The sequence below is a fragment of the Streptomyces sp. NPDC087420 genome, assembly GCF_044744165.1.
Lineage (GTDB): Bacteria > Actinomycetota > Actinomycetes > Streptomycetales > Streptomycetaceae > Streptomyces.
The window spans coordinates 284,017-341,687 of sequence record NZ_JBIUXU010000009.1 but is presented as its reverse complement, the minus strand read 5'-3'; the positions used below and the strand labels follow the sequence as shown (position 1 = coordinate 341,687).

The following is a 57,671-nucleotide window of genomic DNA, read 5'->3' as shown; positions in this document are numbered from 1 at the left end:
ACGGGTTGGCGGGTGCGCCGGACTTGGCGCGCAGTTCGCGCCAGGCCTCCGCCTCCCCCTCGCTCAACTCGGCGGGTGCCAGCACACGGATGCGCGCGGCACTGCGTACGTCGCTGCGTAAGTCGCTCAACTCGACCCCCCGGTCCCCCTGCCCCCGCGCGTCCACGTCCTCCGTGAACTCGTGCGTGGGCACACGCTCGTGAGGACGGTACCGGCCCAAATCCCGCCGGGACAGTGCCAGTCGCCCATCTTGTGACGGATCCGTCGAGGAGGCGGGTGACGCGGGGCGGGAGAGGTTTCAGAGGCGTACCCCGCTCCGCCAGACCGACGAGACCAGCGGGACGCCGGGACGGTAGGCGAGGTGGACGTGGCTCGGGGCGTCCAGGACGGTGAGGTCGGCGCGGGCGCCGGGGGCGAGACGGCCGATGTCCGTACGGCGCAGGGCCTGCGCGCCGCCCGCGGTGGCCGACCAGATCGCCTCGTCGGGGGTCATGTGCATGTCCCGTACGGCGAGGGCGATACAGAACGGCATCGACGAGGTGAAGGACGAGCCGGGGTTGCAGTCGGTGGAGAGGGCGACGGTCGCGCCCGCGTCGAGGAGCCTGCGGGCGTCCGGCCACGCGGCGCGGGTGGAGAACTCGGCGCCGGGGAGCAGCGTGGCGACCGTGTCGCTGTGGGCGAGCGCGTCCACGTCGGCGTCGGTGAGGTGGGTGCAGTGGTCGGCGGAGGCGGCGTCGAGTTCGACGGCGAGCTGGACGCCGGGGCCGTAGGACAGCTGGTTGGCGTGGATGCGGGGGTGCAGGCCCTTGGCGCGGCCCGCGAGGAGGATCGCGCGGGCCTGGTCGCCGTCGAAGGCGCCGGTCTCGCAGAAGACGTCGATCCAACGGGCGTACGGGGCGCAGGCGTCGAGCATGTCGCCGGTGACGAGCGCGACGTACGCGGCGGGGTCGTCGGCGTGGTCGGGCGGGACGATGTGGGCGCCGAGGTAGGTGACCTCGTCGGTGTGCTCGCTCGCGATGCGCAGGGAGCGTGCCTCGTCCTCGACGGTGAGGCCGTAGCCGGACTTGGTCTCCAGGGTGGTGGTGCCCTGGCGCAGGGCCTCGGCGACGTAGCGGGCGATGGTGGCGCCGAGGTCGGCGTCGGAGGCGGCGCGGGTCGCGGCGACGGTGGTGCGGATACCGCCGGCGGTGTAGGCGCGGCCGGACATCCTGGCGTTGAACTCGGCGGTGCGGTCGCCGGCGAAGACGAGGTGGGAGTGGGAGTCGACGAAGCCGGGGACGACGGCCCGGCCGCCGAGGTCGAGGGCGTTGTCAGTGGGGGGTGCTTTGCTTGATTCACCGACCCAGACGACGCGGTCGCCGTCGATGACGACGGCCGCGTCCTGGATCAGACCGATGGGGGATCCGTCACCGAGGGAGGGGTCGTTGGTGACCAGACCGGCGATGTTGGTGAGGGCGGTGGTCGCCGCCGTCGTGGCGGTGGTCCGCGGGGTGTTCGGCGTGCTCGTGGGCATGGTGGGGGTGCGCTCCTTCGGCGGCTTCGCCGCGGGCCGGACGTCGGGGGTCAGGCGCGGCCGGACAGGGCTCCGATCGCGTCGGCGAGGGCCCGCGCGGTGTCGGGGATCCGTGTGTGGACCCCGTCCCGGACGACATGACGACCGCTCACGACCGTGTGGCGTACATCAGCGGCGGAGGCGGCGAATACGGCGGTCTCCGCTCCGAGCCGGGGCAGTGGTCCCGCTGTCCTGACCGAGTCCAGGGCGATCGTGACGAGGTCGGCGAGTGCCCCTTGTTCGATCCGGCCCGCCTCGGGCCAGCCGAGTGCCGCGTGGCCGTCGGCGGAGGCGGCGTGGAGCAGGGCGCCCGCCGTCCAGTGGCCGCGGGTGCGGGTGCGCAGGCGTTCGTTGAGTTCCATCGCGCGGGCCTCTTCGAAGAGGTCGATCACGGCGTGGCTGTCGCTGCCGAGCGAGAGCGGCGAGCCCGCGCGCTGGAGCTGGGCGGCGGGTCCGATGCCGTCGGCGAGGTCGCGCTCGGTGGTGGGGCACATGCAGGTGCCGGTGTGGGTGGCGCCCAGCAGCGCGATGTCCTCGTCGGTGAGGTGGGTGTTGTGGATGCCTGTGGTGCGGGCGCCGAGAACACCGTGGTCGTTGAGGAGCTGCACGGGGGTGCGGCCGTGGACGGCGAGGCAGGCCTCGTTCTCGGCGGCCTGTTCGGAGAGGTGCACGTGGAGGGGGGCGCGGCGGGCCCGGGCCCACGCGGCGACGGTCGGGAGCTGTTCGGCCGGCACGGCCCGTACGGAATGGATCGCCGCGCCGATCCGCGCGTGGCCGCTGTCCTTGAGGGCGGAGGCCCTCTCCGCCCAGGCGTCGGCGGTGCCGTCGGAGAAGCGGACCTGGTGACGGTCGGGGGCGGCCCCGCCGCGCCGCTTGGAGACGCCGGACGAGAGATAGGCGGTGTCGAGCAGGGTGATCCTGATGCCGGCGTCGGCGGCGGCCGCGATCAGGGACTCGCCCATCGCGTTCGGCTTGTCGTAGGGGGTCCCGTTGGCTCCGTGGTGGAGGTAGTGGAACTCACCCACGCAGGTGATGCCCGCCAGGGCCATCTCGGCGTACACGGCGCGGGCGAGGGCGTGGTACGAGTCGGGGGTGAGCCGGGCGGCGGTGCGGTACATCAGCTCGCGCCAGGTCCAGAAGGTGCCGGAGCCGACCTGGGTGGTGCCGCGCAGGGCGCGGTGGAAGGCGTGGGAGTGGGTGTTGGCGAGCCCGGGGAGGGTCAGTCCGCGCAGGGCCACGGCGCCCGGGGGTGGGGTGTCGGTCTCGGTGCGGACGGCGGTGATCCTGCCGTCGGCGACCTCGACGGTCACGCCGGGCTCGACGTGGTGGTCGAGCCAGGCGTGCTCCAGCCAGTAGGTGGTGCGGGGTCCTTGCCGGTCCTGTGGCTCCGGCGACTCCTGCCGCGGCTCCTGGGGTGCTTGGCGGTCCTGCGATCCGTGCGACTGCTGCGATCCGTGCGACTCCTGCGGTCCCTGCGTCATGCGCACGCCAGTCCTTCCAGTACGTCGGCCAGAGCCAGGACGCCCGCCGCGCAGTCGTCCTCGGCCGCGGATTCGGCCGGGGAGTGCGATACGCCGGTCGGGTTCCGTACGAACAGCATGGCGGTTGGAATGGATCCGGACAAAATACCCGCGTCGTGCCCGGCGCCGGTGCCGAGGACCGGGACGGAGGCGGGGCCCTTCGCGGGGCCGGAGAGGATCCTGGCCAGCTCGTCGCGCAGGGCGTGCTCGAACTCGACGACGGGCGTGAAGGACTCCCGTACGACGCTCAGGTCGATCCCGGCGCGCTCGGCGGCCTCGCGGGCCGCCGCCTCGATCCCGGCGACGACGGTGTCCAGGGTGGCCTGGTCGGCGGCGCGGGAGTCCAGCCAGCCACGGACGAGGGAGGGGATGGCGTTGACGCCGTTGGGTTCGACGGAGATCTTGCCGAAGGTGGCGAGGGCCCCGGCCAGCTCGGCCTCGCGGCGGGCGGCGAGGACGGTCTCCGCGTACGTCAGCATCGGGTCGCGGCGGTCGGCGAGGCGGGTGGTGCCCGCGTGGTTGGCCTCGCCGCGGAAGTCGAACCGCCAGCGGCCGTGCGGCCAGATCGCCGAGGCGATGCCGACCGGGTCGCCGGAGAGGTCGAGGGCGCGGCCCTGCTCGACGTGCAGTTCGACAAACGCGCCGATACGGGCCAGGCGTTCGGGGTCCGGGCCGAGGGTGGCGGGGTCGTGTCCGGCCGCCTCCATGGCCCGGGGCAGGGAGACGCCGTCGCCGTCGCGCAGCTCGTACGCCTTCTCGGCGGTGAGCTGTCCGGTGGTGAGCCGGGAGCCGACGCAGGCGAGACCGAAGCGGGCGCCTTCCTCGTCGCCGAAGTTGGCGACGGCCAGGGGCTTGGTGAACCGCGCTCCCCGGCGGCGCAGTTCGTCCAGGGCGGCGAAGGAGGACACCACACCGAGCGGGCCGTCGAAGGCGCCGCCGTCGGGGACGGAGTCGAGGTGGGAGCCGGTGACGACGGCGTCCCCGGCCAGGGGGTCGCCGAGCCAGGCCCACTGGTTGCCGTTCCGGTCGAGTTCGTGGGCCAGGCCGCGGATCTCGGCCTGGGCGCGGAACCAGGCGCGGCAGTCGGTGTCGGCGGCGGTCCAGGCGTAGCGGCGGTAGCCGTGGCTGATGGCGTCCCGTCCGACGGGGGCGAGGTCGCGCCACATCTCCTGGAAGGAGGGCGGGTTCCCGGCCGTCCCGGCCGCCCCGGTCGGGGTGCCGGGTTCGCGGGCGGGCGGCGCGGGGCGCGGGGTGCGGGGGGTCACGCGGGGGTGCCGTCCGTCGTGGGGGTGGCGGACCCGCCGGCGGAGGGCCCGGCCGCGGAGGACCCGTCGGCGGCGCCCTCGCGCATCGGGACGCGGACGCCGCGCTCCTCGGCGACCCTCTCCGCGATGTCGTAGCCGGCGTCGACGTGGCGGATGACGCCCATGCCCGGGTCGTTCGTCAGGACGCGGCGGATCTTCTCGCCCGCGAGCTTCGTGCCGTCGGCGACGGTGACCTGCCCGGCGTGGATCGAGCGGCCCATGCCGACCCCGCCGCCGTGGTGGATGGAGACCCAGGAGGCGCCGGAGGCGACGTTGACCATGGCGTTGAGGAGCGGCCAGTCGGCGATGGCGTCGGAGCCGTCGAGCATGGACTCGGTCTCGCGGTACGGCGAGGCCACCGAGCCCGCGTCCAGGTGGTCGCGGCCGATGACGACGGGCGCGGCCAGCTCGCCGGAGGCGACCATGTCGTTGAACCGCTCGCCCGCCTTGTCACGCTCGCCGTACCCGAGCCAGCAGATGCGGGCCGGGAGGCCCTGGAAGTGGACGCGTTCGCCGGCCAGCTTGATCCAGCGGTGGAGGGACTCGTTCTCGGGGAAGAGTTCGAGGATCGCCTTGTCGGTCTTGTGGATGTCGGACGCCTCGCCGGACAGGGCCGCCCAGCGGAACGGGCCCTTGCCCTCGCTGAACAGCGGCCTGATGTAGGCCGGTACGAAGCCGGGGAAGGCGAAGGCCCGCTCGTACCCGGCGAGTTGTGCCTCGCCGCGGATGGAGTTGCCGTAGTCGAAGACCTCGGCGCCGGCGTCCATGAAGCCGACCATCGCCTCGACGTGCCGCGCCATCGACTCGCGGGCGCGCAGGGTGAAGTCGGCGGGCTTCTCGGCGGCGTACGCGGCCATGTCGTCGAAGTCGACGCCGAGCGGGAGGTAGGCGAGCGGGTCGTGCGCGGAGGTCTGGTCGGTGACGATGTCGATCGGGGCGCCCTCGGCGAGCATGCGGGGCAGCAGTTCGGCCGCGTTGCCCAGCAGCCCGATGGAGAGCGGGCGGCGCGCGTCACGGGCCTCGGTGGCCAGCTGGAGGGCGTGGGCGAGGCTGTCGGCCCTCACGTCCAGGTAGCGGTGCTCGATCCGGCGCTCGATGGCGCGCGGGTCGCAGTCGATACAGATGACAACGCCGTCGTTCATGGTCACGGCGAGCGGCTGGGCGCCGCCCATGCCGCCGAGCCCGGCGGTGAGGGTGATCGTCCCGGCGAGCGTGCCGCCGACCCCTCCTCTACCCATTGAATGCAGCTTGGCGGCGACGGCGGCGAACGTCTCGTACGTGCCCTGGAGGATGCCCTGCGTGCCGATGTAGATCCACGAACCGGCCGTCATCTGCCCGTACATGGTGAGCCCGAGGGCCTCCAGGCGCCGGAACTCCTCCCAGTTCGCCCAGTCGCCCACCAGGTTGGAGTTGGCGAGCAGCACCCGCGGCGCCCACTCGTGCGTCTGCATGACGCCCACCGGGCGGCCGGACTGGACGAGCATCGTCTCGTCCTGCTTGAGCGTGCGCAGCGTACGGACCATGGCGTCGAAGGAGCGCCAGTCGCGGGCCGCCTTGCCCGTGCCGCCGTAGACGACGAGCTTGTCGGGGTGTTCGGCGACCTCGGGGTCGAGGTTGTTCTGGAGCATGCGGAGGGCGGCCTCCTGCTGCCATCCCAGGGCGCTCAGTTCCGTACCGCGCGCTGCCCGTACGGGGCGGGGTCCTGACATGGCGGTGCCTCCTCCATGGGGGTGGTGCACAGTGGATCGTGTGGGCCGTGCACGTCATGTTGGCCGATCTATTCACATCCTGAACGGATGAATAGTTGTAGTCAACAGGCACGGGGCGCACGCGGCCCGATCGGGGGCAGATCGGCGGCAAATCGACGACGAACGGCCGACAAGGGTGATTGGCTGGCATCCATGGGCCTGGACCGCGAGAACGACCAAGACCGCGACCAAGACCGCGACCAATTCGGCGACCGGGACAGCCACGGGGACAGCCCCCGGGACAGGGAAGCGCCCGCCCGGCGCGACCACGCCGTGCGGGCCGCCGTGGCCCAAGGGCTGCTCACCGAGGAACAGCCCGTGATCGCCCTGCTCGACGTGGCCGGGATCCGCGCCTCCGCCGCCGCGCTGCGGACCGCGTTCGAAGAGGTCACCGCCCCCGGAACCGCCGTCCTGCACGCCTTCGCCGTGAAGGCCACCCCGCTGGTGCCGGTTCTGCGGCTGCTGAACGACGAGGGCATCGGCGCCGAGGTCGCGAGCCCCGGCGAGCTGGCACTGGCCAGGGCCGCGGGCGTACGGGCGGAGCACACCGTCCTCGACTCCCCCGCCAAGACCACCGCCGAGCTGCGCCAGGCCCTCGCCCTCGGCATCGCGGTCAATGCCGACAATCCGCAGGAGCTGGGCCGCCTCGACACGCTCATCAGCGGCTCCCCCGGCGCCGGCCCCCGCTCCCCCATCGGCCTGCGCGTCAACCCCCAGGTCGGCGGGGGTTCCATCGGCGCGCTGTCCACCGCCACCGCGACGTCCAAGTTCGGCGTCGCGCTGCGCGACGGGGGCTCCCGCGCCTGGGTCGTCCGGGCCTGCCTCGACCGGCCCTGGCTCACCCGGCTGCACACCCACACCGGCTCGCAGGGCGTCCCGCTGGAGCTGATGGCCCGCGGCGTCCGGGCGGCGTACGAACTGGCCGAGGAGATCAACGCGGCCGCCGGCCGACGCCAGATCGACACCCTGGACATCGGCGGCGGCCTCCCGGTCAACTTCGCCTCGGACGAGGAGACCCCGGCGTACGCCACCTACGCGCGGCTGCTGCGGGACACCGTCCCCGGGCTGTTCGACGGCGGGTACGGCCTGGTCACCGAGTTCGGCCGCTCGCTGCTCGCCAAGCACGGCACGGTCCTGGCCCGCGTCGAGTACACCAAGTCCGCGGGCGGCCGCCCGATCGCGGTCACCCACGCGGGCGCGCAGCTGGCCACCCGTACGGTCTACGACCCCGCCTCCTGGCCGCTGCGCGTCGCCGCGTACGACGCCGAAGGCCGCCCGAGCACGGCCCAGATCGTGGCCCAGGACGTCGCGGGCCCCGCCTGCTTCGCGGGCGACCTCCTCGCCGAGAACCGGCGCCTGCCGCTGCTGGGGCAGGGGGACCTGGTGGCCGCGCTCGACACCGGCGCGTACTACTTCACCAACCACTACGCGTACAACAGCCTCGCCCGGCCGGGGATCTACGGTTTTGTACGGTCCGGCGACGACGACGGCAACGACGGCGAAGGCGGCAGCGCCATCGACGGGATGCGCTTCGCCACCGTACGGACTCCCCAGACGGTCGAGGAGATCGTCGCCGAATCGGGCGGACCGCACGCGGACGCGCTGCGCGCGGATCGCGAATCGCTACCGAGGGATCGCTGACCATGGCCACATACGTACTGCTTCCCGGCGCCGGGACCGACTCCTGGTACTGGCACCTGCTGGAGGCCGAGCTGCGCGGGCGGGGCCACGACGTGGTGGCGGTGGACCTGCCCTGCGACGACGACACGGCCGGACTGGCCGAGTACGCCGACACCGCGGTCGAGGCCATCGGCGGCCGCACGGATCTGATCGTGGTGGCGCACTCCTTCGGCGGGTTCACCGCCCCGCTGGTGTGCGACCGCGTGCCGGTCGGCCTGCTGGTGCTGCTCCAGGCGCAGATCCCGGCACCGGGTGAGAGCCCCGGCGAGTGGTGGGGCAACACCGGCTACGAGCGGGCCCGGCGCGAGCAGGACAAACGCGACGGCAGGGACCCGGACGACACGCTCGCCCTCTTCCACCACGACACCCCGCCGGCGCTGGCCGCGCAGGCCCAGGAACACGCGCGTCCGCAGTCGGCCACCCCCTTCATGAAGCCCTGGCTGCTCGCCGCGTGGCCGGACGTGCCGACGAAGTTCCTGCTGCCCCGGGACGACCGCTTCTTCCCCGCCGCGTACATGCGAGGGATCGTGCGGGACCGGCTCGGCATCACCCCGGACGAGATGCCCGGCGACCACTGCCCGATGCTCGGCCACCCCGGGGAACTGGCCGACCGGCTGGAGGCGTACCGCACGGAGGCGTGAGAGCCGCCGTACCGAGGCGTGGGAGCCGTCCTGCGGAGGCGTGAGAGCCGCCCGTCGACCACGCGCCGTGGCGGAGCCCGTCGACCGGGACGATTCCGCGCATCCTGAGAGCCATGCGGATCACACAACGACATCTCGGCTACCCGGCGGCCGCGGTGGTGTTCGCCATCGGCATGGCGGGCACCACCCTGCCCACCCCGTTGTACGGGCTCTACCGGGAGGAGCTGGGGTTCTCCGAGTTCATCGTGACGGTGGTCTACGCCGTCTACGCCGTGGGCGTGATCACGTTCCTGCTGCTCGCGGGGAACTACTCCGACAAGGCGGGCCGGAAACCGGTCCTGCTGATCGCGGTGGGGCTGTCGGCGGCGAGCGCGCTGTGTTTCCTGTTCGAGGGCGGTCTTGCCGTGCTCTTCGTGGGCCGCCTGCTGTCCGGCTTCTCGGCCGGTCTGTTCAGCGGCGCGGCCACCGCGACCGTGCTGGAACTGGCCTCCCCCGAACACAAGGCGCGCGCGGGCCTCGCGGCGACCGCCGCCAACATGGGCGGCCTCGGCTGCGGCCCGCTGCTGGCCGGGCTGCTGGCCGAGTACGCGACACACCCGCTGCGCCTGCCGTTCCTGGTCCATCTCGTGCTGCTGGCGATCGCGGCCTGCCTGACCCTGCTGCTCCCGGAGAGCGTCAAGCGGCCGGCGCCCGCCCCGGGGCGGGACGGGAAGGCGGGCCACGTACGGCGGTGGCCGCCGCTGACCCCGCAGGGCCTGGTGGTCCCGCCGGAGGTCCACGGGGTGTTCGGTCCTGCCGCGCTCGCCGCGTTCGCCGGCTTCGCGCTGCTGGGGCTGTTCAGCTCGGTCGCGCCGAGCTTCGCCGCCCAGACGCTGCACGAGGACAACCTCGCGGTGGTGGGCGCGGTGGTCTTCTCCACCTTCCTGGCCTCGACGCTGGGGCAGCTCGCGATGGGGTGGGTCGGCGGGCGCAGGGCGCTGCCCCTCGGCAGTTTTGTGCTGGTGGGCGGGCTGGCGCTGGTCGCGGCGTCACTGGCGGCGGAGTCGCTGGGGCTGCTGGTGGCGGGCGCGGTCATCGGGGGTCTGGGCCAGGGCCTGGCCTTCCGGGCCGCCGTCACCTCCATCGGCGCGGCGGCGCCGCCGTCCCAGCGGGCGGGCACGATCTCGGCGTTCTTCGTCATCGCCTACATCGGCATCTCGGTGCCGGTGATCGGCGTCGGGGCGCTCTCGCTCCTGCTGGACCTGCGGACGGTGGGGCTGATCTTCACGGGGTGCGTGGCGGTGCTCGCGGCGTGGGTGGGGGTGCGTACGGCGGGGCGCGGCGCGGCAGGTACGGGCGGTGGCGCGGGGGGTACGGACGGGGGCGCCGGGAGCACGGGCGGGGGTGGCCCCGGGGGTACGGGCAGCGACGGCACCGGGGGTACGGCGGGGCATGGCGCGGGAAGTACCGCGTGAGGCCGGAGGTACGGCAGGGCGTGCCGGTCAGGGGCGGTGGCGCCGCGCCCCGCCCGGTACGGCGTCACCCCCGCCGACCCCGGTGGTGCGGTAGCCCTTGACCCGCTTGCCGGCGGGCCGGCCCGATCCGGCCCAGTCCGTACGTACCCACAGCAGCGCGTCGTCGCGCCGCTCCAGGCGCCCCAGCCAGGCCGCCTTGAGCCACAGCCCCACGCCCGCGCCCGCCAGGACCGCGCCCGCGACGACCGGTACCGCGAAGGAGCTGGCGACGGCGGCGGCGAACCCGGCCGCCAGCCACCACACATGGGCGCGCCGCCAGTTCCGTATCGTCACGGCCCGGTCCTGGAGGATGTCGAACCTGCCCGCGCGCGAGGCGCGTTCCGCCCAGGCGGTGTACTTGCGGCGGCGTACGAGCAGCACGGCCGCCGCGGACACCACGAACAGCGCCACACCGGCGTAGACGCCGATCCCGCGCCCGGTCAGACCGGGGATCAGCAGCCCGATCCCGGCGGCGGACACCCCGAGCCACCAGAGCGGGACCGCACCGGCCCGTACGACCACCGCCACCCGGACCAACGACTGTCCACCGCGCCCCGCACGCCCCACGGTCTGCCTCCTCGCGCCTGTGTGTGGCGGGGAGATTAATAGGACTTCCTGAACATTTTCTGAGAACGGGAAAGAAGATTCCGGGGGGGCGGGACGCGCAAGGACGCCGGGCACTACTCCACGAACAGCCCCCGGGCCGCCGCCCCCGCGTCGAACTCCTCCAGCCGCGTCTGCGCCTCCGGCAGGTGGTCGCACATCGCCTCCAGCAGGACCCGCCCCAACAGCATCGGCGCGCAGGCCGTGTCGAAGGCGAGGCCCGTGCCGACGGCCGCCGGGATCAGCAGGTCGCTGTACTTGGCGACCGGCGCGAACGCGGAGTCGGCGACGGTCACCACCGTCAGCCCCGCCGCGCGCGCGTACCTGAGCGCCTCGACGACCTCCTTGGGGTGGCGCGGCAGGGCGAAGCAGAGGAGGGCGCTCGCGCCCGCGCTCCTGGCCGTGTCGATCCGGTCGGCGAGCATCGTGCCGCCCTCGTCCAGCAGCCGTACGTCCGGATGGACCTTGGCCGCGAAGTAGGAGAAGCCGCGCGCCTGCGAGGAGGCGGCCCGCAGACCGAGCACCGGCAGCGGGCGGGACGCGGCGAGGAGCCGGCCGGCGCGCTCGACCGGCGCCGGGTCCGCGAGGAGTTCGGCCAGGTGCCGGAGGTTCTCGATCTCGCCCAGCACGGCCTGCTGGTACTCGTTGTACGGGGCCGCGTCCGCGTCCTGCCCGGTGGGCGCCACCTCGCGCAGGTGCTTGCGCAGCGCCGGGTAGCCGTCGAAGCCGAGCGCGACGGCGAAGCGGGTGACGGACGGCTGGCTGACCCCGGCCAGTTCGGCGAGTTCGACGCTCGACAGGAAGGGCACGTCCCCGGCCCGGCGCACCATGCTGTGCGCGATGCGCCGCTGGGTGGGGGTGAGGCGGTGGCCCTCGAAGAGCTGCTGGAGTCGGGCGGCAGGGCTGTCGCTCACGCGATCCCCCTTCTCAGGTCCGGGTCGGGCGGCTGGGCGGGCGGCTGGGCGGGCGGCTCGAAGGGCGGCGGAACGGACGCCGGAACGGCGGTGGTGGGAACGATGGTGGTACGGGGCGTCGCCCGTGCCGTACGGCCCCCCGTGTCCGTCGCCAGGTCGGTGAACCGGTCGAGCAGCGCGGCGGCGCCCGTCACATCATCGGTCAAGGGCCGGTCGGCGAACGACTCCTGGAGTACGGACTCCGCCAGCTCGAAGGCCCGTCCCACCGGCAGTCCGGGCTCGGGCCGCAGTCCGCGCTGCCTCAACGCCCTTACGGCGGCGACCAGTTCGCAGCCGACGACCAGCCGGTACGCGCCGGCCGCGCGGAGGGTCTGGCGGGCGGCGAGCGAGGCGAAACTGGCCTGTTCCTCGACGCCCCGGGACAGCACGGTGTGGCCGAGCGAGGCCGGCGCGGAGTAGGCCCGCAGATCGCCCAGCGCCGCGCCCGCCGCGTACTCCAGGATCATCACGCCGGAGCTGGCGGGCTCGGCGTCGGCGAGGAAGGGCCGCAGCCGGGTGAAGGCGGGCTCGTTCAGGGCGGCGAGGCGGGAGGTGGACAGCCGGGCGGTCTGGACGAGCGAGAGCCGGAAGTGGTCCAGGGCAAGGGCCAGTTGGGCGAGGTAGAAGCCGCCGTGGTGGTACGCGGCGGGCGCGGGGTCGCTCTCCGTGCCGGGGACGATCAGCGGGTTCTCGGCGGCGGCGTTGATCTCGACCGCCAGCGCGCTCTCCAGGGCGTCGGCGGCGTCCCTGGCCGGGCCGTGTATCTGCGGGACGCAGCGGAAGCCGTACGGGTCCTGGATCCGGCCGAGCGGCGGCGCGGGGCGGTCGGGGGCGCCGAGGATCCGGCGCATGTCGGCGGCGACGGCGTACGAACCGGCGTGCGGGCGGGCCGCGTGGACCGGTTCCGCGAACGTCTCGTACGAGCCGTCGACGGCCACCAGCGAGAGCGCGGCGACCAATTCGGTGGCGGTCACCAGGCGCCGCAACTCGTCGAGCGCCAGGGCCGCCTGACCGAGTGTCAGCGCGTTGCTGCTGATGAGCGCCAGCGCGTCGTTGTTGTCGAGGGCCTGTGCCCCGGGGGGCAGCCCGCCCCGCCAGGGGTGTTCACCGGCGAGGGCGAGGCCCAGTTGGGCGAGGGCCGCGATGTCGCCCGTACCGACGGACCCGAATTCGTTCACCACGGGGTACGCGCCGGTCTCCAGCGCCTCGCAGAGCGCGGTGACGACGGTCGGGCGCAGCCCGGCGCCGCCGGCGAGGAGCTGGTTGGCCCGTACGGCCAGCATCGCGCGGACCTCGCGGGCGGGCAGCGTGCCGCCGATGGCCCCGGCGTGGCTGCGCAGCAGCCGCAGCCCGTGGTCGGCGGCCGCCTCGGTCGGCACGGCCTCGGTGCGGTTGGCGCCGACGCCGGTGGACCGCCCGTACACCCGGCCCGACGCGGCCAGCTCCCGCGCCGCGTCCCAGGTCCGCTCGACGCGCTTCATCGCGTCGGTGCCGGGGACGGGGCGGGCGGCGCCGTCGGCCAGCCGTACGACGTCGGCCACCGGGAGGCTCTGTCCGTCCAGGACAACCACGGCGGCGGCCACCGGGTAGGGCGGGTGGGACGACATCATGCGCGCATGCCCCCTTTTGGCATCCATTCAGCCACACACAACTCTGCATGACTATATGCAAGCCGGGCAAGCCGCGGCAGCCGTCAGGCGCAGCCCTTCCCCGGGGTCAGGCGTACTCCTTCTCCCGGGGCGCGAAGATCAGGTTGCGGCTCTTGCCCGGGCGCCCCTCGGCGATCGGCACGAGCCGGCGGTCGGACTCCGAGATCCAGCGGAAGGTGTAGTCGAGGTCCCGGAACGGCTCGGTGAGCTGGTCGAGCAGCGTCGACTGGAGCGCTTCGAGGATGACGACGGGCCGGTCGCGCTTGAGCAGGTGCCGGGCCCCGGCGAGGACACTCGGCTCGTGGCCCTCGACGTCGATCTTGATCAGGTCGACCGGGGTGTCCCCCAGCGCGTCGTCCAGGGAGACCAGCTGCACCCGGCTGGTGATCGCGCTGGCCACGGGCTTGGTGAAGTCCTCCAGGGAGGAGCCGGTGGAGAGCAGGTTGACCAGCGGGAAGCGGATGTTGATGTCCGCGAACCCCACGTGGTCGGAGACGCCCTGCTGGTGCAGCACCAGGTTCTTGAGGCCGTTCACCCGGTGGTTGACGGCCAGCCTGGCGTGGATGGGCGGGACCGGTTCAAACGCGTGCACCTTGGCCTTGGGGGCGGAGAGGGCCGCGATCATCGCGTAGTAGCCGACGTGCGCGCCGACATCGAGGACCGTACGGCTGCCGGCGGCGAGGCGGCTCCAGTGGTAGAGGCTCGCCGACTCGTAGCCGAAGCGCCCGTTCCACACGGTGTCGAGGGCGACGGCCTCGTCGTTCGCGCAGAACATGACGAACGGCGGACAGAGGCCCGACTCGATCTCCACCCACCCGTGGTGGGGGAAGGCCTTGCGGTGGGTGTTGAGGATCTCGGTGGTCGTGACCGGCCGGACGCGCGCGGCCTCCGTCGCGGTCACCCGGTTCGCCGCGTCGAGGTCGCGGATCCGGGTCCCGGGCGGGGCGGCGGCCGGCCGGCCCGAGCCCGGCTGCGCCCGGCGTGCGGCTGATGAGATCTTACGGAGGATCTTCACGGGTCTCCTTGGATGTCTTCCGACGGAAGGGCCGTTCGAGTCTGCCGATGTTGTCGCCGCCCGCTGAGCGCAGGATGTTCACCGGGTGAACGTGAGGCGAATGCCTGGCCGTCGGAACCGGACCGTCCCGGGGACCGGAAAATGGGGGGTTACCCCCAGGGACCGGAAGCACTCCCGCTTCGTACGGTGGTCGGCATGGAAGCCTTCGATGCTGAGCTCAAGAAGGAGCTCGACGCGACCCTTCAGGCCCGCCGGGAGCTGGGGACGGAGTACGAGCCCGCGCTCGTCGAGTCGTTCCTGGAGAAGGTCGAGCAGCGCCTCGACGGGACGGTCGACCGCCGGGTCCGGCGCCAGCTCGCCGAACAGCAGATGTCGGCGGCGCGCAGCAGCCGCTCGCCGGCCGGTCCCGAGGGGTTCGGTGAGCGGTTCGGCTTCGGGATCATCTCGCTGATCCTGGCCATCCCGCTGTCCGCGATCGCCGCCGTCCAGGCCGGCAACAAGGGCCTGATCGTCTGCTGGCTGGGCATCGTCGCGGTCAACACGGTGCATTCGTCGCACGGCTGGCCGTGGTCCTCACGGCGGCGGCGCCGCGATTCCGACTGGGAGGACTGACGGGCGCGGTCCCGCGCCCGGGAAACCTGGGAAACCCGGAAAACCTGGGAAACGTGAGCGCGTCCGGGAAAAAGTAAGCGCGGGGACCGCCGCACCCCCATTGCTGGGGGGCGGGACGACGACGGTCCCCGCGAGGGACACGATCCGGGTCAGGGCCGGGTCTCGTGTCCTGGGCGTCCATGGAGGTCCGGGAGCCGCTCCGTAGTCCGTGACGCCGACAACAACCAATGTGCCGGACGCGTGTTAAGCGGGTGCTGCGTGGACGTGTCGCCCTCGTACCACTTTCGCGAATGTGTGAAACCCCGGGTCAATGTGCGGGGTGGGGCACGTCCTTGGAGAGGAACGCCAGCAGATCCTGCCTGCTCACGACCCCGGTCGGCTTCCCCTCCACCAGCACGATCGCCGCGTCGGCGCCGTCCGAACCGCTCAGCGCGGCCATCAGGTCGGCGACGGCCTCACCGGAACCGACCTGCGGCAGCGGCCCCGACATGTGCTTCTCCAGCGCGTCACCGAGCGCGGCCCGCTGGGTGAACAGCGCGTCCAGCAGGTCCCGTTCGACGACCGAGCCGATGATCTCGGCGGCCATCACGTCCGGGTGTCCCGCGCCGCGCTTCACGATGGGCATCTGGGAGACGCCGTACTCCCGCAGGACCTCGATGGCCTGGCCGACCGTTTCCTCCGGGTGCATGTGGAGGAGCGTCGGGATGGGGCCCTCCTTGTGCCGCAGGACGTCGCCGACGGCCGCCGCGCCCCCGGTCTGCTCCAGGAACCCGTAGTCGTTCATCCACTCGTCATTGAAGATCTTGCTGAGGTAGCCGCGCCCGCTGTCCGGCAGCAGGACGACCACGACGTCGTCGGGGCCGAGCCCCTCGGCGACCTTCAGCGCCGCCACGACCGCCATCCCGCAGGAGCCGCCGACGAGCAGCCCCTCCTCCTTGGCCAGCCGGCGGGTCATCCGGAACGAGTCCTTGTCGGAGACGGCGATGATCTCGTCCGTCACCGTGCGGTCGTACGCCGTCGGCCAGAAGTCCTCACCGACCCCCTCGACCAGGTAGGGCCGCCCCGAGCCGCCCGAGTAGACGGACCCCTCGGGGTCGGCGCCCACGACGCGCACGCTTCCGCCGCTGACCTCCTTGAGGTAGCGGCCGGTGCCCGAGATGGTGCCGCCGGTGCCCACACCCGCGACAAAATGGGTGATTTTCCCCTCTGTCTGCTCCCACAGCTCCGGACCGGTGGTCTCGTAGTGCGAGCGGGGGTTGTTCGGGTTGCTGTACTGGTCCGGCTTCCAGGCGCCCGGCGTCTCCGTGACCAGCCGGTCGGAGACGTTGTAGTACGACTCCGGGTGGCTGGGGTCGACCGCCGTCGGGCAGACGACGACCTCGGCGCCGTACGCGCGCATGACGTTGATCTTGTCCATGGAGACCTTGTCAGGGCACACAAAAATGCACTTGTAGCCCTTCTGCTGGGCCACGATCGCGAGGCCGACGCCGGTGTTGCCACTGGTCGGTTCGACGATCGTGCCGCCCGGCTGGAGCTCTCCGCTCTGCTCCGCCGCCTCGATCATGCGCAGGGCGATCCGGTCCTTCACCGAACCGCCCGGGTTGAAGTATTCGACCTTGGCAAGGACTGTCGCCCGAATGCCCGTGGTCACACTGTTCAGCTTCAACAGCGGGGTATTGCCGACGAGGCTGATCATCGAGTCGTGGAATTGCACCGTATGTCTCCGGGGTCTCCGTGATGGTCCGGCCAGCGTATGCGCAGACGCGCGAGATTGGGCGACGGGCCTTACGGGGCAGTTAGCTGGTGTACGTACTCACGCGTAGGGCGCGCGGCGTACGGCGTGCGGCTAGGAGGAGGTGGCTCGGACTGTGTCGAGGGCGAGGGTGGCACGGCGGATCGCGGCGGGCGCGGCCTACGGGGGCGGGAGCATCGGCCTGATCGGCGCGGCCGGCGTGGGGATCCTGCTGGCGGAGGCGCAGCTGGCGAAGCGGTCGGTGGGCGGCGGGATCGCACCCGTACCGCCCAGTGGCAACGGGTGGTACGGACTGGCCTTCGGGCACACCGATCCGCTGCGGATGGGCATGCTGGGCGATTCGACGGCGGCGGGGCAGGGCGTGCGCCGGGCGGGGCAGACGCCGGGGGCGCTGCTGGCCTCGGGGCTGGCGGCCGTCGCGGAGCGGCCGGTGGACCTGCGGAACGTGGCGCTGCCGGGGGCGCGGTCCGACGACCTGGACCGGCAGGTGACGCTGCTGCTGTCCGGCGCCGAGCCGCCGGAGGTCTGCGTGATCATGATCGGCGCCAACGACGTCACGCACCGGATGTCGGCGACCCGCTCGGTGCGGTACCTGTCGGCGGCGGTACGGCGGCTGCGGACTGCGGGCGCCGAAGTGGTGGTCGGAACCTGTCCCGACCTCGGCACGATCGAGCCGGTGTACCAGCCGCTGCGCTATCTGGCGCGCCGGGTGAGCCGGCAACTGGCGGCGGCGCAGACGATCGTGGCGGTCCAGCAGGGGGCCCGTACGGTCTCGCTGGGCGACCTGCTGGGTCCTGAGTTCGCGGAGAATCCGCGGGAGCTGTTCGGGCCTGACAACTACCACCCGTCGGCCGAGGGGTACGCGACCGCGTCGATGGCCGTCCTGCCCACACTGTGCGCGGTGCTGGGCCTGTGGCCGGAGACCGATCACCTCGACGTGTCGCGCGACGAGGACATGCTCCCGGTGGCCAAGGCCGCCTCGGCCGCCGCGTCCCGGGCGGGCACGGAGGTCACCGGCGCCCGCGGGCCGTGGGCCCTCCTGAAACACCGGCGGCGCAGGCACCCGGTCACGCCGGTCGACGTGGCGCCCCAGGAGGAGGGCTCCCTGGACGCGGCATCCCAGGAGGCGGGCCCTCAGGACCCGGCTTCCCAGGAGACCGCCCCGCACAACACCACCCCGCGCGGCGCGAGCGTCGCGGACCCGGACGCCGGGACGCCCGCCGAGGCGCGCCGGGCCCGCAGGGCGCGCCAGGGGACGACCCCCCAGCAGACCTGACGGCCGCGCGCCACCGGTATGGAGGGAGTGGCGCATACCGATCATGGGCGGTCACCGCTCCGGGGCGGCGGCGCGCGATTCGCGCCAGAGTCGGGCCGCGATCCGGTGCGCAAAAGAAACCGACCGCGCGCCCTGGTACGCCGGGCGTACGCGTGCGCTACGTGTACGCCTCCGCACCCTGCGCCCGCACCACCCCGCTGAGCAAGCGCTTAGAAAAGAGGTCCGCATCACACGACGGGTTCGGTGACCCGAGCGCTACGTACGGGTAACTTCCCAGACAGTCCCGCTTTCCGCCGTCCAGCACCCTGGGAGCCGTCCGATGCCCGAAGCCGTGATCGTCTCTGCCGCCCGTTCCCCCATCGGCCGGGCCTTCAAGGGCTCGCTCAAGGAGCTGCGCCCCGACGACCTGACCGCCACGATCATCCGGACCGCGCTCGACAGGATCCCGGAGCTCGACCCCCGCGACATCGACGACCTGATGCTCGGCTGCGGGCTGCCCGGCGGCGAGCAGGGGCACAACCTCGGGCGCATCGTCGCCGTGCAGATGGGGATGGACCACCTCCCCGGCTGCACGGTCACCCGCTACTGTTCCTCGTCGCTCCAGACCTCCCGCATGGCGATGCACGCCATCCGGGCGGGCGAGGGCGACGTCTTCATCTCCGCGGGTGTCGAGATGGTGTCGCGCCAGGTCAACGGCTCCTCGGACGGCATGCCCGGCACGCACAACCCGCTCTTCGCGGACGCCGAGGCGCGTACGGCGGAGGTCGCGCAGAGCGAGGGCGCGGACTGGCACGACCCGCGCGAGGACGGCCTGGTCCCGGACGCGTACATCGCGATGGGGCAGACCGCGGAGAACCTGGCCCGCCTCAAGGGCGTCACCCGCCGGGACATGGACGAGTTCGGCGTACGGTCCCAGAACCTCGCCGAGGAAGCCCTCAAGAACGGCTTCTGGGAGCGGGAGATCACCCCCGTCACCACCCCCGACGGCACGGTGGTGACCAAGGACGACGGCCCGCGCGCGGGGGTCACCCTGGAGGGCACGCAGTCCCTCAAGCCCGTCTTCCGCCCCGACGGCCTGGTCACGGCCGGCAACTGCTGCCCGCTGAACGACGGCGCCGCCGCGCTGGTGATCATGTCCGACACCAAGGCCCGTGACCTGGGCCTGACCCCGCTGGCCCGGATCGTCTCCACCGGTGTCACCGGCCTGTCGCCGGAGATCATGGGCCTCGGCCCGGTCGAGGCGTCCCGGCAGGCGCTCTCCCGCGCCGGGCTGGCCATCGGCGACATCGACCTGGTCGAGATCAACGAGGCGTTCGCCGCGCAGGTCATCCCGTCCTACCGTGACCTGGGCGTTCCGCTGGAAAAGCTCAACGTCAACGGGGGCGCGATCGCCGTCGGACACCCCTTCGGCATGACCGGCGCCCGCATCACCGGCACGCTGATCAACAGCCTCCAGTTCCACGACAAGCAGTTCGGCCTGGAGACGATGTGCGTGGGCGGCGGCCAGGGCATGGCCATGGTGATCGAGCGGCTGAGCTGAGCCCGTCCGGGCCGGTCAGGACCGCCCCGGGCCGCTGGTCCGTACGGCGGCGGGCCGCTGACCTGGCACGGAGAGGCCCGGGGGGCCACCCGCGGCCTCTCCGTCCCCATCCCGCCGGTCCTCGCCGATCCCCAGTCGTGACTGAATCTCCCCCAGGATGTGACCTCTTCCACGGGGAGATTCGTTTGAGCTGGTCAGGTCCGGATGGAGACTAAACCTAAGGCCCAAAGACCTGTCCCATTCATGACGTAATGCACTGACGGCGGGCCCCGCACCCACGACAAGCTGATGTAGGAAGTCGGGGGTATCTATTGAGACCGGGAGTTGTCAGTGAGCGCCACATCTCTTGCCCTGCTGCTGACCACGGCCGCCGCGACGGCCGTGGGAGTCGCCGCACTGCACGCCGCCCACGGGCTGCGTCGCGAGGTGGCCGCCCTGCGCGGTGAGCTGGCCGCGAACCCCGCCGGGCCCGCCGTGTCCGTACCGCAGGCCAGAAGCGCCACACCCACCGAGGAGATACGTTCCGCCGTCGCCGAGGCCCTGGCCGAGGAGCGCGAGCGCGAGCTGGCCGAGGCGCGTGCCTTCTGGGCCGCGCAGGAGGCCCGCGACGCGGCCGACACCCCGTCCCTGCTGGGCGGTCTCGCCGGGCTCGGCACCGAGGAGGGCGGCCCCTTCTACGTGCCCCGCCAGGCCGACTTCGCCGGACTGGAGTCCCTGGACGCGCTGGACTCCCTGGAGGCGCTGGACCTCGACGCCCTCGACGGCGGCGGGTTCACCGACGGGGACGACACCTTCGCCGACCTGCCCGACCTGAGCGAGGTCAGTGAGGTGAGCGAGTTCGCCGGCGAGTACGCCGAGGACTCCCCCGAGCTGGCCGCCGCCCGTCGCCGGCACCCCTCGCACCCGGACTTCGTACCGGTGCAGACACCCGTGGTGACCGACCACGAGCGGACCGTGGCCCGGCTCGAAGAGCTCGCCGAGACCCGTACGGCACTGGCGGACGTGCGGCCCGGACCGCTGGGCACGCTCGACGTCTACGTCTTCACCGACGGCACCACGCTCTGCATGACGCCCGGCCACCGCGAGACGGCGGAGCGGCTGGCCGAGTCCCTGCGGCAGGGCGGCGCGCCGTTCCTGCTGGGCGGCTCGGGAGTCTCCGGGGCGTACACGCTGACCTTCTCGACCGACGGTCCCGCCGCGGACACCGGCAGGGACGCCGGGGAGCACATCTACATCCTCGCGGACCGCGTCATAGCCTCGCTCTAGTCACGGCCCGCTCGACCGACCTCACGGCCTCGTCCAGCTCCACCAAGGACGGGGCCGTTCGCAATGCCTCCGCCAGGTCGGCTGCCGCGACGGTGAGCTGGTCCGCGACCACGAAGACCCCCGCGTCCGGCATGAGCCGGGGCTCGGCCGCCGGGCCCGCGCCGCTCCCGTCGCCGCCCCTCCCGTCACCCCTCCCGTCGCCGGCCGCTTCGAGCCGCTGGGCCCGTACGGACAGCTCCCTGGCCAGCGCCAGCGCCTCCGCCGCCGCGCCCCTCTGGAGCCTGCTGCGAGGGGCGGAACGAAGGCGGTCGGCGAATCGGTCCACGGCGGCCGTCAGGGGCGTTGTATCGAGCACGCCGCGACCCTACGCGCCCGGGCACGCGAAGGGGTCCGTGGCACCCGCCACGGACCCCTTCGCGTCTGTCTGTTGTTCTGTGCCAGTCGTTCTGGCGCCGCGTCAGTCGTTGCCCTGAAGGATCGACAGGACCCGCAGCATCTCCGTGTAGATCCACACGAGCGTCACGGTGAGGCCGAAGGCCGCCAGCCAGGACTCCTCGCGCGGAGCGCCGTACGCGACGCCGTCCTCGACCTGCTTGAAGTCCAGCGCCAGGAAGCACGCGCCGAGGATGATGCCGACCACGCCGAAGAGAATGCCGAGGCCGCCGCTGCGGAAGCCGAGGCCGTCACCGCCGCCGAACAGGGCGAACAGCGCGTTGACCGCCATCAGGATCAGGAAGCCCATGGCCGCGGCCATCACGAAGCCGTAGAAGCGGCGGGTGACCCGGATCCAGCGCATCTTGTACGCGATCAGCACCCCGGCGAAGACCGCCATCGTGCCGAGCACGGCCTGGATCACGACACCCGGCGAGATGTACGTGCTCACCGCGTTGCTGATGACCCCGAGGAAGACACCCTCGAAGGCGGCGTACGCGAAGATCAGCGCCGGGACCGGCGTGCGCTTGAACGACTGGATCATCGCGAAGACGAAGGCGATGAGCGCGGCGCCGATGGCGATGCCGTACGACTTGCCGAGGTTCGCGTCGTCCACCGGCAGCAGGACCCAGGACAGGACCGCCGTGAGCACGACCGTGCCCAGTGTCATGGCCGTACGGGTCACGACGTCGTCGATCGTCATGACGTCGGAGCGGGCCGGCGCCTGCGGGCCACCGAGCTGAGTGCCCTGCTGAGGCGCGTAAGGGTTGGTCGCGTAGGGGTTGGTTCCTACGGCGGGGCCCCCGGCCGGTGCCGCGGTGAAGCCCGCTTGGCCGTTGTCGCGGCTGAAGCCCCGTCGCGAGAAGACCGGGTTGCTGCTCCTCATCTCACTCCTCCATGGCCACCCAGCGCGGCCTTGGCACAAGAGTAATGGGCGAGCAAAAGGAACACCCTACTGCTCCGGGAGGATCTTTCCGGGATCGTGACCCAAAACGGGTGCCGTCCATCACACCGGTGGAGCGGGCGGCGGCCGGGTCGACCCGATCGGCCCGGGAGCAGGAGACGCCTGACCGGAATGAGGGCTTCCGGTGGGGAATGAAAAGTCGGATATGTGCCCGGAACCGGACTTGAACCGGTACGCCCCGAGAGGGGCAGCGAGGTTTAAGCTCGCCGTGTCTGCATTCCACCACCCGGGCGTGGCGCGGCTCCGCGTTGGCACACGAGCATATCGGGGCGCGCGCCCCGAAATTCAGCCCCGTGGCCCGATGTTGTCTTATTTTACTGACACCTGAGGGTGCGTCAGCACATGGAATGAGCCATCGACACATGGTGGGCGCGGGTGGTCATTACCTACTGCGGCGTACGGAAATGACGAAAAGTCGCCGCCCGGTCACTCAAGTCGTACCTGTCCGGGGCACGTCGTACCTCTCTCAGGGGTGGTGTCATCCCCGAGGAGGAGCCGGGCGGGCTCCGGTCAGTCCCAAGAGGGCCCCGGGAACGGGCATCGGGGCTGACGCCCCGCCGCCGGACGGCCGAGACGATGAAGGGGTCCACTCAGCGCGTCGACAGGAGTCCCCCGCCGTGACCACCACCCCGCTCGCTCACCGCGCCACCGCCGTGGCCGCCCGCGCCTCCGAACTGTCGAAGGTCTACGGACAGGGCGAGACCCAGGTGGTCGCCCTCGACCAGGTCACCGTGGACTTCGGCCAGGGCGAGTTCACCGCCATCATGGGCCCGTCCGGTTCTGGCAAGTCGACGCTGATGCACTGCGTCGCCGGCCTCGACAGCTTCAGCGCCGGGTCCGTACGGATCGGGGACACCGAGCTGGGCTCGCTCAAGGACAAGCAGCTCACCCAGCTCCGCCGGGACAAGATCGGCTTCATCTTCCAGGCCTTCAACCTGCTGCCCACCCTGTCGGCCCTGGAGAACATCACGCTTCCCATGGACATCGCGGGCCGCAAGCCCGACCAGGCGTGGCTCGACCAGGTCATCACGATGATCGGCCTGGCCGACCGCCTCGGCCACCGGCCCACCCAGCTCTCCGGCGGCCAGCAGCAGCGGGTCGCCGTCGCCCGCGCCCTGGCCTCGCAGCCGGAGATCATCTTCGGCGACGAGCCGACCGGGAACCTGGACTCGCGCGCGGGCGCCGAGGTGCTGGGCTTCCTCCGCAACTCCGTGCGGGAGCTGGGCCAGACGGTGGTCATGGTGACCCACGACCCGGTGGCCGCCTCCTACGCCGACCGGGTGATCTTCCTCGCCGACGGCCGGATCGTCGACGAGATGCTCCACCCCACCGCCGACGGCGTGCTCGACCGGATGAAGGCGTTCGACGCCAAGGGCCGTACGAGCTGACGGGTCGTACGACCACCGGCGCCCGCACGACAGCACGACTGCCACCGCTCGACCGCACGACAGCACGGCCGTACGGCCGTACGGCCGCACCCGCCCGGCCCGCCCCGTCCCACCCGGCCCATCCCACCAGGACTCCCACCATGTTCCGTACCGCCCTGCGCAGCGTGCTCGCGCACAAGGCCAGACTGCTGATGACCGTGCTCGCCGTGATGCTCGGCGTTGCCTTCGTCTCCGGCACCCTGGTCTTCACCGACACCCTCGGCAACGCCTTCAGGAAACAGTCGGCCAAGAGCTTCAAGGACGTCTCGGTCGCCGTCAGTTCGTACGACGGCCGTGACGACGGCGGCCGTGACGACGGCGGGCCGGGCGGCGGCGAAGCCTCCGGCCGGAACCCCGGCATCAGCGCCGCGACCCTCAAGAAGATCGGCGCGCTGGACGGCGTCTCCTCCGTCGTCGGCCGGGTCGACGGCTTCGCCGGGGTCGCCGACCAGGACGGCAAGCTGATCGGCGACGGCTGGTCCAACAGCGGCTCCAACTTCGTCCCCGTCAAGGACGGCAAGGACCCCGCGTACACCTTCACCGAGGGCTCGGGACCGGAGAAGGACAACCAGGTCGCCCTCGACCGCACCACCGCCGACAAGGGCGGGTACCAGGTCGGTGACACGGTGCGGGTCGGCACCAACGGCCCGGTGCGCGAATTCACCCTCAGCGGCGTCTTCACCACCGAGGACGGCGCGGTCAACGCGGGCGGCAGCCTCGTCCTCTTCGACACCGCCGTGGCGCAGAAGCTCTTCCTGGAGCCCGGCTTCTTCCAGAACGTCAACGTCAGCGCCGACCCGGGCGCCTCCGACGCGGCCGTGCTGGCCGGGGTCAAGAGCCTCCTGCCGGACAACGCCGAGGCCCAGACGGGCCAGCAGCTCGCCGAGGACCAGGCTGCCGACATCGAGAACGGACTCTCCGGCCTCAACCAGATCCTGCTGGCCTTCGCCGCCATCGCGCTGTTCGTCGGCGTCTTCCTCATCTCCAACACCTTCACCATGCTCGTCGCCCAGCGCACCAGGGAGCTGGCCCTGCTGCGCGCCGTCGGCGCCTCGCGCCGCCAGGTCAAGCGCTCCGTGCTGACCGAGGCCGGTGTCGTCGGCCTGATCGCCTCGGCGGTCGGCTTTGTCCTCGGACTGGGGCTGGCGACCGGACTGCGGTCCGCCATGGGCTCGTTCGGCGCGCAGCTCCCCGCGGGACCGCTCGTCGTCTCACCGACGGCGGTCGCCGCCGCCTTCGGTGTCGGTGTCCTGATCACCCTGCTCGCCGCCTGGCTGCCCGCCCGCCGCGCGGCGAAGATCCCGCCGGTCGCCGCGATGAGCAGCGTGCACGGCCTGTCCACCACCAAGTCGCTGGTGGTACGGAACTCGATCGGCGCCGGCCTGGCCCTCATCGGATCCGCCGGGATCATCGGGGGCGCCGCCGCCGGCTCCAACGGCCGGACGCTCATCGGGGCCGGCGCGTTCCTCACGATGATCGGTGTCATCGTGCTCATCCCGCTGCTCTCGCGCCCGGTCATCGCCCTCGTACGGCCCCTGCTCCGGCGGGTGTTCGGGGTCTCCGGCAAGCTGGCGGCGCAGAACGCGGTGCGCAACCCGCGCCGTACCGGAGCCACCGCCTCCGCGCTGGCCATCGGCCTCACGCTGGTCACCGGGCTCACGGTCATCGGTGTCACGGTCGGCCAGGCCGTGGACAAGATGACCACGGACAACATCCGCGCCGACTACATGGTGCAGATGGCGAACGGCGGCGGCCTGGACCCGTCGGCGGTCACCGCGCTGGAGAAGGCGCCCGGCGTGAATGCGCTCTCCCCGCAGCAGTCCACCGGCCTCCAGGTGAAGGGGAAGTTCCACTCCGCCTCGGCCGTCACCCCCGGGGACATCCAGAAGCTCTTCACGGTCCCCACCGTCTCGGGGTCGCTGGACTCCCTGACCCGGGGCGAGATCGCGGTCGCCGACAAGACGGCGAAGTCCAACGGCTGGCGGACCGGTGACACCCTGTCGGTGACGTACGACGACGGGAAGCGGGGCAGCCTGCGGGTCGGCGCCACGTACAAGGCGAACGAGCTCCTCTCCCCGCTGCTCGTCTCCACGGACGTCGTCAAGGCGCACGAGGCCCGGCCGTTCATCGGCGAGGTGTGGGTCAAGACGGACGGCGGCGCGAGCGCGGCTCACGAACAGGCGCTCGTGGACGCGCTGGGCGACAACCCCGGCATCAGCGTCATGGACCGGCAGGACATCAGGAACACCTTCGGCGGCTTCATCAACACCGCGCTGAACATCATGTACGGCCTGCTGGCGATGGCCCTGATCATCGCGGTCCTCGGCGTCATCAACACCCTGGCGATGTCGGTCTTCGAGCGGCAGCAGGAGATCGGCATGCTGCGGGCCATCGGTCTCGACCGGTCGAAGGTCAAGCGGATGATCCGGCTGGAGGCCGTGGTCATCTCGCTCTTCGGCGCGGTGGTCGGGGTGGCGCTCGGCGGGTTCCTGGCCTGGGCGATCGGTCAGACGATCAAGAGCTCGATCCCCGGGTACGTGCTGGTCGTCCCGTGGGAGCGGATCGGGATCTTCCTGCTGCTGGCCGGGGTGGTCGGCGTACTGGCCGCCCTGTGGCCGGCGCGCAGTGCCGCGCGGCTGAACATGCTGACGGCCATCAAGACCGAATAGCGGACCGCCCGAAGAGAGACTCCTGAAGAGAGACGAGCGCCGGACGGGCCTGGAGCCCGTCCGGCGCTCTGTCTCAGCGCTGTCAGCGCCAGTCGCGGGCGCGCAACGGCATCCCGGACGCGCCGTTCTCCGGAGGCCGTACGGCCAGGATCTGGTTGACCCCGATCCGGTTGGTCTCGAAGGAGAGGGCGGACGCGGCCATGTAGAGCCGCCACACGCGGGCGCGGCCCGGGGAGGTGGCACGGACCGCGCGGTCCCAGTGCTTCTCCAGGTTGGCCACCCAGCGGCGCAGGGTCAGCGCGTAGTGCTCTCTTATCGACTCGACGTCACGGGCCTCGAAGCCCGCCTCCTCCAGGGTGGCGACGGTCCGGCCGAGCGGGGCCAGTTCGCCGTCGGGGAAGACGTACGCGTCGATGAAATCGTCTATGCGGTACTCGTCCTCGTTCTTCTCGGGCCGGCGGGCGATCTGGTGGTTGAGCAGCCGGCCGCCGGGCCTGAGGAGGGCGTAAAGATCATCCGCGTACTCCCGGTACTGGACCGAACCCACGTGTTCGGCCATGCCGATGGACGAAATGGCGTCGTACGGACCGTCCTTGACGTCCCGGTAGTCCTGGACGCGGATCTCGACCAGGTCCCCCAGACCCTCCTCCGCGACCCGCTCGCGCGCGTACGCCGCCTGCTCCCGGGAGAGCGTGATGCCGGTGACCCGGACGCCGTACTCCCGGGCCGCGTGCAGGGCCATCGAGCCCCACCCGCACCCCACGTCGAGCAGCCGGTCCCCCTTCTTGAGCGCGAGCTTGCGGCAGATGAGGTCGAGCTTGTCGCGCTGTGCGTCCTCCAGGCTGGTCCCGGCGTCGGGCGCGCCGCCGGTGCCCGGGCCCGCGTCCCAGTAGGCGCAGGAGTAGACCATGGACGGGCCGAGGACCATCGCGTAGAAGTCGTTGCCCACGTCGTAGTGGTGGCTGATGGCCTCCTTGTCACGGCGCTTGGTGTGCATGGCGCCGTGCCGTCGCCTGATCTCCTCGGGGGGCGGGGCGGGCGGCGGCCACGGCCCCGCGATCGCGACCAGCCCGCGGGCCGCGGCCCGCATCCGGGGGTCCAGTACGGGATGGACCGCGTCCTTCACGTCGGCGCCGCGCTCCCAGATGATCCCGGCGAGCTGCTCCAGCAGCGCGTACAGGTCGCCGTCGACGTCGATCTCACCGGCCACCCAGGCGCGGGCCAGGCCCATTTCGCCGGGCTTCCACAGGAGTCGGCGCAGGGCCCGGCGGTTGCGGATGATGAGGACGGGGGCGTTCGGGGGACCCGACTCGCTGCCGTCCCAGGCACGGATACGGACCGGGAGCGGCGCCCCCAGCAACTCTTCGGCAAGAGTGGTCAGCCGCGGCGCGGCGTTGGCCATGGCGTACACCTCCGTGGTGGTGGATACCGGACATACTCAACACCACGTAAACACCAGAGGTGGTCACTTTCAGTCCCGACAGCACGCAATGAGAAAGCAAAATACCTGCATTCACCATGCACTTTTGTGCCGGTCGCACCCGGCCGGTGCGGGCGACTTGTCGTCAGGGGCGGGGCACGCGGGGGCCGGGGCGGGCCCGGACGCGGGGAAGGGCCGCCCGCACCACGGATGGCGGGCGGCCCTTCACCGGGTCGCAGTCGTACCGGCGCCGCCGGTCAGGAGGCCTTGGCCTTCTCCTGCGCGGGCTGCGAGGCAGCGGCCGCCGGGGCCGGCTTCGCGGCCTCGTAGAACTCCTCGCGCGGCGTCTCCATGGCACCCAGCGAGACGACCTCGCGCTTGAGGAACATCGCGAGCGTCCAGTCTGCGAAGACCCGGATCTTGCGGTTCCAGGTCGGCATCGCCATGCCGTGGTAACCACGGTGCATGTACCAGGCCAGCCGGCCCTTGAACTTGATCTTCACCTTGCCGGCGACGATCATCGCGACGCCCTTGTGCAGGCCCAGACCGGCGACCGCGCCCTTGTTGGCGTGGCTGTAGTCCTTCTGCGGGAAGCCCCGCATGCCGGACATCACGTTGTCGCCGAGGACCTTCGCCTGCCGGAGCGCGTGCTGCGCGTTCGGCGGGCACCAAGCGTTCTCCACGCCGGCCTTGCGGGCGGCGATGTCCGGGACCTGGGCGTTGTCGCCGGCGGCCCAGATGTAGTCGGTGCCCTGCACCTGGAGCTTCTCGCTGGTGTCCACGTGGCCGCGGGGGCCGAGCGGGAGACCGTAGCGGGCGAGCGCCGGGTTCGGCTTGACGCCGGCCGTCCAGACGATCGTGTTGGAGTCGACCTCCAGGCCGTTGTTGAGCACCACGTGACCATCGACGCAGGAGTCCATGCCGGTCTTGAGGTAGATCTCGACGCCGCGGCCCTCGAGGTGCTCCTTGCCCCACGCGCCCAGCTTCGGGCCGACCTCGGGGAGGATCTTGTCGGCGACGTCGACGAGGACGAACCGCATGTCCTCACGCGTGACGTTCGAGTAGTACTTGGCCGCGTCGCGGGCCAGGTCCTCGACCTCACCGATGGTCTCCGCGCCGGCGAAGCCGCCGCCCACGAAGACGAAGGTCAGCGCCTTGCGGCGGACCTCCTCGTCGGTGGTCGAGTCGGCCTTGTCCAGCTGCTCCAGCACATGGTTGCGCAGGCCGATGGCCTCCTCGATGCCCTTCATGCCGATGCCCTGCTCGGCGAGGCCGGGGATCGGGAAGGTACGGGAGACCGCGCCGAGCGCGACGACCAGGTAGTCGAAGGGCAGCTCGTAGGCCTCGCCGACGAGCGGCGCGACCGTGGCGACCTTGCGGTCCTGGTCGATGGTCGTGACCCGGCCGGTGAGCACCTCCGCCTTGGGCAGCACGCGTCGCAACGGGACGACGACATGCCGGGGCGAGATGCTGCCGGCGGCAGCTTCGGGGAGGAAGGGCTGGTACGTCATGTACGAGCGAGGGTCGACAACCGTGACGGTCGCCTCCCCGTAGCGCATCTTCTTCAGAATGCGACGAGCTGCGTACAGGCCTACGTACCCACCGCCTACAACGAGGATCCTGGGACGCTCCGTGGTGCTCATGCCATCGAGTATCCACCCCTCTCGGAGGGGGTGCTCGTGAGCCCCTTCACAAGGTGTTGGGTACCCCGTGCTACACTCCGCGGCCCCCTTGCCGGGGGGCCCTTTTCCGGCACCGTACCGGAGGGGTGGGTGAGCCCTTGTTCACCCCTCGTGAGCTGCTCCTCTCCCTCTTACACGGAGTGGACCACCCCTCGGGTTCATACGCGCGTAACGCCCCCGGAACTGCGTCGCATTGAGGCCCGGGGACCCTGTTCGACCACCGGACGGCCCTACGGAAGACGAAGAGCGTCCAAGCGAGCCGTTTTCCTTGTGAAGAACTTCACGAAGTTTCTCGCGGAGGTCTCCGCGCGGCTCCCCGGACGTCCGCCGCGACGCCGTGGGCGATGCCGTCGAGGATGTCGTGCTCGCTGACGACAACCTCCGTCGCACCGGTCCTCTCCATGACCGCGAGCAGGATCAGGGAGCCCGCGCCGATCACGTCGACCCGGCCCTCGTGCATCACGGGAATCGCCGCCCGCTCGTCGTGCGTCGCCCGGAGAAGACGCTCGGTGATCTCCTCGACCCGCGCGAAGGAGATACGGGAGCGGTGGATCGCGGCGGGGTCGTACGCGGGCAGGTCGAGCGCGATCCCGGCGACCGTGGTCACCGAACCGGCGAGCCCCACCAGCGTGCGCGGCTCCTCCAGCGGGACGCTCTCCCCGGCCAGGTCCAAAGCCGCCTCGATGTCGGCCCGCATCGCGGCCACCTCGGCGGCCGTGGGCGGGTCGCTGAGGACACCGTCGTGCAGGAGGTGCCGCTCGGTCAGCCGTACGCACCCGATGTCCACGGACCGTCCCGCCCTGACCCGGTCGTCGCCGACGACGAACTCCGTCGAGCCGCCGCCGATGTCCACGACCAGGCAGCTGTCCCGGACGGCCAGCTCGCTCGTGGCGCCGGTGAAGGAGAGGGCCGCCTCCTCGTCGCCCGTGACGACCTCGGGCTCGACACCCAGGATGTCCAGGACCCCGCGGACGAAGTCGTCGCGGTTCTCGGCGTCGCGGGAGGCGGAGGTCGCCACGAAGCGGACCCTCTCCACCGCGTGCTTCGCGATGACGGCCGCGTACTCACGGCAGGCGGCGAAGGTGCGCTCCAGCGCCTCGGGGGCGAGGCGGCCCGTCCTGTCCACGCCCTGGCCCAGCCGGACGATCGTCATCCGCCGGTCCAGGTCGGTGAGTTCGCCCGTACCGGAGTCGATGTCCGCGACAAGCAGGCGGATCGAGTTCGTACCGCAGTCGATGGCCGCGACCCTCGTCATGCCGGACTCCCGTCCGTGGCTCGGTCTTCTTCCGGGGTGGCCCCGCACGGCGTCACGCACGGGCCCTTGCGCCACCACTCCGGCAGCATCGCCAGCGCCTCGTCCCCCAGCGGGTTCACGCCGGGGCCCGCCGCCAGCGAGTGGCCGACCAGGACGTGCAGGCACTTCACCCGGTCCGGCATGCCACCGGCGCTGGGGAAGCCCTCCAGGACCTCGATGGCGTCCCGGCGTGCCAGGTAGTCCTCATGGGCCTCGCGGTACGCGGCGGCCAGACCGGGATCGGTCGCGAGGCGCTCGGACATCTCCTTCATGACGCCGTTCGCCTCCAGCGTGCCGATGGCCGAGGCCGCGCGCGGGCAGGTCAGGTAGTACGTCGTCGGGAAGGGCGTGCCGTCGGGGAGCCGCGGGGCGGTCTCGACCACGTCCGGCTGTCCGCAGGGACAGCGGTGCGCGATGGCCCGCAGCCCGCGGGGCGGGCGGCCCAGCTGTTCCTTGAAAGCCGCGACGTCCGCCTCGGTGGGCTCGGTGCGTTCGGTCTGCGGAGGGGGCGTGTCCATGCCTGCCTAGGTTCTGCTCAGCTGCGTGATGCGTGAGATCGGTCTGTGTGGGTGTCTGCGTGGGTGTCTCTGTGCATACGTACGTCGAGTGTTACGTGTCCGGGCGGTCCGCGTTGTCCACGCTGTCCAGCACGTTCGAGTACCAGGGGCGGTCGGCCGCGCCCTGGTCCTCGCGTTCCTGCCGCGCCGCGTCCGGGTCGATCATCGTGTAGCCGGTGTCCCCCGGCATCACGTAGTGGAGATGCTCGCGGGCCAGCCGCTCGATGTAGGCGTCGTCCTGGAGACGCGCCTTCTCGTCGCGCAGCTCCTCCACCCGCTGCCGCGCCTCGCGCGAGAGCTTCTCCTGGTCGGCGATCTCGTTCTGCTGCGACACGTACTGCCGCATCGGATACGCGAGCGCCACGACCAGGGTGCAGACCACCAGGGCGAGGAAGGCCGCGCGTCCGGTGAGCCGGGAGCGGCGGGCCTGGCGGCGGTTCTGCGAACGGTAGACACGGGCCGCGGTCTGCTCACCGAGCACCCGCAGCCTGGTCGCGGTGGAGAACCGGTCCCGGTTCCCGGCCATGGTCCGCCTCCCCTGTCACGTACGTACGTCCCCGGACACGGTACGGGACCGGGGACGGGGACGTACGTACGACGGGCTGGTCAGCGCCTGCCGACCGGCCTGGTCAGCACCCGCCGAGCGGTGCGGTCAGCCCTTGAAGCGGGGGAACGCGCTGCGGCCGGCGTACACCGCGGCGTCGTCGAGGATCTCCTCGATGCGCAGCAGCTGGTTGTACTTGGCCACGCGCTCCGAGCGGGCGGGCGCGCCGGTCTTGATCTGGCCGCAGTTGGTGGCGACGGCGAGGTCGGCGATGGTGACGTCCTCGGTCTCGCCGGAACGGTGGGACATCATGCACTTGAAGCCGCTGCGCTGGGCCAGCTCGACGGCGTCCAGCGTCTCGGTGAGCGAGCCGATCTGGTTGACCTTGACGAGCAGGGCGTTCGCGGAGCCCTCCTCGATGCCGCGGGCGAGGCGCTCGGGGTTGGTGACGAAGAGGTCGTCGCCGACGATCTGGACCTTGGAGCCCAGCTTGTCGGTGAGGACCTTCCAGCCGGCCCAGTCGTCCTCGTACAGCGGGTCCTCGATGGAGACCAGCGGGTAGGAGGCGACGAGCTCCTCGTAGTACTCGGTCAGCTCGGCGGCGGAGCGGGACTTGCCCTCGAACTCGTACGTGCCGTCCTTGTAGAACTCGGACGCGGCGACGTCGAGCGCGAGCGCGATGTCGCGGCCCGGCGCGTAACCGGCTTCCTTGATGGCTTCGAGGATGAGGTCGAGCGCGGCGCGGTTGGAGTCCAGGTTCGGCGCGAAGCCGCCCTCGTCACCGAGGCCGGTCGACAGGCCCTTGTCCTTCAGGACGCGCTTGAGCGTGTGGTAGACCTCGGCGCCCCAGCGCAGGGCCTCGGAGAAGGACTCCGCGCCGATCGGGGCGATCATGAACTCCTGGATGTCCACGTTCGAGTCGGCGTGCGAGCCGCCGTTCAGGATGTTCATCATCGGAACGGGCAGCAGGTGCGCGTTCGGGCCGCCGAGGTAGCGGAAGAGCGGCAGGTCGGAGGCCTCGGAGGCGGCGTGCGCGACGGCGAGGGAGACGCCGAGGATGGCGTTGGCGCCGAGCGACGACTTGTCCGGGGTGGCGTCCAGGTCGAACATCGCCTGGTCGATGAGGCGCTGCTCGGTGGCGTCGTACCCGACCAGCTCCGGGCCGATCTGCTCGATGACGGCGAGGACGGCCTTCTCGACACCCTTGCCCTGGTAACGGTTGGGGTCACCGTCGCGGAGTTCAAGGGCCTCGAACGCACCGGTGGAGGCACCGGAGGGGACAGCAGCACGGCCGGTGCTGCCGTCGTCGAGGCCGACCTCGACCTCGACCGTGGGGTTGCCTCGGGAGTCGAGGATTTCCCGGGCTACGACGACGTCGATGGACGGCACGAGCATCTCCTTCATGGGATGTGACGCTTTGGGTGCGGGGCCGCTCGGCCGCGCGACACGAGCCTAACCGGCCCCGGGCCGTCGGCAGGCCGGTGCCCGCCCGCTGGGACGAAATGAAGACGTCATCCTGATGACATGGGGGCGAACGGGCGTGGGGCGGGCCGTTCCGGCCGGTCGTGCGGCCGGGCACGTGGCTGGGTCGTGCGGCTGGGCGCGTGGCTGGGTCGTGCGGCCGGGCGCGTGCCTCGGTCGTGCGGCCGGAACGGGGAAACCCCGGCCCGCGCGCGTACGGGGGAAGAACGCGCGGAGCCGGGGTGGACCGGGGTGGGGCCGCGGAGGGGGACGGACGGCCCCGGGGGGTGAGCGGGTCAGCTCACCGTGCGACCGGGCTCAGCTCAGGTGGAGCTGCTGGCCCGGGAAGATCACGTCCGCGTCCGTGACGATGTCCTTGTTCAGGTCGAACAGCTTCTTCCAGCCACCCTTGACGTGGTGACCGGCGGCGATCTTCGACAGGGTGTCGCCGGACTTGACCTTGTACTCGCCGTCACCCTTCTTGATCGTGGTGGGACGGCTCGTACCGCGCGAGGCCGGCTGCTCGGCGCTGCGCGTCGACGGCGCGGACTGCTGCGGCGCGGACTGCTGCGGCTGCGCGGCGGGCTGCTCGGCCGGCTGCGACGGGGCGGCCGGGGCGGAGTCGTTCGAGGCGCCGGAGAGGCCCACACCACAGCTCGGCCACGCGCCCTTGCCCTGGCCCGCGAGGACCTTCTCGGCGACGGCTATCTGCTGGGACTTGGAGGCCTGGTCGGCGCGGGCGGCGTAGGCGGTGCCGCCGTACGCGGCCCAGGTGGACGGGGTGAACTGGAGCCCGCCGTAGAAGCCGTTGCCGGTGTTGATGGACCAGTTGCCGCCGGACTCGCACGCGGCGACCTGGTCCCACTCGGCGGTGGTGGCGGCGGAGGCGGACGTGGCGCCGAGCAGCGGGACCGCGACGGCGGCACCGGTCACCCCGGCGAGCGTGGCGTAACGGACGGCCTTGGACGGACGGCGGTGCTTGGCCTTGGAACGCAGCATGAAGCTATCTCCTCACCGACGCCTGCGAGGTCAGCTGTCGGGTTCGGGCCAAGTGAGTTGCCCGGCCGCGTGCCAACGGGGCCTTCCGGCCTCGCTGTACGCGGCTTCACCCCGAGCCGGTCGTCGGCCGTCTCTCGACGGCCGGGGCCGGCACCTAACCTTTGGGTCCCCCGCTCCTGCCTTCGGCGCTTGACGCGACGATTACTCCCCCCGACCGACGGCAGGATTCGGCGTGACGGTCGACGAGGCCCGCGGTGCGAGCGGTTCAGACCGTAGACACAGGTCCACCCGATGTTCAAAGAGCCCGATCCGGGAAAAATCGCCCGAACTCCCCTGTGTTCCGTCTGTGTTTTCGCAGGTGAGGGCCGAAAACGTGCCACCTGGGGGCCAAAGGTCCTCTGTTGAGACAAAGAGACCCTTGTCTCACTTGCGCAGAAGTGGACATAGGGTCTCCAACCGCCCCCGGAGGCGGACCGGGGGCGGACCGTCAACTGCTCCTACTTCACGCCGAGATCAACGGTCTGGCCAGGCAGGATGAGATCGGGGTCGGAGCCGAGCACGTCCTTGTTCGCCTCATAGAGGGCGGACCAGCCGCCCTCGACCCCGTTCTCGTCCGCGATACGCCACAGGCAGTCACCGGCGCGTACGACGTACTCGCCGTCGGGGGTGCCGGCGACGCCGGTCGTCACACCCTCCGCGTCACGTGTCACCCCGTCACCTCGGGAGGCGTGACGGCCGCTTTCGCGCTCTTCGCCCGAGTTGTCCGGCGTGGCGCCGGTCGCGCCGGGGGAGGCCGCCGGGGCCTCGGGGGCCGCGCCGCCGCGGTGCTTGCCCTTGACGGTGTCCGTGGTGGCTCCGGAGGAGGGGGTGGCGGAGCGGGAAGGGCTGGGCGTGCCCGCGTCCGTGGCGCCGGTGTCCGTACCGTCGCCGCTGCCGCCCCGCTCGTCGCCCGCGCTCTTCGCACGTGCGGAGGGGGTGCTGTCGGGAGTGGTCGGGGTGGTGTCGGAGCCTTCCGCCCGATCCGTGTCCGCCGCGCTGCCGGGCTCCGTGGACGCCTCCGGGGTCGCGGACTCCTCGGTTGCCCCGGGAGCCGCTCCGGGGTCCACCTGGGGCTCCTCGGTGTTCTTCAGGAGTCCCGCGACGGGCGCGCAGCTGGCCCAGGCCGACGGGCCCTGGGCGTCGAGGATCTTCTCGGCGACCGCTATCTGCTGCGAGCGGCTGGCGAGGTCGGGGCGGGTCGCGTAGTCGCCGCCGCCGAAGTCGTCCCAGGTCTCCTGGGCGATCTGGAGTCCGCCGTAGTAACGGTTGCCGAGGTCCGCGCTCCACGCGCCCCCGCTCTCGCAGTCGGCGACGCGGTCCCAGGTGGAGGCGTCCGCCGCGCTCGCGGAGGTGGCGCCGAGCAGAGGAATGGCGATCGCGGAGCCGGTCACCCCCGCCGCGACGATGAGGGCGGGCGCCTGGCGGGGGCGACGGTGTCGGCCGTTCGCGGACATGCGGTTGCCTTCCGTGTGCCGTACGACGCAGGGAGCGTCACACGTGAAATCGACTACAGCGTGTGGCTGCTGAGCTGTCGGTGAACGTAGCCGGACTCGAACGCTTGTCACAAGTCGATGCAGGGGAGATCACGTGAAAGTCACATTCCTGACGGACCGTCAGTTATTTCAGGGCTGCTGGTCAGCTGGGCAAAGGCGTGAACTGCACCGGAAGTGTGCGCAATCCACGCATGATGAGCCCTCCCCGCCACCGCAAATCGGCTGGATCTCCCGCAAGTCGCACATCGGGCAGGCGCGTCAGCAGCGTGCCGAGCGCGGCCTGTCCTTCCAGCCGGGCGAGCGGCGCGCCGACGCAGTAGTGGATGCCGTGTCCGTAACCGAGATGCTGATTGTCACGCCGTGCGAGATCCAGCCGGTCCGGATCCTCGAACCGCGCGGGGTCCCGGTCGGCCGCCGCGAGGACCACCAGGACGGGATCGCCGGTCGCGACCGCCTGCCCGCCGAGCGTCAGCGGCTCGGTGGCATACCGCCACGTCGCCAGTTCCACCGGCCCGTCGTAGCGCAGCAGTTCCTCGACGCCGGTCGCCAGCAGGCCGCTCTCCCCCGCGTCGAGCGAGGCCTGGAGCAGCGCGCGCTGCCCCGGGTGGCGCAGCAGCGCGTACATGCCGTTCCCGATGAGGTTGACGGTCGTCTCGAACCCGGCGAAGAGAAGGATGAAGGCCATCGCGGCGGCCTCGTTCTCGGTGAGGTGCTCGCCGTGGTCGCTCGACCGGATCAGGTCGGAGATCAGGTCGTCGCCCGGGTTCTCCCTCTTACGGTGGATGAGTTCGGCGAGATAGCTCCGCATCTTCTTGACCGACCGCGCGACGCCGCCGCGCGGGCCGCCGCCGTGGCGGATCATCATCCCGGCCCAGTCGCGGAAGTCGTCCTGGTCCTCGCGCGGCACCCCGAGCAGGTCGCAGATCGCGTAGATGGGGAGAGGGAAGGCGAAGTCGTGGATGAGGTCCGCCTCGCCCTTCGCCGCGAAGCCGTCGATGAGACGGTCCGTCAGCTCCTGCACGCGTGGCGCGAATTGAGCCACGCGCCGGGGGGTGAAGGCCTTGGACACGAGCCGCCGCAGCCGGGTGTGGTCCGGCGGGTCGATGTTCAGCAGATGGGTCATCAGCTCGGCGTTGCGCTCCCCCGGGATCCCCGTCCTCCCCTTGGCGTGCGCCGACCCGGCGTGGTGGACGGGGTTCTTGGAGAGCCGGGGGTCGGCGAGCGCCCGCTTGGCGTCGGCGTACCGCGTGACGAGCCAGGCCTCCACGCCGCTGGGCAGCTCGGTCCGGTACACGGGCGCGTGCTCGCGCAGCCAGGCGTAGGCGGGATAGGGGTCGGTGGCGAACTCCCAGGTGAAGAGCTCGGGCACATCGGGGGTGGACATGCCCCGACAGTAATCGTGGCTGGTTCGGGCGGTTGGTACGGGCCTGTTGGTAGGGGTTGTCGGTACGGGTTGTCGTACGGGTTATTCGGCGAGGCCCTCCGCGGCGCGGATCGCGTCCCGGTACGTGCGCGCGGCGGCGCGCAGGGCCGTCTCCGGGTCGACGCCGGTGCGCTCCGCCTCCATGGCCAGGGCGAGGAGTTCGTAGCCGATGCCGTCGCCCGCCGGGGGCCGGACGTCCAGGCCCGCTGTACGGACCCGGCCCGCGAGCTTGGCGGCCAGGGCGAGTCCCGGCTGGCCCAGCGGGACGCCGTCGGTGACCGAGTCGCGCTGCTTCTCGATCGCCTTGGTCCGCAGCCAGTGCGCCTTGACGTCCTCGGGGGTCTCGGCGGTCGCGTCGCCGAAGACATGGGGATGGCGGTGGATGAGCTTGTCCACGAGCGTGCCGGCGACGTCGTCGATGGAGAACGGCTCGATGTCCTCGTCCAGGCCGTCCTGGGCGATCCGGGCGTGGAAGACCACCTGGAGCAGGACGTCCCCCAGCTCCTCGCGCAGCTCGTCGCCGTCGCCGTCCTCGATCGCCTCGACCAGTTCGTACGCCTCCTCGATGCCGTACTTGGCGAGGCCCTGGTGCGTCTGGATCGAGGACCAGGGGCATTCGGCGCGGATGCGGTCCATGACCTGGACGAGGTCGAGGAGCCGGGCGCCGGGGAGGTCGTACGAGCCGGGGAGCAGCTCCAGGTCCGGCATCTGGACGCGGCCGGAGCCGGCCAGGCGGGCGAGGCCGTCGGTGAGGGCGGTGTCCGTGACGTCGGCGTCGGGGGTGGGCAGGACCACGACCGTACGGCCGCCCACGCAGTCCTCGACCAGCTCTCGCGCGGTGGGCGCGGTGTGCTCGACGGTGACGCCGGCCTCGCGGAGGTACGGGAGCTGTGGGTGCGCGGGATCCGCGCAGAGGACCCGGTCGGCGGCGTGCAGGGTCTGCCAGGCGGGCCAGGAGAGGAGGCCGGGGGCGACGCGGTGGCTGGCGGTGAGCAGCACGATGCGGCCGGGGGCCGCGGTGTCCTGGTCGGCGGTGGCGGGAGGTTCTTGGGTCACCTCTTGAACCTACCTCCGGTGCGTGCCGGGCCCGCCCGGCGGGCGTGTCCTCAAGCGCCGGACGGGCTGGGGGTGCGGCGGGTCGTGCCGGAGCCGCCCGGCGGGCGGTTTGTCGTCAAACGCCGGACGGGCTTGAATGATCCGCCCGGCGGGTGGGTGTCCTCAAACGCCGGACAGGCTTGAAGTGCGCCGGGCGGGTGTCCTCAAGCGGCGGGCGCGCTTGATCTACGCGTCCGTCGGTTGTTCCTGCGGGGCCTCTTTGGTCACCTGGGTGATCCACGGGGTCTTCGCGTCGCCCAGCTGGACCTTGCTGTTGTCCCAGCTGCCGTAGCGCGGGTTCACGTCGATGCTCAGCTTCTTGGACGTCGCGGCGAGGCCGGCCACCAGTTTCTGCTGGCCCTGCGGTGTCATCGAGTCCGCGCCCAGCGCCGCGCCGACCTTCGTCAGCAGGACGTCACGGCGGATCGCCTCGTCGAGCTGGTCCGGGGTGACCGCGCCCTGCTGGAGCGCCAGCGCGAGGAACTGCTTCTCGCCGCCGGACTGCGCGACCGCCTGCTGCCGGGCGGCCTGGATCTCCTTGCGGCTCACCGTCACGTCGGCGTCGTCCGCCGCCCGCTGGAGGATGCGGTCGAAGATCATGCCGTTCAGCTTGATCTGGCTGAGCCTGCCGGTGTTCTTGATGAGTTCGGCCGACTGGGGCGACGCCTCCTGGGCGGTGCGGACGTCCCGTACCGCTCCCTGGAGGGTGGACACCTCGATCCGCTGCCCGCCGACCACCGCCGCGGCCCCGGGATGGGCGTCGCTGCCGCAGGCGGTGAGCAGGGGAGCCGCGGCGAGGAGCGCGACGGAGAAGGAGAGCGCGGTGCGACGGCGGCGGTGCAAAGGGAGCCTCCCGGCGTGATTGTGCGGCGATGCACAAGGCCTTGCAGTGATCGATGTTAGGCAGTCCGCGTGGCAGGGGCCACTGGTTCGACCAACGATTCACCGGGAGATTGGGGTGCGCCCCGCCCGAGAAGTCGATTCCGGGTCCCGGTCGGGGCGGAGCATGATCGCGCGCGAGACCACAAAAGTGATCGGCACGGCCGCGCCCGCGGCGCCCAGCGGGGCGTAACGGCTGCTGAGGCGCAGAACGTCCACCAGCAGGTAGACACCGCTGGTGGTGATCACGAAGTTCGCGGCGTTGGTGAGCGGGAAGAGCACGAACTTCCGCCAGGTCGGGCGCGTCCGGTAGGTGAAGTGGCTGTTGAGGAAGAAGGAGCCGACCATGGAGAGTGTGAACGCGATCACATGCGCGGCGACATACGGCAGCCGGGTCAGCAGGAGCAGGTAAAGGGCGTAGTAGGTCCCGGTGTTCACCACTCCGACCAGGGCGAACCTGATCAACTGGCTCCGGACCGTCATCAGGCGCCCCGGAACTGCTGTTGGTGTTCGAGCGCGCGCCGCAGTTCGGCGGGGAGCGGGTGGTACGGACCGTACGCCCGCTCCGTGTCCCACAGCAGGCTCTGCAACTGCTGCCGCGCAGCCGCGTGGTCGCCCACCGCGAGCAGCAGGTGCCCGATGCGGTGGCGGATCTCGAAGGACCGGCCCGCGTCGCCGCCGGGCTGCCGCATGCTTTCGTAGTACGGCACCAGCGCGCGGTACTCCGCGAGCGCGGCGGCGGCCTCCCCGAGCTGTTCCAGGCACTGCGCGGCCTCGTACCGGAACTGGAGCGCCTGCGGGTCGCCGGCGCCCGCCTCGGCCGTCCTGTCGTCGGCGAGGCGGCGCAACTCCGGGAGGGCGCGCCGGTACTGGCCGTCGTCCAGCAGGGTCGACGCGTACTGCTTGCGCAGGATGCGGACCACCGGGGAGTACTCGCCGTGCTCCGCCGCGGCGGCGGGCAGGATGCCGCCGAGGATGTCCACGGCCTGCGTGATGCTGCCCTCCCCCAGCAGCCGCTTGACCTCGTCCACTGCGGCGGCCACGTCCGGCCGTTCGGCCGGGACGGGTGCCTGCTGGGTCACCGGCGGGGACGGCACGGTGGTGGCGCGGTCCGGCCAGGGGGCGTGCGGGCGCAGGAAGGGGCGGGTCGGGTCGAGCGGGCCCGTGGGGCCGCCCCGGGCGGGCAGGAGCGGGACGAGGTGTTCGTACACCTCCTGGGCGCCGGCGGGGCGGTGTTGCGGGTCCTTGGCGAGCAGCCGCAGCACGATGCGCTCCAGCTGCTCGGGGACCTCGGCCCTGAGCCGGCGGATCGGCACGGGCGCCTCGTACAGATGGCGGTGCAGGACCCCGAGGACGGTGGAGCCCGCGAACGGCACGTTCCCGCTGAGGAGTTCGTGGAGGAGCACGCCGAGGGCGTAGAGGTCGGTGTACGGGCCGACGGCGCCGCCCATCGCCTGCTCGGGCGCCATGTAGGCCGGGCTGCCGATGGGCGAACCGGTGTGGGTGAGGCGGGTGGTGTCGGTGTCCAGGACGGAGGCGACACCGAGGTCGAGGACCGTGACCGTACCGTCGGGCCGCACCATCACGTTCCGCGGCTTGAGGTCGCGGTGGACGATGGGCACCGCGTGCACGGCGCCGAGGACGGAGCAGAGCTGGGCGGCGACCGAGACGGCCCAGGGCCAGGGGTACGGGTCGTGCTCGGCGAGGTGGTCGGCGAGGTCCGCGCCCTCCACGTACTGCATGACGAGGTAGAGGTCGTCGTTGTCGCCGCCGGCGTCGTGGACGGTGACCAGGCCCGGGTGGTCGACCTGGGCGGTGACCCGGCACTCGCGGACGAAGCGGCGGCGCATCTCGTCGGCGCCGCTGGCGGCGGTCATCCGGTCGGGGCGCAGGAGCTTGACGGCGACGCGGCGGTCGAGCCGCTGGTCGTACGCGGTCCAGACCTGGCCCATGCCTCCCTGTCCTATGACCGTGGAGAGCTCGTAACGGTCCGCGATGACCCGTCCGTTCACCGGTCTTCCTGGCCCTTGCCCTTGCGCAGGAAGTCGCTCAACTCGTCCAGCTCGGCGCGCACCTGGTCGATGCGGGGGTGGTCGGTGGTGCGCGGGAGATCGGAGGTGCGGGGCAGATCGGAGGTGCGCGGGCCGTCCGTGCGCAACGGGTCCGGGTGCGGGGTGTCCGTACGCGCGAAGTCCGCGGGGTGGCTGTGCGCCGGGGGTACGGCCGGGGGCGGCGGGACATGCGGGCGCACGGCGGGCGGCGGGGTGGCCGTTCCCACCGGGGGGTAGCCGTAGGCGGCCTGCGGCGGGACGGGCTGCGGCTGCGGGTAAGCCGCTTGGGCGTTGCGTCGGCTGAAGTGCGCGATCTCCGCGTACAGGTAGTAGACGAGGACGGCGACCGCGGTCAGCAGGAGCAGCCCCACGCCGACGTCCGACCGGGTGGCCGACAGGTCCTCGGTCTTGTCCGTGCCGATCATCACGACGCAGAGGACGAGCACCGCGACGGTGAGGACCAACAGCGCCCAGTTCAGGCCCTTGCGGGTGATGACGGCGAGCCGCAGCATCGGCGCCCAGGCGAGGAATCCGCAGCTGAGGACAGCGGCCAGCGCGAAGAACACACGCAACACGATGACCGCGGATCCGTCTCGCGGTTGTTGCGGCGGCACGTAGCCGTGGCCGTGCATCACTGCTCCTGAGGGCCTGGGGACGAGGCGGAACCCGCTGTACGGGGACGAGCGTATACAGCGACGGTGACACACCGCCCCCGGGTTGCGCGCATCCGGTACCGCATCGGCAACTCCTCCCCGAACCGGGCCCGTACAGGCCCGTACCGGCCACGGAACGGATCCGGGGCCGTCGTTCAGCCGGGGTCGACGCTGCCGTCCGTCAGGCCGTCGTGAAGCCCTCGCACCAGCTGTTCCCCCAACTGTCCCGCGAGCCTCACCGCATCCTCGAAGGCGGCCAGCGCGCGGAAGCGTTCACCGTACCGCCGCTGGTCGGCGAGCGGGAGCCTGGGCAGTCGCAGACGCCGTACGTCGAGCCGGGTGGCGGTGGAGGCGTAGCTGCTCGCGCGGCGGTTGTTGGCCGTGCCCCGCAGGAATCCGGCGAGGAACCAGGCGTCGAGGGCGGCCGGATCCGGTCGCAGCAGCTGGAGGTTGCGGCCGAGGGCGGCGCCGGCCGTCGCGGCGTCGACCACGCGCACCACCGCGCCGCCTCCTAGGACGGGGACGACGACGTCCCCTTCCTCGGTACGTACGGGCTCCTCGGGCGGGCCTTCGGGGAGCGCGCCGGAGGGGGCGCGGCCGGCGAGCACGTCCTGTTCGGTGAGGACGGGGGTGGGGGGCGTGGGCGGGGCGGGCGTGGCGGCGCCTGTGCTTGTGCCGGTGCCGCCCGCGTGGAGCACCAGGGCCCCGGCGCGGGCGAGTTCGCCGACGGTGACGGTGACGGTCACGGCGGGCACATGGGCCTGGGCCGCCTCCCCTGCCCTGTCCGCCACCGTGACGGCCGGCGGGACCAGGTCGTGGGTGCGGCGCAGGGTGTCCGTCAGCCGCTCCCGTACGAGGGCGAGTTCGGCCGTGCCGCTCGCGGCGGCCGGGGGCGGGAGATGGCGGGCGGGGGCCAGGTCCACGTCGTCGTCCAGGAGCTCGATGACGGACACCGCGCCGCTGACGCCGGGCCGCTCCTCGACCGTGCCCTGCCGCTCGAAGGCTCCCCAGGCTTCGAGGACCGTGCTGTGGACGGCGGACCAGTCGAGGGTGTCGCGCCCGCCCCCGGGGGCGGCGAGACCGGCGGTGTCGACCAGGAGCAGCTCGGGGGCGGGCCGGTCGCCGGCGGCGGGCCTGCGCAGGACCCAGAGGTGGAGCGGGATGCCGTACGGGGGCGCGGCGCCGGCCGGCAGGGCCACGACGGCGCGCAGGGCGCCGCGCCGCAGCAGGTCGGCGCGGATCCGGCGGCCGGAGCGGCGGGAGGCGGCGGCGGGCGGCATCAGCAGGACGGCGGTGCCACCGGGGCGCAGGCGGGCCAGGGCGTGCTGGACCCAGGCCAGTTCGGACTCCGTACGGGCCGGGAAGCCGTACTCCCAGCGCGGGTCGTAGGCCAGCTCGTCGTGGCCCCAGTTGCGCTCGTTGAACGGCGGGTGGCAGAGGACGGCGTCGACCGCGAGCCGGGGGAACGCGTCGGCGCGCAGGGTGTCGCCCGCGTGTACGCGCACGTCGGCCTCCGTATGGAGGGCGAGGCGCAGCGCGGTGAGCGCGGCGGGCTCGGGGACGGCCTCCTGGGCGTGGAGGGCGGCCGGGTGCGGGACGGCGCGCAGCAGCGTGCCGGTGCCCGCGGCGGGGTCGAGCACGCTGACGCCCTCGGCCGTGGCGCCGGCCAGTGCGGTCATCAGGGCGGCGGCTTCGGGCGGGGTGAGCGTGTACTGGCGGGGGTTGGCGTCGAGGTAGCGGCCGAGCAGGAACTCGAAGGCCTGGCGGGCGCCGAGGTCGGCGGCCAGTTCGGCGGCCGCGCGGAGCAGGGGCACGCGTGCCCGCAACTCTCGGCTGCCGGGGGTGTGAACCGGTCTGTCGCCCTGTTCGCCGAGGCGGGCGGTGAGGACGTCGTCCAGGGCGGCGGGCAGCAGCTCGGCGAACCGCACGTCACTGGCGGCGGCCAGCTCCAGCCAGACCATGGGGCGCTCGTGGACGAGGAGGAGGGCGCAGCCCGTACGGATCAGGGCGGAGGCGGCGCCGGCGGGGTCGCCCGAGACCTCCTGCCAGACGCGTTCGCGGAGCGGGACCTCGGCCAGTTTCCCCTGGTCACGCAGCCATTGTTCGACCTCGCCGAGGGCGAAGGAGGGGCTGGTCTCGGTGCCTCCGACAGGCTGGGGGAAGTCGGTGTGGCGGCGGCGCCAGTTGCTGACGGCGGCCCTTCCGACGCCGGCGAGCCGGGCGATTCCGGCGGCTGTGACCTCCGCTGCGTTCTCCGGCACCTGGCTGCCTCCCTCACCCGCACGGCTGTCGTGTCGGACCGAGCATAGCGGCGCGCACCACTTCGTACGGATTCACATGGTGGACGTGGGCGATTCTAAAAATCGTGGTTGACTCGGTTCACAGCATCTGTTGTCATTGACGTATCGCCACACAACTTTCCCGGAGACCGCCATGCATGTACTCCTCTCGTCCCGCGCCCGCCGTGGCGCCCTCGCCGCCCTCTGTGCGGCCGCCGTCCTGACGCTCCCGGCCTGCAGACCGGGCTCGGGCGGCGACAACAGCCCGGCCAAGAAGTCCACGAAGGCCGCGAAGGCCAAAAAGAAGCCCGCGCCCTTCGCGGGCCAGTCGGGCCCCGAGGTCATGGACCAGGCCTTCGCCGCGACCCGCGCCGCCACCTCGCTGACCCTGAAGGCCGACATGCCCGACCCGGAGGGGCGCATAGCCGTCGATGTGGCGCTCGACAAGAAGGGCGACTGCGCCGGCACGATGTCGATGAACGGGCAGGGCACGGTGACGCTCACCAAGACCGGCTCGACCGTGTACATGAAGTACGACGAAAAGCTGCTCAGGTCGCAGGGCAAGGGGCAGCCGAAGGCCGAGGTGGACGCGGCGGTCGAGATGCTCGCCAACCGGTGGATCAAGGCCGACGCGAAGGAGCCCGACGCCAAGGACCTGGTCGGCTTCTGCGATCTGGACGAGCTGCTGGCCGCGTTCGAGGGCGGCGACAGCGTGGCCCGCAAGGGGCCGGTAAGCACGGTGGACGGACAGCCGGCGCTCACCCTCACGGAGACGGACGGTTCGTCCGACTACACCGTGCACGTCGCGGCGGAGGGGAAGCCGTACCTGCTCAAGATCGTCTGGACCGGCAAGGAGGAGGGAACCATGGCGTTCTCGGAGTTCGACCGGCCGGTCGCGGCGGAGGTCCCCGCCGACAAGGACGTGGTGGACCTCGCGAACCTGGACGGCTGACGGGGCCGTACGACCGTCCTCACGCCCGGCGCGATCATCCGCTCACCCACCACCCGCGTCAGCCACCGCACTGACGGAGCATCACCTTCTTGTCCGCCGCCGTCACGGGCAGTTCGTACTTGAGCGAGACCTGGGCGAACCGCACCACGTACGAACACCGGATCCCCTTGTCCGGCGGCAGCCAGGACGCCGGGCCCGAGTCCGACTTGGCGCCGTTGGTCGGCCCGTCCACCGGGATGAGGTTGAGCGGGTCGTTGGCGATCTGCTTGCGCTTGTCCTCGTCCCAACGGGCCGCGCCCATCTGCCAGTCGTACGACAGCGGCATCACATGGTCGATCTGCACCTTCGACGCGGACTGCTTGCGCCACTCGATCGTCTTGCCGGTGTACGGGTCCCGCAGCGTCATCGAGACCACGACGCAGTCGGACTCCGACCGGTACTTCAGCCGCTCCCCGTCCCGGGCGAGCAGGTCGTTCCTGGTGTCACAGCCGTTGTGCGCGTACGGCACCCCGTCGGCGGAGTCCAGCCAGGCGTAGCCGAACTTGTCCCGGTCATACCCCGTCTTGGGGCCGCGCCCCTTCGTCTTCACCCGGTCGATGAGCTTGCGGCCCGCGCTCCTGTCCGCCTCCGACGTGAGGGGAGCGAGCCCGCGCTTCGTCCCGTCGGGGTTCTTCAGCGGACCGGCGCCGGAACCGCCCGAGCCTGAGCCCTGGTCCTCTGCCCCGGCCGACGCGGCGGGCCCCGGGTCGATGCCGATCCCGCCCTCGCACCCGCCGAGGACGGCGACCGCCAGCACCACGGCCCCACCGCGCAGACCTGCCCGCGCCACCCGTACCGCACGTCTGTTCACGCCCGCACCCTACGCTTCCCGCCGGCCGGCCCGGCAGGAGACGTATGCCCGGCATTCCCGGACTCAACGGGCGGCAGGGAACGGGCAGTGGACTCAGGACCCCAGGATCGTCGCCAGGAACTCCCCGGTCCACGACAGCAGTTCGCGTCCCACCACCGGCTTCCCGCCGATCTTGCCGGCCGTCGGGCGCGGCACCAGGATCTGGTGCGCCGCCGGCTTGATGACCGTACGGGGATGCAGCCGCTTGAGGCGCAGCTCCTGCGACTCCCTCAACTCCACCGGCGCGAAGCGGATGTTGGGACCCTGGAGCACGATCTCGCCCACCCCGCACGCCCGCGCCAGCATCCGCAGGCCCGCCACCAGCAGCAGGTTCTCCACCGGCTCCGGCAGCTTGCCGTAGCGGTCGGTCAGCTCCTCGCGTACCGCCGTGATGTCCTCCTCGGTGTTCGCGGAGGCGATCGCGCGGTACGCCTGGAGGCGCAGCCGCTCGCCCGGCGCGTACTCGTGCGGGACGTGCGCGTCGACCGGCAGCTCGATCTTGACCTCCAGCGGCGCGGCCTCCTCCACCGTGCCGTCCACGGCGGCGCGGTAGTCCGCGACCGCCTCGCCCACCATGCGGACGTACAGGTCGAAGCCGACGCCCGCGATGTGGCCGGACTGTTCGCCGCCGAGCAGGTTGCCCGCGCCGCGGATCTCCAGGTCCTTCATGGCCACGTACATGCCCGCGCCCATCTCGGTGTGCTGGGCGATCGTCGCGAGCCGTTCGTGCGCGGTCTCGGTCAGCGGCTTCTCGGGCGGGTAGAGGAAGTACGCGTACCCGCGGTCGCGCCCACGGCCCACCCGGCCGCGCAGCTGGTGGAGTTGGGACAGGCCGAAGTTGTCGCCGCGCTCCACGATCAGCGTGTTGGCGTTCGAGATGTCGATGCCGGACTCGACGATCGTCGTGGAGACCAGCACGTCGAACTTCTTCTCCCAGAAGTCGACCACGACCTGTTCCAGGGCGCTCTCGCCCATCTGCCCGTGCGCCGTGGCGATCCGCGCCTCGGGGACGATCTCGCGCAGCCGGGCCGCGGCCCGGTCGATCGACTCCACGCGGTTGTGGATGTAGAACACCTGGCCCTCACGCAGCAGTTCACGGCGGACGGCCGCGCCGATCTGCTTCTGCTCGTACGGGCCCACGAAGGTCAGCACCGGGTGGCGCTCCTCCGGCGGGGTGGTGATGGTCGACATCTCGCGGATGCCGGTGACGGCCATTTCGAGCGTACGGGGGATGGGCGTCGCGGACATCGTGAGGACGTCGACGTTGGCACGGAGCTTCTTGAGCTGTTCCTTGTGCTCGACGCCGAAGCGCTGTTCCTCGTCCACGATGACCAGGCCGAGATCCTTGAACTTCGTCTCGGCCGAGAACAGCCGGTGCGTACCGATGACGATGTCGACCGCGCCTTCCCGCAGCCCCTGGAGCGTCGCCTTGGCCTCGGCGTCCGACTGGAAACGGGAGAGGGCCTTCACGGAGACGGGGAACTGCGCGTACCGCTCGGAGAACGTACCGAAGTGCTGCTGCACCAGCAGTGTGGTCGGTACGAGCACGGCGACCTGCTTGCCGTCCTGGACGGCCTTGAAGGCGGCCCGTACGGCGATCTCCGTCTTGCCGTACCCGACGTCGCCGCAGACCAGCCGGTCCATCGGGACCGTCTTCTCCATGTCCTCCTTGACCTCGGCGATCGTGGAGAGCTGGTCGGGCGTCTCCACGTACGGGAAGGCGTCCTCCAGCTCGCGCTGCCAGGGGGTGTCGGGGCCGAAGGCGTGGCCCGGGGCCGCCATGCGCGCCGAGTAGAGCTTGATCAGGTCGGCGGCGATCTCCTTGACGGCCTTCTTGGCGCGCTGCTTGGTCTTCGTCCAGTCGGCGCCGCCGAGGCGGTGCAGCGTGGGCGCCTCGCCGCCGACGTACTTGGTCACCTGCTCCAGCTGGTCGGTCGGGATGTACAGCCGGTCGCCGGGCTGTCCGCGCTTGGCGGCGGCGTACTCGACCAGCAGGTACTCACGGGTCGCGCCCTGGACCGTGCGCTGCACCATTTCCACGTACCGGCCCACGCCGTGCTGTTCGTGGACGATGAAGTCGCCCGCCTCCAGCGTGAGGGGGTCGATGGTCTTGCGGCGCTTGGTGGGCAGGCGCTGGCCGTCCTTGCCGGCGGCCTTCTGCCCGGAGAGGTCGGTCTCGGTCAGGACGGCGAGCTTGAGCGCGGGATCGACGAATCCCCAGTCGATGGAGCCCCGGGCGACGTGCACGACGTTCGGCGAGATGTCCACGAGCCCGCGGCCGTTCCCGGCCTCCGGGGTGTCGAGGCGGGCCGCGATGCCCTCCCCGCCCAGCACCTCGACCGTACGGGAGGCGGTGCCCTGGCCCTCCGTGACGTACACCGTGCGCCAGCCGTCGGCCAGCCACCCCTTGGTGTCGGCGAGGGCGCGGGAGGTGTCGCCGCGGTACGACTCCGGGGCGCGCATCCCGAGCCTGATCGTCTCCGCCGAGACGTCCTCGTCCGCCGCGAACGGGGACACGGACCACCACATCATGCCCAGCTCACGCGCCCGGTCCCGGACGTCCGCGATGCCCCAGAGGGAGGCCGCGCCCACGTCGATGGGGGCCTTCCCGCCCTCGGCGCTGGCGGCCCAGGACGCCTGGAGGAACTCCTGGCTGGTGGCGACGAGGTCGGCGGCCCTGGTCCGTACCCGCTCCGGTTCGCACACCAGCGCCATGGACCCCTGGGGCAGGACGTCGAGCAGCAGCTCCATGTCGTCCACCAGCACCGGGGCCAGGGACTCCATGCCCTCGACGGCGATCCCCTCGGCGATCTTGCCGAGCAGCTCGCCCAGCTCCGGGTGGAGCTCGGCGAGCGCGGCGGCCCGCTCCCGTACCTGCGGGGTCAGCAGCAGCTCACGGCAGGGCGGCGCCCACAGCCCGTGCTCGGCGACCTCCAGCGAACGCTGGTCGGCGACCTTGAAGTAACGGATCTCCTCGACGTCGTCGCCCCAGAACTCCACCCGCAGGGGATGCTCCTCGGTGGGCGGGAACACATCGAGGATCCCCCCGCGTACGGCGAACTCGCCACGCTTCTCGACCAGCTCCACGCGGGCGTAGGCGGCTGCGGCGAGGGCCTCGGTCACTTCGTTCAGATCGGCGCTCTGCCCGCTGCGAAGCGCGACGGGCTCCAGCTCCCCCAACCCTTTGACCTGCGGCTGAAGGACGGAACGAATGGGCGACACCACCACACTCACCGGCCCGGCGGACGGATCGTCCTTGGCGGGGTGGGCGAGGCGGCGCAGGACGGCGATGCGCCGGCCGACGGTGTCGGACCGGGGCGAGAGCCGCTCGTGCGGCAGCGTCTCCCAGGACGGGTACTCGACGACGGTGTCCGGGTCCAGCAGCGTCCGCAGCGCCGCCGCCAGATCCTCGGCCTCCCGCCCGGTCGCCGTCACGGCCAGCACCGGCCGCCCCGACTCCCGCGCCAGGGCGGCGACGGCGAAGGGCCGCGCGGCGGGCGGCCCGACGAGGTCGACGTGCATACGGTGACCGTCGGCGGCGGCCGTCACCGCTTCGGCGAGCGCCGGGTCCTTGATGACGGCGTCGAGCAGACCGTGCAGGCTCATGAAGGGTGGTTTCCGTCCAGATCCGTTGAGCGGGGGGCGAACGTCCGTTGAGCGGGACAACGCGAAGGGCCCGACACGTCGCACGGGCCGGGGTGCTTCCAGAGTACGACGCCGGAGGAAACGGGGCTGCCGCCGGACGACCGAGGAATAGCCACCGCCGACACAAGGTTCCCGTCTCAACGAAGGAGGCGTCGACATGCCCGATGCGAAGACCCCCCAGGACCAGGCCGAAACGACCCGCCACACCCGCTTCGGCAAACTGCCGGAGCGCATCCGCCTGGAGGACACGGTCCAGGCCGTCCCGGCGACGGCCCCGGACCCGTCGAGGGACTCGTACAACCACGACGAGTGGTTGACGCGTAACGCCCTGTAGCGGGCGCGGGTCACTGATGTCCTCAAGCGCCGGAGGGGCTTGGGTGTGCCGTGGTGACGGGGGAAACGATCAAGCCCGTCCGGCGATTGAGGACGCAGTGACCGGCACCGGTCGCGACCCGCGCGGGGCCCACTCAGGCTCTGCGAAGACGTTCCGCAGCGTCGGAAATCAGCTTCCGCGCAGCCTCTCCTCGCGCGGAATGCCGTGCGAGGAGGTCGAACGCTCTTGCGTACAGATCGACCTGACTCGGCTGGGTCAAGGTAACCGCAGCGTCCAGTGTGTCGGCGTGTACGCGTTCGGCATCGAACACCGTGGGCGTGTACGCGTTCGGCATCGAACACCGTGAAGGTCGGCAAGGGCCACATGGTGCGTCTGGCGGAGAACGGAATCACGCCCAGGGCGACATTGGGGCGGGACGTGAAGGTCAGAAGGTGGTCGAGTTGGGCGGACATCGTCCTGTCGTTGCCGATGCGGTACCGGAGAACGGACTCCTCCACCACAAGGAAGAACTGGCGCCTGTCTTCATGTATGACCCTGTTGCGCCTCAGCCTCGCCGCGACGGCTTCCTCCACGTCGTCCCGGGTGCCCCGGAAGGACGCGATGGAAGTGAGCAGCGCGTTCGCGTAATCCGGCGTCTGTAGAAAGCCAGGCACCACGTCGGAGCAGTACACACGGAATCGCTCGGTACGTTCGTACAGTGACGCGCCGGCCTCCTGAAGGTTTCGCAGACCGGAGCGTTGAAGCCCCGCCACTCCACATTCGCCTCAGTGGACTGCCTGTTGGCCGCGACCAGGTCCGCCGACCGGTCGGCGGCACGGCAGGCCACGCACCAGCGTCGGATATCGGCATCCGACGGCTGGGTGCGTGCGTTCTCAATGCGCGATGTCTTCGACTCGGACCATGCGCACCTGGCGGCCAGTTCACGCCCTGAGATCCCAGCGTCGAGCCGGAGGTCACGTAGCCGTGCCGCGAGCGCCTCGCGGGCCTGGCGGACGGTGGCGGAGGGGTGCTGGGGCATGGTGGCGGGCCGGCCGTTCGTTCAGATCTTGTAGTCCTGGTGCGGGATGGCACGTTCCCACACGCTCTCGAAGGCGGCTACACAGAGTCCCACCGTGTCGGGGGCGTTGGTGAGTTCATCCTCGACCACCTCTCCATCGCCGGAGAAGTGGTGCACGCGGAGCATGGATTCGTCGAAGGCCCAGAAGTCATTGGCGGGCAGCGGGATTCCGTTGGCCAGCCGGCGTGGCAGCCAGCGCACTTCCTCCCCGGCCACGACATTGCCATGCGTGACGTAGTGCTCCCAGCGGATGTATTCACTCACCGGCTCGGAGACGATGCGCGCGCGACGGATCACGACGCCCCGGGCCACGCTGTCGGCGATCAACTGATCGTACGGGTGCCACCACGACCCCCGATCAGCCCAGTCGATCCGCTCCCCTCGCTTCCACGCGTCGAATCGCTCCGTGGTCGCGTAGGTGTCCCGCATTTCCAAGTGCAAGGCCGATCTCCGGCACTGCCGCAGCAGTTCACCGAAACTCGGCGCGTTCGACGGCATCGCACGCCTCTCTGATCATGGGCGCCATACGGGCAGGAATCCTGATGATCGCTTCGCTGTCCGGCACGGGTCCGTTCGCCGGGCTGGTCGCGTCACACTCCGCCGCTGTCGCGGGGTCGGGCTTCCAGCCCTGCAAGAGGATTTCACGCGCCTCGGGGTCCACCCACACCGTGGGGCAGTGATCACGATCGGTGTCAGGATCGATTCCGATGAACTTCAGGGACATTCTCAGCCTCCCGCTGTCTGTGCACTTGGCTCCCGTCGCCCTCTGAAGGTAAGCCGAAGTTGCGTCAATGCGAACGCCAAGCAGGCGAGTTGGCGTGCAAGCCGATGCAAGGTGGTGGAACGGCGGGCGCCGCCGACGCCATCCTGAAACAGCGTCACACAATGCTGATGAAGGAGGCACGATGGCCAAACACGAGAAGCCACCGCCGCAGCCCGGGCAGGGCACACCGCCGCCAGGGAACTCCGACGGGCAGGTGCCGAAAGCACCTGAGCCCGACGGCAAGCACAAGAAGTAGGAACGCGTGGACTCAGTGGACTCATGGGATGAGTGGCGTCGCAGCCTGGCGGCGGAGATGGATCGGCGTGGCGACTGGCCCGATCGGTCTCCCTGGATCCGCTCGGCTGTGGACGCCGTACCGCGCCACCTCTTCGCGCCGGACCGGCTGTGGCGTTGGGACGGCCGCGTGTACGTTCCTGTGGACCGGGACGGCGACCCCGACGGGTGGTCGGCGGAGGTGTACGGGGATCCGAACGACGCCGCTGTCACCCAGGTCACCGACGGGCTCCCGTCTTCCAGCCTGTCGTGCGAGGCGGTAGTGGTCGACATGCTGGACTCGCTCCTGCTGGAGCCGGGCCACCGGGTCCTGGAACTGGGCACCGGCACCGGCCGGAACGCCGCGCTGCTCGCGTGGAGGGCGGGGGGCGAGCTGGTGACCAGCGTCGAGGTGGATCCGGGCTTGGCGGTACGGGCACGGGAACGCCTCGCCGGGGCGGGCGGTGCGGCAGGCGGGGTACGGGTCGTGGTGGGTGACGGTGGCGCGGGGTGGCCGGCGGGGGCGCCGTACGACCGGGTGATGGCCACGTACGCGGTCGATCGGGTCCCGTGGGCCTGGGTGGCACAGACCCGGCCGGGCGGCAGGATCGTGACCCCGTGGGGTCGGCTGGGGCATGTCGCGCTGACGGTGGCCGAGGACAGTAGGTCGGCGACGGGTTGGGTGCAGGGACTCGCCCAGTTCATGTCCGCGCGGGGGACCGCCGGTCCGGGGCGGACTTTCGATCAGGTACGGGGAACGGCCCCCGCCGAGACCGAACGACCGATGACCAGGGACCTGGGACCGTTGCGGGCGGATGTCCATCTACGGTTCGCGTTGCGGGTCGCCCTGCCGGACGTCCGGATCACCACGGCGGAGGACGACGACGGCCTGAACGCGTGGCTGCACGACGAGAGCGGGTCCGGGGCTGGGTTGGGGTCCTGGGCAACCCTGTCCGCCGTGGGCGGTGGCGGTGATGGCGGCGGCACGGTGGCACATCAGGGCGGATCGCGCCGCTTGGCCGATGAGCTGGAGGGGGCGTGGGACATCTGGTCGGCCATGGGCAGCCCCAGCCTGTACGACTACGGCATGACGGTGGAGTCCGGCGGTCAGTATGTGTGGTGCGGAGACGCGACAACGGGCCCGAGATGGCCGTCGGTTCAGACCGAGGGGTAGTCGGGTGTGGCCGGGTTGTTGTGTGCAACGTGGGGCCGCCCCTTGCTGTTGAGTGTCGCGGGTCCGGTCCGGGCGTCAAGGGCGCTCCTGCGGAGCGTCGGCTTCGCCGATTGCGCTGCGCTTCACCCTTGACCCCCGGCCCGGCCCCGCAAGGGAAGGCTGGGGGGGGCGGCCCGGGGGAAGGTCCCCCGGTAATGCCCGGATGCGGTTGGGGTTTCGTCGCGGGCCTCGGCTTTCGGCGGGGTGTTGCGCACGGCTTGAATGGGGCGGTGGCGGGTCGGCTCGGCGGCTGGCGGGCCGTCTGTTTGCCGGTGTGCAAGCACCGTGTCTGTGGTGAGTGGGTGGTGGGGCGGATGTGGCGGGGGGAGGCGGCTCGTCGGGCCTGTTTCGGCGGGTTGTGTGCTCTGAGAGCCCATTAACGAAACACAGAACACAAGACCGGGGAGGAAGGGCCCGCAGGAGCCCTCAAAGCCTGGGCAAATGGGGCATATGGCCTGCTGGGGATGGGGGTGGGCAGTCCCGGCGGCCGGCTGGCACCCACCGGCCCGCACGCAAGCACCACACCCGGGCCGGGCGAGTGGTGGGGCGGATGCCGCCTGCTGGGGTGGTCATCGGGCTCGTTTCGGTGGGTTGTGTGCTTTGAGAGCCCCTTGATGAAACACAGGACACAAGACCCAGCGGGAGAGGCCCCCAACGGGCCTCAAGACCTAGGCAAATGGGGCATATTGGCCGCCGGGGTGGAGGAAGCCCCGCCTGGCCCCGCAGCTGACCACGGATCTCAGACACGGTGCCTGCACGCCGGCAAACGGACGGTGGTTGGCCGCCGAGACGACTCGCCACCGCCCCATTCAAGTAGGGCGCAAAGCCCCGCCGAGAGGCGCGGCCCGCGACGAAACCCCAACCGCATCCCGGCATTACCGGGGGACCTTCCCCCGGGCCGCCCCCCTCGGCCTTCCCTAGCGGGGACGGGGCGGGGGTCAAGGGTGACCGAAGGTCATCGGCGAAGCCGACGCGACGCAGGAGCGCCCTTGACGCCCGCCCCGGCCCCGCGACAATCAACAACCAGGGCGGCCCCACGCCGACCAACACAACCCGGCCACACCCGACTACCCCTCGGCCCGAACCCGAGCGCTGCAACTACCCGTCGCCCTGAACCTCGGCGAAATGGTCGAACTCAGCCGCTGTGATGCGCGTCGCGTCGCTTGAACAGCCCACAAGTCCGGCCCCGGTGGGCGTTGGAGGACGCCCACCGGGGCCGGAGACCCGTACGCTATCGCGGCCCACCGGCCGTCCGGGGATGAGGGGAGACCCGGGAGGCCGGAGATGCGGGGATACCCCCCTGGCACCACCGGCACCACTCGCACCCCCGGCACCCCCGGCACCCCAACCCCCCTAGTCGCTCGCGATCGCGTTCAGTACGTTCATCCGGCCCGCCCGGAACGCCGGGACCAGGGCCGCGAACAGGCCCACGAAGGCCGAGGCCACGAAGACGCCCGCTATCGTCGGCCACGGGATTTCCAGGACCCCCAGGCCCTCCAGGGCCAGGAGCTTCTGGGCCGCCGTGCCCCAGCCGAGGCCCAGGCCCAGGCCCAGCAGCGCGCCGAAGACGGCGATCACCACCGACTCCAGGCGGATCATGCGGCGCAGCTGGCGCCGCGAGAGGCCGATCGCCCGCAGGAGGCCGATCTCGCGGGTGCGCTCGACCACCGACAGCGCCAGGGTGTTCACCACGCCCAGCACCGCGACCACGATCGCCAGGCCCAGCAGGCCGTACACGATGTTGAGCAGCTGGCTGATCTGGTCCTTGAGGTCCTGCTTGAAGTCGGTCTGGTTCTGCACCGTGTACTGCGGGTACTCCGCGAGCGACTTCTTGAGGGCCGCGTACGCCTCCTTCTCCTTGCCGTCCTGCGCCGCCGCGAACATGATCATGTTCTTCGGCATCTTGTCGGCCGGCACGTACTTCTCGGCGGTCGTCAGGTTGATGTACATCACGCCCTTGTCGATGGTCGTGTCGTCCGACGTGATCACCGCGACCTTGAGCTTTGCCGTCTCACCGGCCTTGAACGCGACCTTGATCGTGTCGCCGACCTTGATGCCGTGGTCCTTGGCATAGGCCTCGCCGACGGACATGGCGTCCTTGCCGTACGCCGCCGCCAGTTCTCCCGAGACGGTCTCCCGGCGCACATCCTGCGCGTACGTCGGGTCGGCGGCGATCAGACCCTCGTCCTCCGCCCTCCCGTCCGGAGAGGTCAGCTTGGCGTCGACCATCCGGTACTGGGTGACGTGTTCGATGCCGGGCGTACGCTCCAGCGCTTCCTGCGCCTTCGGCACGATCGGTACGTTCGGTACGGAGGGCTCGATGATGAAGTCCGCGCCGACCGACTTGTCCAGCTCGTCGGTGGCCGAGGCGACCATCGAGGAGCCGACCACCGAGAGGCACGCCACCAGCGCGAGGCCGATCATCAGCGCGGCGCCCGTGGCTCCCGTACGGCGGGGATTGCGCAGCGCGTTGCGCTCCGCCAGCCGGCCGACCGGGCCGAACACCCGCAGCAGCACTGCGCTGAGCACCCGTACCAGACCGCCCGCCAGCAGCGGGCCGATCACCACGAACCCGATCAGCGTGAAGACCACACCCACGCCGAGGAACAGCGAACCCTCCGCCGCCTCGTCGGCGCGCGTCGCCACGACGAGGGACAGACCGCCCGCCGCCGTGAGCAGCAGCCCGAGGACCGCCCTGAGCAGGCCGGCCCGTCCGTCCGCGGGGGTCCCGGCGTCGCGCAGCGCGGCCATCGGGGAGATCCGCGCGGCCCGCCGGGCCGGGATGTACGCGGCCACGACCGTGACCACCACGCCCAGCACGAGCCCGATCGCCGGGGTCGTCCACTTCACGGTCAGGTCGCCGGTGGACAGTTCCAGGCCGGTGGCCGACATCAGCTTCATCAGCCCGACGGCCAGCCCCACCCCGGCCGCCACCCCGGCTACCGAGCCGAACACCCCGAGCAGGACGGCCTCGAAAAGCACCGAGCGGTTGATCTGCTTGCGGCTGGAGCCGAGCGCCCGCATCAGGCCGATCTCGCGGGTGCGCTGGGCGACCAGCATCGAGAAGGTGTTGACGATGAGGAAGATGCCGACGAGGAAGGCGATCCCGGCGAAGCCGAGCATCGCGTACTTCATCACGTCCAGGAAGGACCCGACGTCCGAACGGTTCGCGTCGGCGGCCTCCTTCTGCGTCTGGAGCTTGTACGGCCCCGCCGTCCCCGCTCCCAGCGCCGCCGCCACGTCCTGCTTGAGCTTCGTGTCGCTGACGCCCGCGTCGGCGGTGACGTACAGCTGGGTGAACAGGCCGGGGGCGCCGAGCAGTTCACGCTGGGCGGTCGCCGTGTCCAGGTAGAGGACCGTCGCGCCCGGGTTGGTGACCTTGAAGGCGGCGATGCCGGTGATCTTCTTGGTGAAGTTCCCCGTGACGGCGATCGCGCGCAGCTCGTCACCGATCTTGATGTGGTGCTTGTCGGCGGTGTCGGCGTCGATCATCGCCTCCGTAGGACCACGCGGCGCGTGGCCCGAGGTGATCTCCATCGAACGGAGGTCGTTACGGGTCCAGTTGCCGACAAACGTCGGCGCGCCGGTCGTGGCACCGACGTTCTTGTTCTCCGCGTTGACGACGGTCACGCTCTGGCTGCTGACCGCGCCCTCGACGGACTTCACCCCGGCCACCGCGCCCACCCGCGCGACGGTGGAGCCGGGCAGGGTCTCGGGCTTGCCGGTGCCGGGCTGGCCGCCTTCGCCACCGGAGGACTTGGGGCTCACCGTCACGTCGGGCGAGCTGACGGCGAAGAGCTTGTCGAACGTCGTGTTCATCGTGTCTGTGAAGACGAGCGTGCCGGAGACGAACGCCACCGACAGCAGGACCGCGACGGCCGACAGCGCCATCCGCCCCTTGTGCGCGAAGAAGTTGCGCATCGAGGTCTTGACCACGGTCACGACGTCCGCCCCCGCGCGTCGAAGTCCTTCATCCGGTCCAGTACGGCCTCGGCCGTCGGGCGGAACATCTCGTCCACGATCCGGCCGTCCGCGAGGTACAGCACGCGGTCCGCGTAGGACGCGGCGACCGGGTCGTGCGTGACCATCACGATCGTCTGGCCCAGGTCGTCCACCGACCGGCGCAGGAAGCCCAGTACCTCGGCGCCCGCCCGCGAGTCCAGGTTCCCGGTCGGCTCGTCGCCGAAGATGATCTCGGGGCGGGCGGCGAGCGCCCTGGCCACCGCGACCCGCTGCTGCTGACCGCCGGACAGCTGGGTGGGCCGGTGCTTGAGCCGGTCGGCCAGGCCCACCGTCTCCACCACCTTCCGGAGCCACTCGGCGTCCGGCTTGCGGCCGGCGATGTCCATCGGCAGCGTGATGTTCTCCAGCGCGTTGAGCGTCGGCAGGAGGTTGAACGCCTGGAAGATGAAGCCGATCCGGTCCCGGCGCAGCTGCGTCAGGCGCTTGTCCTTGAGCTTCGTTATCTCGGTCTCGTCGAGGTGGATCTCCCCCGAGGTCACCGTGTCGAGCCCGGCGAGGCAGTGCATCAGCGTGGACTTGCCCGAGCCCGAAGGCCCCATGATCGCCGTGAACTCCC

Annotated in this window: 45 protein-coding genes, 1 tRNA gene, 2 pseudogenes and 1 riboswitch (2 of these 49 only partly in view); of the genes and pseudogenes, 12 read left to right on the top strand and 36 right to left on the bottom strand. The window is 71.5% G+C overall.

Annotated features, from left to right (window positions below; genetic code table 11):
• The 5 genes from ACIO1C_RS21040 to hutU all read right to left on the bottom strand — a co-directional run.
• A protein-coding gene (locus ACIO1C_RS21040; protein ID WP_401865834.1) for a GNAT family N-acetyltransferase crosses the window boundary here: on the bottom strand, positions 1–91 show its 5' portion. 1,004 nt of this gene lie to the left of the window's left edge; the window shows 91 of its 1,095 coding nt (coding positions 1–91); the start codon lies at positions 89–91; its stop codon lies beyond the left edge, outside the window.
• 207 nt (positions 92–298) lie between these two features.
• Entirely contained in the window at positions 299–1,513 is a 1,215-nt protein-coding gene (hutI, locus tag ACIO1C_RS21035) for an imidazolonepropionase (RefSeq protein WP_401865694.1), read from the bottom strand.
• Between the two features lie 50 nt (positions 1,514–1,563).
• Positions 1,564–3,033, bottom strand: coding sequence for a formimidoylglutamate deiminase (locus ACIO1C_RS21030; protein ID WP_401865692.1), 1,470 nt, complete (start codon positions 3,031–3,033; stop codon positions 1,564–1,566).
• Entirely contained in the window at positions 3,030–4,238 is a 1,209-nt protein-coding gene (locus ACIO1C_RS21025) for an allantoate amidohydrolase (RefSeq protein ID WP_401865832.1), read from the bottom strand. The genes ACIO1C_RS21030 and ACIO1C_RS21025 overlap by 4 nt, the downstream gene beginning before the upstream one ends.
• Before the next feature lie 95 nt (positions 4,239–4,333).
• Entirely contained in the window at positions 4,334–6,085 is a 1,752-nt protein-coding gene (gene hutU / locus ACIO1C_RS21020; RefSeq protein WP_401865690.1) for a urocanate hydratase, read from the bottom strand.
• A 192-nt stretch (positions 6,086–6,277) separates the two neighbouring features.
• On the opposite strand from hutU, the gene ACIO1C_RS21015 reads away from it, so the two are divergent.
• The 3 genes from ACIO1C_RS21015 (at position 6,278) to ACIO1C_RS21005 (ending at position 9,899) form a co-directional block, all read left to right on the top strand.
• Complete coding sequence (locus ACIO1C_RS21015) at positions 6,278–7,765, top strand: diaminopimelate decarboxylase (protein WP_401865688.1); 1,488 nt, start codon at positions 6,278–6,280, stop codon at positions 7,763–7,765.
• A 2-nt stretch (positions 7,766–7,767) separates the two neighbouring features.
• Positions 7,768–8,445: an alpha/beta hydrolase gene (locus tag ACIO1C_RS21010; RefSeq protein ID WP_401865686.1), complete on the top strand. Its 678-nt coding sequence runs from the start codon at positions 7,768–7,770 to the stop codon at positions 8,443–8,445.
• Positions 8,446–8,558: 113 nt separating this feature from the next.
• Positions 8,559–9,899 (top strand): MFS transporter, encoded by a 1,341-nt coding sequence (locus ACIO1C_RS21005; protein ID WP_401865684.1) that lies wholly within the window; start codon positions 8,559–8,561, stop codon positions 9,897–9,899.
• A 27-nt stretch (positions 9,900–9,926) separates the two neighbouring features.
• On the opposite strand, the gene ACIO1C_RS21000 is transcribed toward ACIO1C_RS21005, so the two are convergent.
• From ACIO1C_RS21000 to ACIO1C_RS20985, 4 genes are all read right to left on the bottom strand, one after another.
• The gene (locus ACIO1C_RS21000; protein ID WP_401865682.1) at positions 9,927–10,505 is read right to left on the bottom strand and encodes a hypothetical protein; all 579 of its coding nucleotides are present in this window, start codon (positions 10,503–10,505) and stop codon (positions 9,927–9,929) included.
• A gap of 113 nt (positions 10,506–10,618) precedes the next feature.
• The gene (locus ACIO1C_RS20995) at positions 10,619–11,455 is read right to left on the bottom strand and encodes a MurR/RpiR family transcriptional regulator (protein ID WP_401865680.1); all 837 of its coding nucleotides are present in this window, start codon (positions 11,453–11,455) and stop codon (positions 10,619–10,621) included.
• Positions 11,452–13,101, bottom strand: coding sequence for an aromatic amino acid ammonia-lyase (locus ACIO1C_RS20990; protein ID WP_401865830.1), 1,650 nt, complete (start codon positions 13,099–13,101; stop codon positions 11,452–11,454). Before ACIO1C_RS20990 ends, ACIO1C_RS20995 begins: the two co-directional genes overlap by 4 nt.
• A gap of 109 nt (positions 13,102–13,210) precedes the next feature.
• The gene (locus ACIO1C_RS20985; RefSeq protein ID WP_401865678.1) at positions 13,211–14,158 is read right to left on the bottom strand and encodes an FkbM family methyltransferase; all 948 of its coding nucleotides are present in this window, start codon (positions 14,156–14,158) and stop codon (positions 13,211–13,213) included.
• Positions 14,159–14,353: 195 nt separating this feature from the next.
• Here ACIO1C_RS20985 and ACIO1C_RS20980 point away from each other — a divergent pair, with 195 nt between their 5' ends.
• Positions 14,354–14,770, top strand: coding sequence for a hypothetical protein (locus ACIO1C_RS20980; RefSeq protein ID WP_401865676.1), 417 nt, complete (start codon positions 14,354–14,356; stop codon positions 14,768–14,770).
• A 307-nt stretch (positions 14,771–15,077) separates the two neighbouring features.
• Here the strand turns inward: ACIO1C_RS20980 and ACIO1C_RS20975 are convergent, their stop codons facing one another.
• Complete coding sequence (locus ACIO1C_RS20975; RefSeq protein WP_401865674.1) at positions 15,078–16,484, bottom strand: cystathionine beta-synthase; 1,407 nt, start codon at positions 16,482–16,484, stop codon at positions 15,078–15,080.
• A gap of 169 nt (positions 16,485–16,653) precedes the next feature.
• Here ACIO1C_RS20975 and ACIO1C_RS20970 point away from each other — a divergent pair.
• The 3 genes and pseudogenes from ACIO1C_RS20970 to ACIO1C_RS20960 all read left to right on the top strand — a co-directional run.
• Positions 16,654–17,640 (top strand): annotated as a pseudogene (locus ACIO1C_RS20970) (SGNH/GDSL hydrolase family protein); the annotation flags it as partial.
• A gap of 478 nt (positions 17,641–18,118) precedes the next feature.
• On the top strand, positions 18,119–19,339 hold the full coding sequence (locus ACIO1C_RS20965) for an acetyl-CoA C-acetyltransferase (protein WP_401865672.1): 1,221 nt from the start codon (positions 18,119–18,121) through the stop codon (positions 19,337–19,339).
• Between the two features lie 330 nt (positions 19,340–19,669).
• Entirely contained in the window at positions 19,670–20,605 is a 936-nt protein-coding gene (locus ACIO1C_RS20960; protein ID WP_401865670.1) for a hypothetical protein, read from the top strand.
• Here ACIO1C_RS20960 and ACIO1C_RS20955 read toward each other — a convergent pair.
• The 3 genes from ACIO1C_RS20955 to ACIO1C_RS20945 all read right to left on the bottom strand — a co-directional run bounded on the left by ACIO1C_RS20955 (position 20,589) and on the right by ACIO1C_RS20945 (position 22,233).
• A complete protein-coding gene (locus ACIO1C_RS20955; protein ID WP_401865668.1) occupies positions 20,589–20,960 on the bottom strand; it encodes a hypothetical protein in 372 nt (123 codons plus the stop codon). The two genes, ACIO1C_RS20960 and ACIO1C_RS20955, sit on opposite strands and share 17 nt — an antisense overlap.
• Before the next feature lie 102 nt (positions 20,961–21,062).
• Positions 21,063–21,923: a Bax inhibitor-1/YccA family protein gene (locus ACIO1C_RS20950; RefSeq protein ID WP_401865666.1), complete on the bottom strand. Its 861-nt coding sequence runs from the start codon at positions 21,921–21,923 to the stop codon at positions 21,063–21,065.
• A gap of 226 nt (positions 21,924–22,149) precedes the next feature.
• Positions 22,150–22,233, bottom strand: a tRNA-Leu gene (locus ACIO1C_RS20945).
• Positions 22,234–22,618: 385 nt separating this feature from the next.
• On the opposite strand from ACIO1C_RS20945, the gene ACIO1C_RS20940 reads away from it, so the two are divergent.
• Both ACIO1C_RS20940 and ACIO1C_RS20935 read left to right on the top strand, forming a co-directional pair.
• Positions 22,619–23,389, top strand: coding sequence for an ABC transporter ATP-binding protein (locus tag ACIO1C_RS20940; protein WP_401865664.1), 771 nt, complete (start codon positions 22,619–22,621; stop codon positions 23,387–23,389).
• Between the two features lie 140 nt (positions 23,390–23,529).
• The gene (locus ACIO1C_RS20935) at positions 23,530–26,097 is read left to right on the top strand and encodes an ABC transporter permease (RefSeq protein WP_401865662.1); all 2,568 of its coding nucleotides are present in this window, start codon (positions 23,530–23,532) and stop codon (positions 26,095–26,097) included.
• Between the two features lie 82 nt (positions 26,098–26,179).
• On the opposite strand, the gene ACIO1C_RS20930 is transcribed toward ACIO1C_RS20935, so the two are convergent.
• The 15 genes from ACIO1C_RS20930 to ACIO1C_RS20860 form a co-directional block, all read right to left on the bottom strand.
• Positions 26,180–27,499 (bottom strand): class I SAM-dependent methyltransferase, encoded by a 1,320-nt coding sequence (locus ACIO1C_RS20930; protein ID WP_401865660.1) that lies wholly within the window; start codon positions 27,497–27,499, stop codon positions 26,180–26,182.
• A 275-nt stretch (positions 27,500–27,774) separates the two neighbouring features.
• On the bottom strand, positions 27,775–29,160 hold the full coding sequence (locus ACIO1C_RS20925) for an NAD(P)/FAD-dependent oxidoreductase (protein ID WP_401865658.1): 1,386 nt from the start codon (positions 29,158–29,160) through the stop codon (positions 27,775–27,777).
• Positions 29,161–29,479: 319 nt separating this feature from the next.
• Positions 29,480–30,454, bottom strand: a complete 975-nt coding sequence (locus ACIO1C_RS20920; RefSeq protein WP_401865656.1) for an exopolyphosphatase — start codon at positions 30,452–30,454, stop codon at positions 29,480–29,482.
• Positions 30,451–31,011: a DUF501 domain-containing protein gene (locus ACIO1C_RS20915; RefSeq protein ID WP_401865654.1), complete on the bottom strand. Its 561-nt coding sequence runs from the start codon at positions 31,009–31,011 to the stop codon at positions 30,451–30,453. Before ACIO1C_RS20915 ends, ACIO1C_RS20920 begins: the two co-directional genes overlap by 4 nt.
• 91 nt (positions 31,012–31,102) lie before the next feature.
• A complete protein-coding gene (locus tag ACIO1C_RS20910) occupies positions 31,103–31,576 on the bottom strand; it encodes a septum formation initiator family protein (RefSeq protein WP_161311163.1) in 474 nt (157 codons plus the stop codon).
• Between the two features lie 126 nt (positions 31,577–31,702).
• Positions 31,703–32,989: a phosphopyruvate hydratase gene (gene eno / locus ACIO1C_RS20905; RefSeq protein ID WP_401865828.1), complete on the bottom strand. Its 1,287-nt coding sequence runs from the start codon at positions 32,987–32,989 to the stop codon at positions 31,703–31,705.
• A gap of 384 nt (positions 32,990–33,373) precedes the next feature.
• Positions 33,374–34,054 (bottom strand): transglycosylase family protein, encoded by a 681-nt coding sequence (locus ACIO1C_RS20900; RefSeq protein ID WP_401865652.1) that lies wholly within the window; start codon positions 34,052–34,054, stop codon positions 33,374–33,376.
• A gap of 4 nt (positions 34,055–34,058) precedes the next feature.
• Positions 34,059–34,252: riboswitch (cyclic di-AMP (ydaO/yuaA leader) on the bottom strand.
• 299 nt (positions 34,253–34,551) lie between these two features.
• A complete protein-coding gene (locus tag ACIO1C_RS20895) occupies positions 34,552–35,547 on the bottom strand; it encodes a transglycosylase family protein (RefSeq protein ID WP_401865650.1) in 996 nt (331 codons plus the stop codon).
• 181 nt (positions 35,548–35,728) lie between these two features.
• Positions 35,729–36,970, bottom strand: coding sequence for a cytochrome P450 (locus ACIO1C_RS20890; protein ID WP_401865648.1), 1,242 nt, complete (start codon positions 36,968–36,970; stop codon positions 35,729–35,731).
• Between the two features lie 81 nt (positions 36,971–37,051).
• Positions 37,052–38,065 (bottom strand): nucleoside triphosphate pyrophosphohydrolase, encoded by a 1,014-nt coding sequence (locus ACIO1C_RS20885; RefSeq protein ID WP_401865646.1) that lies wholly within the window; start codon positions 38,063–38,065, stop codon positions 37,052–37,054.
• 225 nt (positions 38,066–38,290) lie between these two features.
• Positions 38,291–38,947, bottom strand: coding sequence for a SurA N-terminal domain-containing protein (locus ACIO1C_RS20880; protein WP_401865644.1), 657 nt, complete (start codon positions 38,945–38,947; stop codon positions 38,291–38,293).
• A gap of 99 nt (positions 38,948–39,046) precedes the next feature.
• Positions 39,047–39,466 (bottom strand): GtrA family protein, encoded by a 420-nt coding sequence (locus ACIO1C_RS20875; protein WP_401865642.1) that lies wholly within the window; start codon positions 39,464–39,466, stop codon positions 39,047–39,049.
• Positions 39,466–40,995 carry a serine/threonine-protein kinase gene (locus tag ACIO1C_RS20870; protein ID WP_401865640.1) on the bottom strand — a complete coding sequence of 510 codons (1,530 nt, stop codon included), beginning with the start codon at positions 40,993–40,995 and terminating at the stop codon, positions 39,466–39,468. The genes ACIO1C_RS20875 and ACIO1C_RS20870 overlap by 1 nt, the downstream gene beginning before the upstream one ends.
• Positions 40,992–41,666 (bottom strand): hypothetical protein, encoded by a 675-nt coding sequence (locus ACIO1C_RS20865; RefSeq protein ID WP_401865638.1) that lies wholly within the window; start codon positions 41,664–41,666, stop codon positions 40,992–40,994. The genes ACIO1C_RS20870 and ACIO1C_RS20865 overlap by 4 nt, the downstream gene beginning before the upstream one ends.
• A 176-nt stretch (positions 41,667–41,842) precedes the next feature.
• The gene (locus ACIO1C_RS20860) at positions 41,843–43,948 is read right to left on the bottom strand and encodes a class I SAM-dependent DNA methyltransferase (RefSeq protein WP_401865636.1); all 2,106 of its coding nucleotides are present in this window, start codon (positions 43,946–43,948) and stop codon (positions 41,843–41,845) included.
• 172 nt (positions 43,949–44,120) lie between these two features.
• Between ACIO1C_RS20860 and ACIO1C_RS20855 the strand changes: the two genes are divergently transcribed.
• Positions 44,121–44,918: a hypothetical protein gene (locus ACIO1C_RS20855; RefSeq protein ID WP_401865634.1), complete on the top strand. Its 798-nt coding sequence runs from the start codon at positions 44,121–44,123 to the stop codon at positions 44,916–44,918.
• A gap of 58 nt (positions 44,919–44,976) precedes the next feature.
• On the opposite strand, the gene ACIO1C_RS20850 is transcribed toward ACIO1C_RS20855, so the two are convergent.
• On the bottom strand, positions 44,977–45,768 hold the full coding sequence (locus tag ACIO1C_RS20850) for an HNH endonuclease family protein (RefSeq protein WP_401865633.1): 792 nt from the start codon (positions 45,766–45,768) through the stop codon (positions 44,977–44,979).
• 93 nt (positions 45,769–45,861) lie between these two features.
• Positions 45,862–49,413: a transcription-repair coupling factor gene (gene mfd / locus ACIO1C_RS20845; RefSeq protein WP_401865826.1), complete on the bottom strand. Its 3,552-nt coding sequence runs from the start codon at positions 49,411–49,413 to the stop codon at positions 45,862–45,864.
• Positions 49,414–49,609: 196 nt separating this feature from the next.
• On the opposite strand from mfd, the gene ACIO1C_RS20840 reads away from it, so the two are divergent.
• Positions 49,610–49,786: a hypothetical protein gene (locus tag ACIO1C_RS20840; RefSeq protein WP_401865824.1), complete on the top strand. Its 177-nt coding sequence runs from the start codon at positions 49,610–49,612 to the stop codon at positions 49,784–49,786.
• Between the two features lie 365 nt (positions 49,787–50,151).
• Here the strand turns inward: ACIO1C_RS20840 and ACIO1C_RS20835 are convergent.
• The 4 genes and pseudogenes from ACIO1C_RS20835 to ACIO1C_RS20820 form a co-directional block, all read right to left on the bottom strand.
• Positions 50,152–50,439: pseudogene (locus ACIO1C_RS20835) on the bottom strand (Scr1 family TA system antitoxin-like transcriptional regulator); the annotation flags it as partial.
• On the bottom strand, positions 50,331–50,804 hold the full coding sequence (locus ACIO1C_RS20830; RefSeq protein ID WP_401865632.1) for a helix-turn-helix domain-containing protein: 474 nt from the start codon (positions 50,802–50,804) through the stop codon (positions 50,331–50,333). The gene ACIO1C_RS20830 and the pseudogene ACIO1C_RS20835, both read right to left, overlap by 109 nt.
• A 21-nt stretch (positions 50,805–50,825) precedes the next feature.
• On the bottom strand, positions 50,826–51,341 hold the full coding sequence (locus tag ACIO1C_RS20825; RefSeq protein ID WP_401865630.1) for a DUF6879 family protein: 516 nt from the start codon (positions 51,339–51,341) through the stop codon (positions 50,826–50,828).
• Positions 51,313–51,567, bottom strand: a complete 255-nt coding sequence (locus ACIO1C_RS20820; protein WP_401865628.1) for a hypothetical protein — start codon at positions 51,565–51,567, stop codon at positions 51,313–51,315. Before ACIO1C_RS20820 ends, ACIO1C_RS20825 begins: the two co-directional genes overlap by 29 nt.
• Before the next feature lie 403 nt (positions 51,568–51,970).
• Here ACIO1C_RS20820 and ACIO1C_RS20815 point away from each other — a divergent pair, with 403 nt between their 5' ends.
• Positions 51,971–53,053, top strand: a complete 1,083-nt coding sequence (locus ACIO1C_RS20815; RefSeq protein ID WP_401865626.1) for a methyltransferase domain-containing protein — start codon at positions 51,971–51,973, stop codon at positions 53,051–53,053.
• A gap of 1,392 nt (positions 53,054–54,445) precedes the next feature.
• Here the strand turns inward: ACIO1C_RS20815 and ACIO1C_RS20810 are convergent.
• Positions 54,446–57,034, bottom strand: a complete 2,589-nt coding sequence (locus tag ACIO1C_RS20810; protein WP_401865624.1) for an ABC transporter permease — start codon at positions 57,032–57,034, stop codon at positions 54,446–54,448.
• Positions 57,031–57,671: the 3' portion of an ABC transporter ATP-binding protein gene (locus tag ACIO1C_RS20805; RefSeq protein WP_167032315.1), read on the bottom strand. The gene runs 148 nt beyond the window's last position; the window shows 641 of its 789 coding nt (coding positions 149–789); the start codon falls outside the window, past its right edge — the gene reads right to left on this strand; it ends in the stop codon at positions 57,031–57,033. Before ACIO1C_RS20805 ends, ACIO1C_RS20810 begins: the two co-directional genes overlap by 4 nt.

Excerpts from the sequence above, each read along its gene's own strand:
- ACIO1C_RS20840 (WP_401865824.1), top strand. The coding sequence starts at position 49,610 with ATGCCCGATGCGAAGACCCCCCAGGACCAGGCCGAAACGACCCGCCAC.
- ACIO1C_RS20890 (WP_401865648.1), bottom strand. The coding sequence starts at position 36,970 with ATGTCCACCCCCGATGTGCCCGAGCTCTTCACCTGGGAGTTCGCCACC.
- ACIO1C_RS20935 (WP_401865662.1), top strand. The coding sequence starts at position 23,530 with ATGTTCCGTACCGCCCTGCGCAGCGTGCTCGCGCACAAGGCCAGACTG.
- hutI (WP_401865694.1), bottom strand. The coding sequence starts at position 1,513 with ATGCCCACGAGCACGCCGAACACCCCGCGGACCACCGCCACGACGGCG.
- ACIO1C_RS20990 (WP_401865830.1), bottom strand. The coding sequence starts at position 13,101 with ATGTCGTCCCACCCGCCCTACCCGGTGGCCGCCGCCGTGGTTGTCCTG.
- eno (WP_401865828.1), bottom strand. The coding sequence starts at position 32,989 with ATGCTCGTGCCGTCCATCGACGTCGTCGTAGCCCGGGAAATCCTCGAC.
- ACIO1C_RS20895 (WP_401865650.1), bottom strand. The coding sequence starts at position 35,547 with ATGTCCGCGAACGGCCGACACCGTCGCCCCCGCCAGGCGCCCGCCCTC.
- ACIO1C_RS20820 (WP_401865628.1), bottom strand. The coding sequence starts at position 51,567 with ATGTCCCTGAAGTTCATCGGAATCGATCCTGACACCGATCGTGATCAC.
- ACIO1C_RS20925 (WP_401865658.1), bottom strand. The coding sequence starts at position 29,160 with ATGAGCACCACGGAGCGTCCCAGGATCCTCGTTGTAGGCGGTGGGTAC.
- ACIO1C_RS21015 (WP_401865688.1), top strand. The coding sequence starts at position 6,278 with ATGGGCCTGGACCGCGAGAACGACCAAGACCGCGACCAAGACCGCGAC.
- ACIO1C_RS21010 (WP_401865686.1), top strand. The coding sequence starts at position 7,768 with ATGGCCACATACGTACTGCTTCCCGGCGCCGGGACCGACTCCTGGTAC.
- ACIO1C_RS21030 (WP_401865692.1), bottom strand. The coding sequence starts at position 3,033 with ATGACGCAGGGACCGCAGGAGTCGCACGGATCGCAGCAGTCGCACGGA.
- ACIO1C_RS21005 (WP_401865684.1), top strand. The coding sequence starts at position 8,559 with ATGCGGATCACACAACGACATCTCGGCTACCCGGCGGCCGCGGTGGTG.
- ACIO1C_RS20965 (WP_401865672.1), top strand. The coding sequence starts at position 18,119 with ATGCCCGAAGCCGTGATCGTCTCTGCCGCCCGTTCCCCCATCGGCCGG.
- ACIO1C_RS20910 (WP_161311163.1), bottom strand. The coding sequence starts at position 31,576 with ATGGCCGGGAACCGGGACCGGTTCTCCACCGCGACCAGGCTGCGGGTG.
- ACIO1C_RS20855 (WP_401865634.1), top strand. The coding sequence starts at position 44,121 with ATGCATGTACTCCTCTCGTCCCGCGCCCGCCGTGGCGCCCTCGCCGCC.
- ACIO1C_RS20950 (WP_401865666.1), bottom strand. The coding sequence starts at position 21,923 with ATGAGGAGCAGCAACCCGGTCTTCTCGCGACGGGGCTTCAGCCGCGAC.
- ACIO1C_RS20980 (WP_401865676.1), top strand. The coding sequence starts at position 14,354 with ATGGAAGCCTTCGATGCTGAGCTCAAGAAGGAGCTCGACGCGACCCTT.
- ACIO1C_RS21025 (WP_401865832.1), bottom strand. The coding sequence starts at position 4,238 with ATGTGGCGCGACCTCGCCCCCGTCGGACGGGACGCCATCAGCCACGGC.
- ACIO1C_RS20930 (WP_401865660.1), bottom strand. The coding sequence starts at position 27,499 with ATGGCCAACGCCGCGCCGCGGCTGACCACTCTTGCCGAAGAGTTGCTG.
- ACIO1C_RS20865 (WP_401865638.1), bottom strand. The coding sequence starts at position 41,666 with ATGCACGGCCACGGCTACGTGCCGCCGCAACAACCGCGAGACGGATCC.
- ACIO1C_RS20875 (WP_401865642.1), bottom strand. The coding sequence starts at position 39,466 with ATGACGGTCCGGAGCCAGTTGATCAGGTTCGCCCTGGTCGGAGTGGTG.
- mfd (WP_401865826.1), bottom strand. The coding sequence starts at position 49,413 with ATGAGCCTGCACGGTCTGCTCGACGCCGTCATCAAGGACCCGGCGCTC.
- ACIO1C_RS20915 (WP_401865654.1), bottom strand. The coding sequence starts at position 31,011 with ATGGACACGCCCCCTCCGCAGACCGAACGCACCGAGCCCACCGAGGCG.
- ACIO1C_RS20830 (WP_401865632.1), bottom strand. The coding sequence starts at position 50,804 with ATGCCCCAGCACCCCTCCGCCACCGTCCGCCAGGCCCGCGAGGCGCTC.
- hutU (WP_401865690.1), bottom strand. The coding sequence starts at position 6,085 with ATGTCAGGACCCCGCCCCGTACGGGCAGCGCGCGGTACGGAACTGAGC.
- ACIO1C_RS20825 (WP_401865630.1), bottom strand. The coding sequence starts at position 51,341 with ATGCCGTCGAACGCGCCGAGTTTCGGTGAACTGCTGCGGCAGTGCCGG.
- ACIO1C_RS20920 (WP_401865656.1), bottom strand. The coding sequence starts at position 30,454 with ATGACGAGGGTCGCGGCCATCGACTGCGGTACGAACTCGATCCGCCTG.
- ACIO1C_RS20900 (WP_401865652.1), bottom strand. The coding sequence starts at position 34,054 with ATGCTGCGTTCCAAGGCCAAGCACCGCCGTCCGTCCAAGGCCGTCCGT.